The following is a 57,671-nucleotide window of genomic DNA, read 5'->3' on the forward strand; positions in this document are numbered from 1 at the left end:
GACGGTGCCGTCCACCGAGGGCCTCCCGGTCGCCGTGCACGACGCCGTCATCGGCGCACTCCTACCCGGGCCCGACGCTGTCCCGTCGCACGCCGGCCTCCTCGAGCACGACCTCGTGCTGTACGCGGACCGCGGCGGAGCACCGGTCGCCGTGCTCCCCGGCCGCAACTTCCTGCGCGCGCCGACCGTCGTCGCTGCGGCGACCACGACGGGCGAGTGGACACTCGTGCTGACGCCTGCCCGGAAGACGCTGCCCTCGGTGGCGGGTCCGTCGCGTGCGCCCGCGCAGACGGCGGCGTGGGCACGGACCAGCGACCTGCCCACGATGCAACCGACCGCGGCCTCGGTCACCGTCCGTGTCGCGGAGCAGTCGATGACGATCACGACCACGCAGGGACAGCGCCGACACGAGGTCGGCGTCGGACAGGACTCCACACCGACACCGACGGGCGTGAGCGGCTACCTCCAGGCCCGCTACGTGGACCCCGCACAGGCGCTGGCACCCGGAGCGATCCAGCTCACGTCGTTGCACGCGACCGCAGCCGACGAGCCGTACACCGGTACCGACGGCGGACTCATCGCGATCCATGCGAACCCGAACCCGCGGGGCCGAGCATCGCACGGGTGCATCCGGGTCCGAACGGATGCCGTCGCAGAACTCGACGCACTGCCGCTGGGGACGCCGATCGTCGTCCTGCCCTGACGATCAGTCCCCGACCACTCCGCACCGGAACGCCTCGATGACGATGTGCACACGATCACGGACCCCGAGCTTCCGCAGGATGCTCGCGACGTGGCTCTTCACGGTCGCCTCGGAGATGAAGAGCGACCGGGCGACCTCGGCGTTCGACGCCCCGTCCGCCAGGGCCCGGACGACGTCGAGCTCCCGAGCGCTGAGGGCGTCGAAGGGCGAGGACGGCGCGTACTGCGGGCGGGCCGACAGCAGCGTCGGCTTCACGGTCTCGACCAGCCGTCGGCACGCCCGTGGGGCCACGATCGCATCGCCCGCAGCCACCGTGCGGATCGCCGCGCAGAGTTCCTCCGCGGAACTCTCCTTGAGCAGGTAGCCGCTCGCGCCTGCCGCGAGGGCGCCGAACACGTGCTCGTCGAGGTCGAACTGCGTGAGCACGAGCACCTTGACGGCCGGGAAGCGCTCCGTGATGCGCCTGGTGGTCTCGATGCCGTCCATCCCCGGCATCCGGATGTCGGTCACGACGACGTCCGGTCGGAGGACACCGATCCGTTCCAGGGCCTGGAGACCGTCCTGCGCCTCACCCACGACGACGAGGTCGTCCGCCGTCCCGATCACCATCGCGGTCCCGGTCCGGAGCAGGTGCTGGTCGTCCACGACGAGGACGCGGATCACCGTGCCACCACCGTCGATCGGCGGTCCGTTCCCGTGGCCGAGTGGCCGGGAGGTGGGACGGTCGCCTCCACGCACCAGGTGTCGTCCGACGGTCCGGGCCCGGCCCGGAGGCTCCCGCCGAGTGCCGCCACCCGCTCGGCCATGCCGCGCGTCCCCCGCCCGGAGCCCCGCGTGGCCGCGACCACCCCGTCGTTCAGGACCCGCAGGGAGAGCCCGCCGTCCTGGTCGTGGTGGACCTCGAGTTCGACGCGTGCAGGACGTGCGTGGCGCAGCACGTTCGTCAGGGCCTCCTGCACCACCCGGTACACCGTCGCCGCGACCCGGTGGTCCCGCGGCTCGCCCGAGATCGTCGCCGTCAGTGGGACACCGACCGCCCGGACGCGCGCCACCATGGCGTGGACGTCCCCGTCGACCGGGTCGCTCTCGGCCAGCCGCACGAACCGTCGGACCTCGGTCATGCCGTCCCGGGCGACGCGCGTGACGTCGTCCAGGAGACGCACGGCCTCGGTGGGGTCGGTCGTGACACGGCTGCGAGCGACCTCGCTGAGTCGACTGACGACCGCGAGGGAGTTGGAGCAGACGTCGTGGACCTCGAGCGCCAGCGCCGCCCGCTCCTCGGCGCGCTGGGTCGTCCTGCGCTCGACGCGCGACTGTGCGAGGAGCCGGAGCACCCGCCACCGGGAGGCCTGCGCACGGCGCACCGCCAGCCCCGCGACGATGCCGAACGCGTAGACGATCAGGCACGTCCAGAACCCGCGCATCGTCCTTCCGATGAGCTGCGTCGACGCCACGAGCACGGTGAACGCCACAGCGCCCGCGACGAGGGTCTGGCGCCACGGCCGCTCGCTGGCGATGGTGAAGAGCCCCACCGCGACACCGAAGGGCTCGCTCCCGATGGACTGCCAGCGGTCGTACCAGTCCACGGCGAGCAGCGCGGGGAGCACGACCCACGGCACGAGCCGACGGATCCCGACCAGGGCGACGGTGACGGCGGGGATGAACAGGTTCCACCCGGTCCATGCCCGGACGACCCGGTCCCCGTTGTCGACCGACCCGTCGTACGAGAGCGAGTACGTCCAGATGACGCACGCGAAGGCGACGGTGACGGTCAGGTCGACGAGGAGTCGACAGCCGCGCGTGGAGCGGAAGTACGAAGACGGCGTCGCGTGCAGCACGGTAGAACACTACATGTCAGTCGGTTTCCCCACCAGCACGCGAGCTCGACCGCACCTCCACCGCGGAACGCAACGTCGGCGGCCCCACGCAGCGACGTACCGCTGCGAGGAACCGCCGACGTGGCGTCTTGCGGAGGGGACTCCTAGGCGGTCGCAGCAGCCGCCGCACGAGCAGCTGCGGGCAGGGCGTCGAGCACGCGTCCGACGGCCTCGTCGTCGTGCGCAGCCGTGACGAACCACGCCTCGAACACGCTCGGCGGCAGGGTCACGCCCTGGTCGAGCATGCTGTGGAAGAACGGCGCGTAGCGGAAGGCCTCCTGCGCGCGGACGTCGTCGTAGTTCCGCGGTGCCTGCTCCAGGAACGCGAACGAGAACAGGTTGCCGGCGTGCTGCACGGTGTGCGCCACGCCCTCGGCCGACAACGCGGCGCTCGTGGCGTCCGCGATCGTCGCCGCCGTGCGGTCCAGGTGCGCGTACACGTCGGGCGTCGCCGCCCGCAGGGTCGCGGTGCCCGCGGCGACGGCGAGCGGGTTCCCGGACAGCGTGCCCGCCTGGTAGACCGGGCCGAGCGGGGCGAGGAAGTCCATGACCTCGCGACGACCGCCGAGCGCGGCGAGGGGCATCCCGCCGCCGATGACCTTGCCGAACGTCACGAGGTCGGGCTTCCACCCGGTGCCCTCGGGGACGGTGCCGTCCGCCTCGAGGCCCCACCAGCCGGCCGGGCCGACGCGGAACCCGGTGAGGACCTCGTCGACGATGAGCAGTGCGCCCTGCGCCCGAGTGATCTCCGCGAGCGCTCGGTTGAAGCCGGGGTCCGGCGCGAGCACGCCCATGTTCGCGGCGGCGGACTCGACGATCACGGCGGCGATGCGCTCGGAGTGCTCGTCGAACGCGGCGCGGACGGCGTCGAGGTCGTTGTACGGCAGCACCAGGGTCTGCGCGGCGGTCTCGGCGGTGATGCCCGCGCTGCCCGGAAGTGCGAGGGTCGCGACGCCCGAGCCGGCCTCGGCCAGCAGCGAGTCGGAGTGACCGTGGTAGTGCCCGGCGAACTTCACGAGCAGGTCACGCCCGGTGTAGCCGCGGGCCAGGCGGATGGCGGTCATCGTGGCCTCGGTGCCGGTGGACACCATGCGGAGCTTCTCGATCGGACCGTCGCCGTCGACCTGCACGCGCTGCTTCACGAGCTCGGCGAGCTCGGTCTCGCCCGGGGTGGAGGCCCCGAACGACAGCCCGCGTGCGGCTGCCTGCTGCACGGCCTCGACGGTGCCCGGATGCGCGTGCCCGAGGATCGCGGGACCCCACGACGCGACGAGGTCGACGTACTGACGCCCCTCGGCGTCGGTGACGTAGGGCCCGGAGGCGGACGTCAGGAAGCGGGGGGTGCCGCCGACGGAGCCGTACGCGCGGACGGGCGAGTTCACGCCGCCGGGGATGCTGTCCTTCGCACGGCCGAACAGCTCGTCGTTCGACACCGGAGCGGTGCCGCTGGGGGCGGTGGTGGTGGTCATTCGGGGGCCTTCCCGGTCGAGGCGACGCCGGACACCGCCGCGGTGCTGCCGGACGTGCGCAGGCCGGCCTCCTGGTTGAGCTTCCGTGCGATGTCCACGGCGAAGTACGTCAGGATCGCGTCCGCGCCGGCTCGCTTGATGCCGACGAGGGCCTCCATCGCTGCGGCGTCACGGTCGATCCAGCCGTTCTGGGCGGCGGCCGTGATCATCGCGTACTCGCCGGAGATCTGGTACGCCCAGACGGGGACCTCGGAGACGTCGGCGGTGCGGGCGAGCACGTCGAGGTAGCTCATCGCGGGCTTCACCATGACGATGTCGGCGCCCTCCTCGATGTCGAGCAGGACCTCACGCAGGCCCTGACGGCCGTCGGCGGCGTCGATCTGGTAGGTGCGGCGGTCGCCGACGAGCGTCGAGGCGACGGCCTCGCGGAAGGGCCCGTAGAACGCCGAGGCGTACTTCGCCGAGTACGCGAGCAGCGCGGTGCCGCTGTGCCCGGCGGTGTCGAGCGCGTCACGTGCGGCGGCGATCTGGCCGTCCATCATGCCGCTCATGCAGACGAGCTCCGCGCCGGCCTCGGCCTGGGCCACCGCCATGTCGCGGTACCGCAGGAGCGTGGCGTCGTTGTCGACCGAGCCGTCGGCTGCGAGCACGCCGCAGTGGCCGTGGTCGGTGAACTCGTCGAGGCACAGGTCGGACTGCACGACGAGCGCGTCGCCGACCTCTTCCCGCGCCACGCGGATCGCGACGTTGAGGATGCCGTCCGGGTCGGTCGCCCCGGAGCCCTCGGCGTCCTTCGACGTCGGCACGCCGAAGAGGTTCACGCCGCCGACGCCCTGCTCCGCGGCCTCGTTCAGGGCCCGTCGGAACGAGTCGAGCGAGTGCTGCTGCACGCCCGGCATGCTCGAGATGTCGATCGCGTCGGTCGCGCCCTCGCGGATGAACATCGGCAGCACGAGCTCGGCGGGGTGGATCCGCGTCTCGGCGACGAGGCGTCGCATGGCGGGGGTCGCCCGCAGTCGACGGGGGCGGACCTGGGGGAAGCGTCCGGTCACGATGACCTTCCTGTTCTGGGGTTCGGGTGGAGGGTCTCGACGACGGCGTCGAGCAGGGCTTCGGCGGACCGACCGGCGGCCACGACGTGCACGGGGAGTCCCGCGGCACGGGCGGCGTCGGCGGTGGACGGTCCGATGCACGCGACGTGCGTGCGCGGGTCGAGCGGGGTCATCCGCGCAGCGACCTGTCGGGCGACGCTCCCGCTCGTCACGAGCACGGCGTCCGGTGGGGGGTCGAGGACGATCGGATCGTCGCCCGTCCCCACGGTACGGTACGCCACGACCTCTGACACGGGGATGCCGCGGGCGCGCAACCCGTCGACGAGCGTGGTCGCGGCGATCTCCGACCGCGGGAACAGGACGGGTCCCGCGTCGGTCGGCAGCGCGGCGGCGAGTCCGGCGGCGGACTGGTGGTCGGGCACGAGGTCGACGGGCCAGCCCGCCTCGCGCGCGGCCCGTGCGGTCGCCGCACCGACGCAGGCCACGCGGACCCCGGCCGGGAGGCGCGGCACGCGCCCGGCGACCACGCGCACGGCCGTCGCACTGGTCACCACGAGCCAGGGGGCTCCGGGGCCGGCCCCGTCGGGACGCGCACTGTCCGCGGGGGGTGCGTCGTGCCTCCCGGCCGGAGCGAACCGCGCGAGCGCCGCGTCGAGCTCCGCCGGATCGGCGGGTGGCGCGTCCGTGATGAGCGGGACGACGACGGGCTGCAAGCCGCGCTCCCGGGCCGCCGCGGCGACCGCGTCACCCCATGCACCGCCGCGCGGGACGAGGACGACCGGGGGCCGTGCCTCGTCCGCGACGCGAGCGGTGTCGTCCGTGGTGACCGCCTAGGCCGTCGTCGAGCTGTCGTCCGCCGGCTGCTCGGCAGCGGGCGTGGAGAGCCCCGGCCCGGCCGAGTGGCCGCCCTCGGCCGGAGCATCGGACACCGACGACGCCAGGTCCGCCAGCTCGGCAGCACCGTTCTCGAGGAGTTCGGCAGCCACGCGACCGGCGACCTCGAGGGCCTCGTCGAGCCGGTCCTGCGCGGAGCCGTCGAGGTGTGCCGCGTGCGACGCCGTGCGGTACTCGGAGCCGTCCGGGCGGTAGACCGTGGCGGACACGAGCAGCAGCTCGGCGTCGACGACCGCGGTCGCACCGATCGGTGCGGAGCAGCCGGCCTCGAGCTTCGCGAGGATCTCGCGCTCAGCGGTCACGGTCAGGCGCGTCGGCGCGTGGTCGAGCTTGCGGAGCGCGGCGAGCAGGCTCTTGTCCGTCTCGTCCGCACGGATCTCGACCGCGAGCGCACCCTGGCCGGGAGCACTCGGCCAGAAGCCGAGGTCGAGCAGCTCGGTCGCCGCACCGAGTCGGTCGATGCGACCGAGTCCGGCGGCGGCCAGCACCACGGCGTCGAGGTCATCGTCCACGCGCCCGAGGCGGGTGTCGATGTTGCCGCGGATGTCGATCACGTCGAGGTCGGGACGCTTCGCCTTGAGCTGCGCGACGCGGCGGGGCGAGCCCGTGCCGACCTTCGCGCCCTCGGGCAGGGTGTCCACCGTCGCACCGTTCCGCGCGACCAGGACGTCACGGGCGTCGGCGCGCTTCGGCACCGACGCGATCGTGAGCCCCTCGTACGGAGCGGTCGGGAGGTCCTTGAGCGAGTGCACGAGCACGTCGACCTCGCCCGCGACCAGGGCTTCGCGCAGGGCGCTGGCGAAGACACCCGTGCCGCCGAGGCTCGCGAGGGACGCACGGTTCGTGTCGCCCTCGCTCGTCACCGTGACGAGCTCGACGGGGCGACCCGCGGCCTTCGCCAGGCGGTCGGCGACGTCCTGCGACTGCGCGACCGCGAGCCGGCTGGCACGGGTGCCGAGCCGGATCGGGGCCGGGCCGTCGGAGGGCGTCGCGCTGTGGCCGTCCGTCACGGAGCGACCCCGGCCGCGGCCGGCTTGAACCCGGCGCGCACGTTCTCACAGCAGCCCGGACGGCACACGTCGTACCAGGGGCCGATGTCGGTCAGGTGCGGACGCTCGGTCTTCGGGGTTCCGTTGACACGCTCGAGCACCAGGTCGACCAGACCGGCGACGTACGCCGGGTCGACGCCGGGGGTCTGCGTGCGGAGCGACCAGAAGCCGAGCTCACCCGCGGTCTCGGTGGCCTCTTCGTCGAGGTCCCACATGACCTCCATGTGGTCGCTCACGAAGCCGAGCGGGACGATGAGCACGGCGCGGGTCGGGCCGCCCTTCAGCTCCTCGTTCATGTAGTCGTTGATGTCGGGCTCGAGCCACGGCTGCGTCGGGGGGCCCGACCGCGACTGGTAGACGAGCTTCCACGCGGGCTTGGCGGTGCCCTGCAGGTGCGCGAACTCCGGCTGCTCGAGCAGCTCGGCCCAGGCCTGCTCGAGGACGACCTCGCCGACGGCCAGGTGCTGGGCCTCGTACGCGCCGTGCTCGTCGAAGCCCCGGTAGTCCGGGCCCGACTTCGCCGCATCGGTGGACGGGATCGAGTGCGTCGAGAACAGGATGTGGAGCTCGGTCGCGACGTCGAGACCCTCGTTCTCGCGGATCGCGCGGGCCATGCCGTCGCGGACACCGTCGACGAACGGGCGGACGAAGCCCGGGTGGTCGAAGAACTGGCGGACCTTGTCGACCTGGATCGTGTCGATCAGGCCGGTCTCGGTGAGCACGCGGGCGTAGTCCTCGCGGTACTGGCGGCAGCTCGAGAACGACGAGTAGGCGCTCGTCGCGATGGCGATGAGCTTGGTGTAGCCCTTGTCGGCGGCCTCGGTGAAGGCTTCTTCGAGGTAGGGCGCCCAGTTCCGGTTGCCCCAGAGCACGGGCATGTCGATGCCGCGCTTGGCGAGTTCGCCCTCGAGTGCCGCCTTGAGCGCGCGGTTCTGCGCGTTGATCGGGCTCACGCCGCCGAAGTGGCGGTAGTGGTGCGCGACCTCCTCGAGGCGCTCGTCCGGGATGCCGCGGCCGCGGGTGACGTTGCGGAGGAAGGGGATGACGTCGTCCTGGCCCTCGGGGCCGCCGAAGCCGGCGAGCAGGATCGCGTCGTACGCGGTCGGGACCTCGACGTGCTCGGGGCCGTCGACGGCCGCCGGGGTCGCGGCGAGGACCTTCCCGTTGGTGATCTGGCTGGTGTCGGTCACGACAGCACCTCCGGCAGTTCGGCGGTCGTCACCCGACGACCGGTGAAGAAGGGGACCTCCTCGCGCACGTGCAGGCGCGCCTCGGTGTAGCGCAGGTCGCGCATGAGGTCGACGAGGTCGACGAGCTCGGGGCTCTCGAGCGGCAGGATCCACTCGTAGTCGCTCAGGGCGAAGGTCGCGATGGTGTTCGTCAGCACCCGGCGGTACTTCGCGCCGGCGATGCCGTGGTCGCGGAGCATCTTCGAGCGCTCCTCTTCCGGCAGGAGGTACCACTCGAACGACCGGACGAACGGGTACACCGTGATCCAGGCCTCGGGGTCCTTGCCGCGGAGGAACGCCGGCGTGTGGCGCTTGTTGAACTCGGCCTCGCGGTGCATCGCCATCGCGTGCCACACCGGCTCGGCGTCCTGGAACAGCGCAGTGCGGCGGAGGTCGCGGAGCGCGGCCTGGATCGCCTGTGCGTCGTCGCCGTGCAGCCAGATCATGACGTCGGCGTCGGCGCGGAAGCCGGAGACGTCGTAGAAGCCGCGGATCGTGACCCCGGCATCGGCCGCGCGGGCGACGGCGGCGTCGAGCTCGGCGACGGCGTCGTCACCGACGCGGTGGATCGGTCCGAGCGGTCGACGGAACACGGCCCACAGCGCGTACGCGGTGAGCAGGTTCGGGTCGATCCCGCTCGCCGGGTCGGTCTCGTGCGCCGGGCTGCCACCGTGCGCGGGGGCGCCGGCGGCGTGGTCGGGGACGTTCTCGTGCGGGGCTGCGTGCACGTCGGAGCTCATGGTTCCTCGTCTTGTCGGTTGCCTGGGTCGTGGCTGCGCGCCGCGTCCGGAGGACCACCGATCAGAGGCGGTCTACCGCCGTCGGAGCACCGCTACGACGATACTCCCGACCACCGCCACACCGGCTGCGAGGCCGGCCAGGTAGGGCACCGGCTTCTCGTCGATCCCCTGCTTGACCTTCGACGCCGCGATGCCGAGCTGCTTCGGCACGTTGAGCTTGTCCTCGATGGCGTCGAGCGTCTCGAACAGCTGCGTGCGGGTCGCCGCGACGCGGTTCGCCAGGTCGTCGTGCTGATCGGTCACAGGGGTCCTCCGGTCGGGGTGTCGGTCCCGCCGCTCAGGCGCGGGGGTTCCGGTCGTGCTGGCCGGGCTTGTTGCCCAGGCCCTTCACGGCGTTGATGTCGTCCTTGACGCTGTCGATCGTGCGCTTCGGCGTGAGGGGCAGGCCCTTCTTGAAGCGCTTCCAGCCGACGAACCCGAGGATGCCGGCGACGATCAGCATGACGACGGCGAGCAGCAGCGCCGCGAGCCACGCCGGCATGACGGTCGCGAGACCCATGACGGCGGCGGTCAGGAGCACGCCGATCGCGTAGAGCACGATGACGAGGGCGCCGATGAGCAGCCCGGCAGCGACTCCGAAGACCTTCGCCTTGGCGATCATCTCGGCCTTCAGCAGGTCGATCTCGCCCTTGACGAGGTTCTTGACCAGCTTCGGGATGTCCCCGACGAGACCGAACAACGATCGCGACTTGCGGTCGCGGGTGTCGGTCATGAGGTGGTCGAGTCCTTCTTCTGGCTGACCTTGCGGACGACCTTCTTGGTCTGCTCACCGACGAACTCGGCCACGTCCGGGCCCTTGTCCTGGATGAACTCCTCGGCCTGGTGCACGCCCTTCTGGACGTTGCCGTTGTTCCAGATCTTGCCGCTGACGGTCTTGATCTGCTCGTACCGCGCCCGTCCGGCTCGCGATCCCAGGACGTACCCGAGTGCGGCGCCGGCGACGAACAGGAGCTTGCCTCGCATGTGCGATCCTCCGTTGTTGAGGGTGTGCGGTGGTCATGCGCCGAACGGAATACGTCCGGCGTTCGTCCACAGTAGCCCTCGGGCGCTCCCCGGTCCGCTCAGGAACCCAGGATGCGTGCAGCGGACGTGCGGGCAGCGGCGACGATGCCCGCCAGACCGCGGCCGGACGAGGTCTCCCCGATGCCGACGACACCCTCGGCAAGGCCCGCGGCGGTCAGGTCGGGCCCGTACCAGCGCACCCGGGCGGCGCCCACCACGCGGTCTGCGGTCACCGGGACGCCGAGCAGTGCGGTGGCGTCGCGGGTGGCGCGGGTCCCGACGGCATCGTCCGGGTCGACCGGGAGGCTCGTCCCCGTCCCCGCAGGTCCCGTCCCGTCGCCCTCGGGTCGCGTTGCGTAGCTCAGCCGCAACACGTGTCGGCCGCCAGCGGCCTCGGCGAGCCACGGCCACTTCACCGTGGCGTGCGTGAGCGCCTTCGCCCGGACCTCCTCGGCATCGGGGTGCACGAGCATCCCGGTGCCACGGGGTCCGGCGTCGAGCTCCGACTGGTCGACCACGAGCGTCACGAGCTCGATGCCCGTGCGGTCCGGTGCCGCGGTTCGTGCGGGGTCGGCGGTCGAGGCGAGGACGTGCTGGGCCGGCAGGCGCTCCCGGGTGCCGTCGGCCGCCACGGTCTCGACGGCGAAGCGCTCGATCGCCGTCGCGCGGGTGCCCAGCCGGACGTCGACCCCGTAGGTCGCCATGTCGGCCACGAGCTCGTCGACGAGTCGGGCGATGCCGCCGCGGATGCCCTGCACCGCCGACCCCGCGGTGGCCCGGGAGCGCAGCGCGAGCACGGCGCGGGCGAGCGACCCCTCACGCTGCAGGGCCGCGCGGAGACCGGGGGCCACGCGGTCGGGGTCGAGCTGGTCGGGGTGCGTCGAGTACACGCCGCCGGCGACCGGGACGACCAGGTCGTCGAGCACGCGCTCCCCCATCCGCTTGCGGACGAGGGCGCCGAGCGACTGCGCCCGGGCACCGATCGGCGAGGGCAGCAGCGAGTCCATCTGCGCGCGGAGCCCACCGCCCTGGCCGATCACCGCAAGGACGTCGGCGGCCATCGGGCTGCCCGGGATCCCGAGGAACCCGGTCTGCGGGATCGGGGCGGTCCGGCCGTCGCGGGTCATCAGCCACGCACCACGCGGGTCCGGCGACACGATGTCGTTCCCCAGGCCGAGCTCGATCGCGAGCCGCTCGACGGCGTCGGTCCGGGTCGCGAAGGACTCCGCCCCCAGGTCGAGGTCGAGCCCGGCGACGGTGTGCCGGCGGATCATGCCGCCCAGGCGGTCCCCGGCCTCGACGAGGACGACGTGCGCGCCGCCCTTCGCCAGGTCACGGGCGGCGACCAGGCCGGCGACGCCACCCCCGACCACGACGACGTCGGTCACGCTGCGGCTCCCGCCCCGTCGCTCCGGCCGTCGCCCAGCCCGTGGATCAGCTCGACCACGCGGGTGAGCACGGTCGGGTCGGTCTCCGGGGGGACGCCGTGCCCGAGGTTGACGACGTGCGCCCGGGCCGCGCCACCGCGACGGACGACGTCGCGCACGTGGTCCTCGAGGACCTGCCACGGGGCGGCGAGCATCGCGGGGTCGATGTTCCCCTGCACGGTGACCCCGGTGCCGACGCGGCGGACGGCGTCGTCGAGGGGGACGCGCCAGTCGACCCCGACCGCGTCGACGGCGATCGTGTCGGCCGGGTCGCCCAGGGTCGTCATCTCGTGCAGGACCTCGCCGCTGCCGACGCCGAAGTGGATGCGCGGGACACCGAGGTCGGCCACGTGCGACAGCGCCGTCGCGGAGTGCGGTGCGACCGAGGCCACGTAGTCCGTGCGGGACAGCGAGCCGACCCACGAGTCGAAGAGCTGTGCGGCCGAGGCACCGGCGGTCACCTGCGCCCGGAGGAACGCCCCCGAGACGCCGGCGGCCCAGTCGAGCAGGCGCGCCCAGGTCTCCGGATCGCTGTGCATGAGGGTGCGGGCGCGGATGTGGTCCTTCGACGGCCCGCCCTCGACCAGGTAGGCGGCGAGGGTGAACGGCGCTCCGGCGAACCCGATCAACGGGGTGTCGCCGAGCTCCGCGACGGTGCGCTGCACGGCCTCGGTGATCGGCGCGAGGGCCGCGGGGTCGAGCGGGGCGAGCGCGTCCACGTCCGCCGCCGTGCGGATCGGGGACCCGAGCACCGGACCGCGACCGGGGACGATCTCGACGTCCACACCCGCGAGCTTGATCGGCACGACGATGTCGCTGAAGAAGATGCCGGCGTCGACCCCGTGGCGTCGGACCGGCTGCAGGGTGATCTCCGACGCCATCGCCGGGTCGAGGCACGCGTCGAGCATCGCGGTGCCCACGCGCAGCTCCCGGTACTCCGGCAGCGACCGACCGGCCTGGCGCATGAACCACACCGGCAGCGTCTCCGGCCGGTCCCCGCGGAGCGCCCGGACGAGCGGCGACCCCGAGGTCCTGCCGGTCACGAGCGGGTGGCTGTCGGGCAGGGCGGAGGGCACGGCGGAGGTCACCCGCCGATTCTCCCATCCGCCGCCGGGCACCGACCGCCCAGGACGCCGTCGCCACCCCACAGTCTGCTGTGCACGCGGAGGGCGAACAGCCGTCGCTCCGAGCGCGAGTTACGATGGAAGACGTGCTCATCTGTCTCACGGCGTCGCACCGCAACGCCAGCTTCGACCTCCTGGAGCGACTGAGCATCGGCGCACCGACCGCCGCGAGCCGTCTGGTGACGGACTCCGACGTGCTCGACGGAGCCGTCGTCCTCGCCACCTGCAACCGCTTCGAGGCCTACCTCGACATCGCGGGCGACGACCGCGACTCCGCCGTGTCGGCCACCGTCGACGCCGTCGCCACCGCCAGCGACCTCGTGCCGTCCGAGGTCCTCGACTCCGTCAGCGTGCTCGGCGGCGGGGACGTCGTGCAGCACCTGTTCGCCGTGTCCAGCGGCCTCGAGTCCGTGGTCGTCGGCGAGACCGAGATCTCCGGCCAGGTCCGCCGAGCGCTCGAGGACGCCCGCGCGAACGGGACGACCACCTCGGACCTCGAGCGGCTCTTCCAGGAGGCGGCGCACACCTCCCGCGGCGTCAAGACCCGCACCCGCATCGGCGCAGCCGGTCGGTCGCTCGTCCGACTCGGCCTCGAGCTCGCCTCGTCGCGCATCACCGACTGGGCACGGACCCGCGTGCTGCTCGTCGGCACCGGCAGCTACGCCGCCACCACCATCGCGGCCCTGCGCGACCGCGGCGCCACGACCATCCAGGTCTTCTCGCCCTCCGGCCGCGCACCGTGGTTCGCCGCGAAGCACGACCTGGTCGCCGCGACCGACCTGCGCCAGGCCATCGGCGCGAGCGACGTCGTCATCACCTGCACCTCGAGCGAGGTCCCGGTCGTCGAACCCGCCGACCTCGACGACGGCCAGCGCCGCATCGTCATCGACCTCGGACTCCCCCGCAACGTGGACCCCGACGCCGCCGACGTCGACGGTGTCGAGCTCCTCGACCTCGAAACGATCAGCATCCACGCGCCGATCGCCGAGCTGAACGCCGAGTCCGAGGCCCGGCAGATGGTCGACGACGCGGTGTCCCGCTTCCGTGCGCAGGCGCTCGAGCAGTCGACCACGCCGGCACTCGTCGCCTTCCGCAAGCACGTCTTCGACATCCTCGACGACGAGATCGACCGCGCGAAGCGTCGCGACGCCGACCCCGAGTCCGTCGAGCAGACCGAACGGGCGCTCCGGCACCTGGTCGGCGTCCTGCTCCACCGCCCCTCGGTGCGCGCGCGTGAGCTCGGTCGCGCGGGCCGCGGCGAGGAGTTCGTCGGCGCCCTCGACGCCCTGTTCGGCGTGCACCCGGAGCCCGAGGCGGAGCTGCCGTCGCCGGTCGTGCCGCTCGCGGAGCGCACTGCGCCCGAGTGCCCCGTGTCGTCGGACCGGACCGGCGAGGCGGACGCGAGCTGAGCCTCCAGGCCGACGCCCCGACCCTGCGTGTCAGCGCGCTGCTGCTGGTGCGCGACCGGCGGGTCCTGATGGTGCGCGCCCGCGGGCGCGACGTGCTCTACCTGCCCGGTGGGAAGGCGGAGCCGCACGAGAGCGACGTGCAGGCTGCGCTGCGTGAGGCCGACGAGGAGATCGCGGTGCGGCTCACCGCTGCCGACGTCGAGTCCTTCGGGACCGTCACGGAGCCGGCGCACGGGCAGGCGCCGGGGACGATGGTCGCGATGGCGCTCTTCCTGGTCCGGCCGGGAGGCACGGCGGACGCCGCCACGCCGGTCCCCTCCGCAGAGGTGGACGAGGTGGAGTGGGTCACCTCCGCGGACGCGGGCCGGTGCCCGCCGGCGGGCGTCGAGACGTTGCGGCGGCTGGTCGCCGCAGGGCTCGTCGACTGACGGGCATCAGCTCGCCGCCCGCCGCGGGCCGAACATGATCTCGTCCGACAGGGACCGGTCGATCGTCGCGTCCACGGGCAGCTCGTACACCGCGAAGCCCTCTGGATCCGACCGGTAGCTCTCGAATCTCCGACACAGGCTCCCGATCGCTTCCTCAGCGACCGACCGTGCGTCGAAGAACCCGATCGTCTTCGCGGTGATCGTCGTGTCGTCGTCGACCGTCGACCGGTGGACGAGGAGCCAGATGGTCGTCATTGGACGGTGAACTCCGTCTCCCAGTTCAACCCGTTGATCTCGTAGCCATCGACGTACGTCTGGAGCCCAGGATCTCCACGCGCTGTTCGTTCGGCCTCAAGCGCTTCGCGCTCGGAGCTGTACACACCGAGCAGAGCCGCGCGTCCGGGATCCGTCTGACCGCACTCGTCCTCGGGGCCCTCGCACGAGAGCAACCAGATGATCGAGTCCGGCGCTGCGGAGCGTCCGTCCTGATCGTGTTCCAACCGGGTGTCCGTCCCGTCGTGAGGAGAACAACGCAAGCGACGATGAGCACCGCGCCGAGAAAGATTGCCGGCACGAACACTGGTTGATGCATGAGACGCTCCTCGCCTCCCAGCCACACGGGGACCTCGGTAGGCGACCCGGCACTCCCCGTTCGGTTCGACCGGACCGGGGTCACGCATCGTCTCGAACACCCCGGGTTCGAGTCGTGTCGTCACTCGCGCCACCGACCTTCGTCGTACGGACGTCGAACAGCTCGGAAGCTCGGGCTCGCGCGGTCTTCACATCCTTCCGGCTTCTGAGCGGTGGCTCATCCGGCCGCCGGAGGATCAGTCCGGTCCTCGCGTCGACGACGAACAGGGATCCCTCTGCGTACGGGCCGGTTGCGTATCCCAGCTTCTCCTCGCGTCGCCTGAGCTGCAGAGCACGCAGGTAGAAGTAGACCATCGACAGCCCGCATGGGCCGAGACACATCCACACCGCAATGTTCCCGACGACTACGACGATCGACCGCGTGGGGCTGTCGAGACGATCGGTCGCCATCAGCCACGCCCCACTCAGGCACACCAGCGCGGAGAACACCGCACCGCTGGTGGCGATGATCAGAGCATCGCCCGCGCGGAACGCAGAAGGCTTGACGACATCGCGCATGAGCACCCCGATCTACGGCATCGGCGACCGCCCGACGATGATAGCCGGCCGGAAAAGCCAGAAACTTCACGAGTCACCACGACCTTCACCGCCGACGGTTGGAGTCGAGTTGCCACTCGCGCAGCCGCACTTCGCCGTTTGCGCATCGAACCGCTCCGAAGCGGACGCTCGCGCTTCCATGACTTCCTGTCGGGTCTTGAGTACCGGGTCGTTCGCCTCGCGGAGAACCAAGCCGCTCTTGGGATCGATGATGCGCACCGCTCGCGGGTTGAAAGCCCCCGTAGAGTACCCGCGCGACTCCTCCTGCTCAGCAAGCCTGAGCGCCTAACGGAGAACCAGGCAGTTGACAAGCCGCCAGCGATGATCGCGACGAAAACACACGCATTCGCTCCGATCCACGATGCATCCCGAAGGTCCCGAGGTACCGCATCGCGACGGGAGACCCACCAAAGAATCATTGCTAGGGCAAAGAACAACACCATGCCACCAGCCGACACCGCGCAGCGCTCAGACGCGCGAGACGCTGACGGCCTGACGAGGTCGCGCACAACTACCTACTTTTGAACATCGTTCACAGCAACGTGATGATGAGCCGCATCGTTCGACACGTCGTCGACAGCGTGCGGAAGGAACCGAGCTATCTCCGACTCGAGCAAGCATTTCCGCGGCCCGGCCAGCTCCCTCGAGCATCACCCCAACCGACGGTCTGACTATCTCTCCCCTGTGGGCGACCGCTGGGTTTCAGCTATTCGATGTTCAATCTCGGACACTTGCCGTTCCGAAGCGCGCTTGAAAGCGATCAAGCCAGCGAAGTAGTACTGGCGGGGGCCGCGAGTACTGTGCACATCGAAAACCAGTGCCTTGAGAAATCGTGCCGAGCCGTCGAGATTACCTTCGTTGAGCAGTCCGCTGTAGCCAACGCTCGACACTCGCCGAAATTGGTTGTTGTCGAAGCGGACTGAGAAGAGCCATCCCCTGACTCGAGTTCGCGCTGGTCCCACCCAAACTCCGATCATCGCCGCTCGAACGACGATGAGAGCAAGTATGGATGTTGCGACACCCCACAGCACCAGTTCACCTCGCGAGGGCGCGCCGTAGTGGCCGAAGACACCATTCGTGACGGCTCCGGCCATCACCAAGCAGATGAATCCGCTGAGTATGCGCGCGAACCTCCCTGCGGCACGAACTCGCATTCAACTCTTCCCATTGACATTCGCCCGAACGATCGCTATTTATCGGGCAGCGGCAATCTCGGCGCGATTCTCGAATGAAGGATCATCAGCCTCACGAAGAGTCAGTCCGGTCTTGACATCAACTATACGGACCTTACGCGGATTGTACAATCCCGTGCCATACCCATGTGCCTCCTCGCGTCTTGCTAGGCTGAAGCATCGCAAGTAAAACCAAGTCGTAGCCAGGCCGCAAGGTAGCATGCTGACGTGGACACCTATAGTTGCGGCGGGTTATCGGCAAGCAAGGCCTCCTAAAGGTCGTCGCGATGCAGCCAGCCGTCAAGGCGGGCGGGTGAACACATCCGAGTGGTCACCTTGATCGAGCGATCGAGATGTAATCCTATGTTGATGAAGCTGCATCCTCCGTGTCGTGACCGCTGCAACTCGTGCTTGATCCAGAATTACCGACGAGTCGCCTGTCGCCTAGTCGAGCGGATCGAAAGGTCGAATACTTGCGGCAGGTCGCCGATCGGGTGCATGTAAGGCAAGCGGATGTACTCAATGAACTGCTTGCTCACCTTCAGGCCGCGATCACGCAAGTACGAAGTTACGTGATCGGTCACCTCCTGCTCGGGTTCTTGGTTGTGCGCCAGAACCCAAATGAACACCTCGTCCGCTGGCTCCGCGAGCATTGCACGGACCATGACCGCACCGACGCCATCGGGCCGGACCATTGCTGCAGCGTGCAGGAACTCCACCGCGGGCACAGGCTCGTTCGTGATCTGCGCGTTCGACACCAGCGGTGCACGTGCGACATCCTCAGAGACAGCCTGGACCGTATCAAACAGCCCCTCGCCAACCGGCCCGCGCGGAACAGCACCTCGCCCACCGAATAATGTCCTATCGACGCTCCCGAACAAAGTCTGCGGGTCTTCCGTCAATTGCAACCGTCGCCGATAGCAGAGAAGAGGACCGGTTGCAGGGCCAGTGAACGCCTCTTCGTGGAAGAGTTTCGCTGTCCGCCTCGGTGGTTCCTCCGGCCATTCTCCGTCGCAGTGGCTCCGCACGGTGAGGTCGAACACCCTCCGCCTGCGGAACCGCCACTCCCGAATGGCTCCTCCGATCCCCAGCGGGTACTTGCTCACGTGCATACCCTTCCTCGATGCCCGGGCGGGCATTTCCGTCCGTGCCGGTCATAGTAGGCCCGAATCAATCTTTCTTCTTTCAATCGGGCCTGATAATTAGTCTTCAGACCCTGCTGAACAACTTGCCACCCACAACCCCCAACGACGTACTCCCCGCGTCCGTAGTACGAGTTGCACGTGCGTATTTGTGATTTTGGACGCGACTCGCCGTTTCTGGGGATGTCATACTCGTAATCGACAGCATCGCTGAACGGATTACACTGATTCTTGCAAATCTTGTAAACAATGTGATTACCAGGAGTATCTTTTGCGGGTTTGTGTGCGACGCCAACTACTTGACTGTCGCCTGCGCGCGGCTGAAAACGCCGCCAACGCCGAGGAGAGCCTATGCCGCCGTCCCGAAGCCTGCAAGGGTGTCGCCCAGACCAGCGAAACCTCCCCAAGTACCTATGCCTCCCGCCGGAATCGCGGTACGGCCATCGAGATCGTTTTTCGATCGGGCCGGCGGCGCTGACTCCGGTCATGATGGCTGACGTGACACAAATGGCATTCACTCCTGGGACGATGCCTCCTACTTTAGAAGCGTCCCGCTCATGCGCAGCATTGCCCTGGGCCGGTCGAGCAACTCGATTCCTAGCCTCGGTGCACGATAGCTTCACCCACCGAAAGTGTCGAAATAGTCCGACCAGATACGGTATCTGACCCGCGCATCGGTTGGCAATCGCGCCTTTTGCGTGATAGCGCGCAATTCAATCAGGTTGAGCCCCGAACGCGGATCGACGAACCCGGCCCTCGAGTCAAGTCTGTAGGTCTCGACCGCGTAAGCTCCGTCATCATCGACGAAGAGCCACTGCAAGTATCGTTCGGATTCCTCAATGCGCACGACGATCAGGGGGCGTCCGGGCGCGAGCATAGCCGCTTTTATATTTTCGTCGGAATATACCCCCCAAAGGGGAGACTTGCTTCGGAACGCACGCCGCAAAGCATTTCTTCGATCCTCGACGACCCCCAGAAGCGACACTATCGCCGTGATTGCTAGAAATAGCACCAACCCAACTATCCCCAAATCTTCACCCCCGCTTCCGCCGTAGTGGATACAACCACGAATCTCTGCTGTTGACCGAGCGATGGATCCACGACGTTCCCTGCACAGCCCCGAACATGTAGTCAGCATTCTTGTGAGACCCGACGACGTATTCTCCGACTCGGGCCGCGCGCGCGGGCGGACGCGGTCGCTTTTTGCGCTACCCTACCAATTTTAGAAGCGGCTCGAGCGCCCCGGTATGCCTTGACGCCCAACTCGATACCTCGACCAACGCCGAAGCTGGCCGCACCGGCAAGGTCAAGCCAGCCTGATTTGTCCCTTCGACAGCTTGTATGCGGCAACGCCGACGGAGAGGACTGCCGAAAGGATTCCGCAAAAACCACAGCCGAACAGCGCTGCCACGCCGAGGCCGGAACTGACGTTATCCGCTACGTTCACCACGTCTCCAAGCGTCCAGGCCTTCTTGCCGTCGAGATCGAAGGCGTTGACGGGGTCGTTGACGTAGGCATACGCGTTGTCGGTGCCGCTCCACCCGCAAGCGGGTCGACTTGCAGAAACCGTCCGAGGGCTGCGACGTCCTGTCGGGCGCCATCTCGATCGTGGCGATCGAGCCGAGGTGTTTGCTGAGCTTCTGGTGCTGCCCGAGCCACCCGTAGTCCGCGTTGCCCTACGACGTCGCGCAGAAGGACCCCATCCTCGAACATTACTCACGGCGCCGTAATGGTAACCCACAACGTTGTCGACGTTACGCGCGGCTCGAGCCGAAATCCTCCCGACTCGGGCAAGCGTTCCCGCGGCCCGACCAACTCCACCGAACACTAAGCCACCCGCACTCGTAGCGCAGCCAGCATTCAGTCCATTGATCCAATTACTCGGGGCGTTTGAGCCGGTCTTTCGCGAGAGCACGCTGTCTGGCCGCAGCAAGATCCTTCCTGTCTGTCAAGGGAGGGTCATCCGGTTCCCTCAGGATCAGCCCTGTCCGCGCATCGATGACACGCACCCGACCACTGTTGTAGGCGCCGATTGAATATCCATTCGCTTCCTCACGCTTCACGAGGATCATCGCCCTGATGTAGAACCAGATCGCCGCCGAACTGAAGGGGACGAAGCAGATCACGACACACACGTTTGCCGCAATCGAAAGACCTCCTTGCAGTCGACTCGGGGTACCAGAGGCGTGCGAAAGCCACCCGAGGAGTAGAGCTATTCCGAGGAACAGGAATATACCGAGTGTGGCAATCGCGCCCAGATCCACAGCGCGAGAGGCCGACGGCCTAACGGCGTCCCGCATAACCCGCCCATCCTCTGATGTTGTTTACGACGCCGTAATGATAGCCCAACACATTGGAGACGTTATCGATGTTTCGCGCAGCGTGGCTGGTGATGGGCCCTAGGCGAGCTTCGACTCGGGCAAATTTCCCGGCAACTTCGAAAGCTAAGCCACCGATGCTCGTCGCGCACCCTGCATTGAGTCCGTGCCGGCAATCAATTGCCGCACCAATGGCTGCAGTGATAAGCGATACTGCACCCATGAACTGCAAGCCTGGAATAAATGCCAGGAAGCCACTTACTGCGGATATTGTACCGAGTACGTTGGAGATTCCATTCAGCCGCCTCTCCCAGTTCACGGCACGCGCAGCACCCCGACCTAGCTTCCGTTTCAACACCGAGTGATTTCGCAGGGCGGCGCAACTTCTCTTACACCCCGACTGTGGGGTTAGGTCGACGCGTTGACGGGGTCGTTGACGTACGCGTACGCGTTGTCGGTGCCGCCTTCGACGGGGTCGACTTGCAGGAACCGTCCGAGTGCTGCGACGTACTGGCGGGCGCCCATCTCGATCGTGGCGATCGTGCCGAGGTGTTCGCCGAGTTTCTGGTGCTGCCCGAGCCACCCGTAGTCGGCGTTGCCCTGTTGTGTGTCCGGGCCGGCCTGGTTCGCCGTCGCCGTGCCGAACAGGCCGGTGGTCTGGTCCATGACTTGACCGAACGGGTCGTACACCGGCAACACCTGGGACGCGAGCTGCCCGATGGCATCAGCCGTGGCGACGATGTCGCCGTAGATGTTCGGGTACGACCACACCGCGCTCGCCCCGCGCAGCTCCGCGGTCACCCCGCCAGGCAGCGGCAGGACCCACTCGGTCAGCTTGCTGGCACCGTCGTAGACGAAGTCCGGAGTGTCCCCGTCACCGGTGAACCCGTACCGGGTCACCGTCTTCGACCCGTCCGGGGTCTGCTCGGTGCGCTGCACGATCCGGTTCGACGCGTCCCGCACGTACGACACCGTCGACCCGTCCGTCAGCGCGGTCTGCACGTGCCGGTCCTGCCCGTCGTACACGAGCGTCTCGTCCGCCAACGTGGTCGTGTTCCCGTGCGCGTCGTACACCAACTGGGACCCGGTCAGGGACTGGTTCACCGGGGTAGCACCGGTCACCGGGTTCGTCACCGTCGTGCCGAGGAGCCGGTCCGCGGCGTCGTAGCAGGACGCGACCTGCGTCGCCGCACCGACCGGGTTCCCGGCGGCGTCGAGGAGCTGATCCGACGAGGACGTCCGGTTGCCGTATTCTGATTGCCCCGCCGCCAAAGGCGTCCAATACGAACTAGGGCTCGTGAAACTTATGAGACCAGCGAATCCGGCAAAGACTGTTGAGCGGTTGCTAGCCCTTCCCAACATGGCGTGCGCCCTGCGAATGGTCCGGTTCGAAGAGGCCCGCCCACGAACGTAGGTGCCGAGCAAGTGACTCAGCCGTTTTGCGAGAGCTGATCGTACCCGGGTACTCCTTCTCTCCCCGGGCATCAGTGTTCAAGCGCAACATTCGGCAGAATAGCCAGAGGGGATCGATGCCACTCTCCGCGTTGCGGTTGATTAACCCACTGTAGGGCATTAATTGAACCGAAGTCAGCTCAGCCCTCGCAATTCTGTACGTTCGATACCAGGAGACAACGCTGGCGTACTCCCCGTGCAAATAGATGCCCATCATCGACGCACGCGCAATGAGAAGGGTGGCCGGAATAAATAAGAGAAAGTTATACAAAGTAAGACCGGTCCCTACTGAAGCAAGCACGACTACCATTGGGACTGGTAGCCCCAAGGAGGCAGCCGCAACGAGAGCCCCTCGCGCGCTTCCCTTCAACCGCCTACTCATCGCTTCTCCCAATACTTCCACACTGTCTTCTTGCTCCACCGACTATTCTGCGCGTGCGCGCCGATAGCGGTTCCTGCAACGTTACTGACTGCATTTGCTTTCCAAGCGGCGCCTCTCCTAATCTTCGTCGAGATGCTACGCGTAGCGACTCGTCCTGCCGCGAACACCTTAGATACATGACTCGCTCGCATTGCGCGACTGGCGAGGACGAGCCCCTTCGTGGCCCATGATCCGCCGACAATACCAACTGCCGAAACAGCCGCCATGCCATAGTTTCCCTGGACAGCATAGGCGGCGGTTTGCACAACACCGCAAGCCAATGACACGAGTCCTGGAATTAGGCCACATGCGAAGAAGATGGTACTGGCGACCGGGTTGTCAGTGAGAGTCTTCGCCCAAGACCTCGCCGTTTTGCCGAATTTTGTCCACGACCACTCGCCCGTCAAGTCCCGATCATTGATGGGGTCGTTGACGTAGGCATACGCGTTGTCGGTACCGCCTTCGACGGGGTCGACTTGCAGGAACCGTCCGAGGGCTGCGACGTACTGTCGGGCGCCCATCTCGATCGTGGCGATCGTGCCGAGGTGCTCGCTGAGCTTCTGGTGCTGCCCCAACCAGCCGTAGTCCGCGTTGCCCTGTTGTGTGTCCGGGCCGGCCTGGTTCGCCGCCGCCGTGCCGAACAGGCCCGTGGTCTGGTCCATGACCTGACCGAACGGGTCGTACACCGGCAACACTTGGGACGCGAGCTGCCCGGCGGCATCGGCCGTCGCGATGATGTCGCCGTGGATGTTCGGGTACGACCACACCGCGCTCGCCCCGCGGAGCTCCGCGGTCACCCCGCCCGGCAACGGAAGGTCCCACTCGGTGAGCTTACTGGCACCGTCGTAGACGAAGTCCGGAGTGTCACCATCACCGGTGAACCCGTACCGAGTCACCGTCTTCGACCCGTCCGGGGTCTGCTCGGTGCGCTGCACGATCCGGTTCGACGCATCCCGCACGTACGACACCTTCGACCCGTCCGTCAGCGACGTCTGCACATGCCGGTCCTGCCCGTCGTACACAAGGGACTCGTCCGCCAACGTGGTCGTGTTCCCGTGCGCGTCGAACACCAACTGGGATCCGGTCAGGGACTGGTTCACCGGGGTAGCCCCCGTCACCGGGTTCGTGACCATCGTGCCGAGGAGCCGGTCGGCGGCGTCGTAGCAGGACGCGACCTGCGTTGCCGACCCGACCGGGTTCCCTGCGGTGTCGAGGAGCTGGTCCGATGATGACGTCCGGTTCCCGTTCTTCCCAGCCGCAGCGACCGCACCCGACTGGGTGCAGGAGCTGGCTCCGAACCCGTACGTCAACCGGTGCCGCGGGATCGACGCAGCCACGAGCCTCCCGGCCGCGTCGTACGAGAACGACGACACGTTCGACGCCGCCCCGAGCGCGGTGGTGTCCTTGAGGACGTCACCCGACTGCGACCGGACCACCCAGATAGAGCCAAAGCAAGCAAGCCACCGATGAAGAGAATGCGACTCAGCAAGTTCCCTTGCACCCGGCGTGTGGTGTAGCGCGAGGGAACCTTCCGTTGCTGCCGATTCGAAAACCAGTTACCTGTTCGGACACGAACGTCGCAGCGCTGGTCAGCGTCTCTCGGCAGCTGGGGATCGATCCCGGGTCCCTTCACCGTTGTCGCCGCTTCGCGCGCTTGCCCCTGACGCTCCCGTGCTCCCCAGACGTCAGCCGGATCCACGGAGCAACCGCCAGCAGCGATTCCTGCACCCGGTCGGCCGTTCGCCTTGAAAATAAAGCCGTCGGAAACTCCTTCTCCTTGCCATTCACTCGTAGCACCAGCATCCTGCCGAACCGATAGAACGGGTCGATGTTGCTTTGCAAGTAGCCATTCAAACCACCGCTGTACCCATCGATCTCAAGACGCTCTATGGACTCAAGTGGGAAATCGCGGTAATGATACCAGCCATGAACTCGCAATTTCCGGTCGTTGATCAAAATGCCCATGAAGAAAGCTCGCATGAGCCACAGCAACAACGCGCTTGCAATGCCCAGCTCTACCCAAGGAAAGGAGCCCGGGTCTGAGGTCACCGGCACGACGAGTGCCGCATCAAAGCACACGTTGAAGATCAGCGCAAAGCAGATGGATGCACGGCGCGTGCCTTTTATGCGTTCTAGTTTCATAGGTTTTCCCTAACCGTGCTTCAGATTTTTAATCCACTTCCGGTTGGACAACCATTCTGAAGAAGGCGTCAAGATTGCATTGCTGACCGCCGTCGCCCTCCACCGGAGACCCCGCACTTGCGCACGGACACGCGACGGATGAACCCGAACACCCGTGCGATACGCTCGTCGGATCCCGGCTTTTATCACAGATCGGCCTGCCCTCTCAAGGCCGGATGCGAGCTTGGCCCCCGGAATCATGCCGATGGCTGCCACGGCCGCCTCGCCGTATCTTCCTTGTGCCACATAGGCGAGCGCCTGCACGGCGCCGCAAGCAACCGAGACAGCCGTGACCGGAATGAAGCCACATACGAAGAATGCCGCTTTCCCAAACCTACTGTCGGTGATCGACTTACCGATCTTACTGGCGTTGGTCATGAGCTTCTTCCACGACCATTCACCAGTGAGATCAAACGCGTTGACCGGGTCGTTGACGTAGGCGTACGCGTTGTCGGTGCCGCCTTCGACGGGGTCGACCTGCAGGAATCGTCCGAGGGCTGCGACGTACTGTCGGGCACCCATCTCGATCGTGGCGATCGTGCCGAGGTGTTCGCTGAGCTTCTGGTGCTGCCCGAGCCACCCGTAGTCGGCGTTGCCCTGTTGTGTGTCCGGGCCGGCCTGGTTCGCCGTCGCCGTGCCGAACAGGCCGGTGGTCTGGTCCATGACTTGACCGAACGGGTCGTACACCGGCAACACCTGGGACGCGAGCTGCCCGACGGCGTCAGCCGTGGCGACGATGTCCCCGTGGATGTTCGGATACGACCACACCGCACCCGCCCCTCGGAACTCCGCGGTCACACCGCCCGGCAGCGGAAGGTCCCACTCGGTCAGCTTGCTGGCCCCGTCGTAGACGAAGTCCGGGGTGTCACCGTCACCGGTGAACCCGTACCGCGTCACCGTCCTCGACCCGTCCGGGGTCTGCTCGGTGCGCTGCACGATCCGGTTCGACGCGTCCCGCACGTACGACACCTTCGACCCGTCCGCCAGGGCCGTCTGCACGTGCCGGTCCTGCCCGTCGTACACGAGGCTCTCGTCCGCGAGGGTGGTCGTGTTCCCGTGCGCGTCGTACACCAACTGCGCACCGGTCAGGGACTGGTTCACCGGGGTCGCCCCCGTGACCGGGTTCGTCACCGTGGTCCCGATGAGCCGGTCCGCTGCGTCGTAGCAGGATGCGACCTGCGTCGCCGAACCCGCCGGGTTGCCGGCGGTGTCGAGGACCTGGTCGGACGAAGCGGTTCGGTTCCCGTTCTTCCCAGCCGCAGCGACCGCACCCGACTGGGCGCAGGAGCTGGTCCCGAACCCGTACGTCAACCGGTGCCGCGGGATCGACGCGGCCACGAGCCTCCCGGCCGTGTCGTACGAGTACGACGACACGTTCGAGGTCGTCCCGAGCGCGGTGGTGTCCTGCAGGACGTCACCGGACTGCGACCGCACCACCTGATCGGTGAGCTGCGGCTGACTGTTCGGGAACGACCACGCCAACCCCGTCAGCGCACCGGCACCGTCCTTCGACACCGCCACCGAGGTGCCGTTGCCGGCGTTCCCGGCGCCCGCCGGGTACGCCACCAACCAGTTTCTTCGGTGCTTGAAAGCTGTCGAGCATCGTCCGAAGGGCTTGGGCACGGTCGAAGTCGTCCTCATTAACACACCAGGGCTCCTGCATCAGCGTCAGCCTTTCATGCGCATCTCACGGATCGCCGCGCCTCAGTGGCGGCGCCGTTTGCCCAGCGGGCTCCCGTGCCCGCCGGACAGCAGCGTGATCTTGTCCCGCGCCGCGAACACCGCGTCCTGGATCCGCCGTGCCACCTTCCGCGAGCAGATCGTCTCGCGGTACTCCCACATCGTCAGGACGAGCATCCGGCAATGCCAGTAGACCGGGTACAGCGGGCTCTGTGACCCACGGTTGAGGGAACGCTGTACCCGTCGATCTTCAGGCACCGGGTCCGCTCGAGCTGGATGCGCTTGTTCCACCACCACGAGCGAATCCGGATTTCCTCGGGCCCAAGGAGCACGTCTATCTCGGACTGGGACCGGACCACGTGTTTCGTGCCTTGCGGCTTACCGCTCGACAACGACTACGCCGATACTGTAACGCCCTGGCGCCGCCCTTCGTTACAAGGGTTACTACCGAAGACTTAGCTGGTGTGCACTTATTTCACTTCTATCGATTTGACCATGGATTCAACGTATTCCGTTCCAGCGGGCATATTGAAAATGTTTCTGGGACTAATGACAGGGAATTGGACTGATTCCCCACTCTCCCAAGCGATGGCTAGGGCGGCGACCGTGTTTAGGGAGAGCTTTGTGACCGTTGAATGCGTCCCGAATTCCAAGGGTAGACTTGCTACACAAACGGGCGGGGACACGAACCCTCGTTTCCAGATCTGATATTCATTACCTGAGAAAACGAGACAAGCGGTGTAACTTCGCTTGAGCTGCATTTCGAGATTTAAACGCGCTCGAGTCGCTGGCGTCACGATCACATCGATCACCACATGGCCTCCATGGCTTGCAACGAGAAGCCCATGTCGTTTGCGGCGCGGAAGTGCGCTAATGAAACCGAAACCTACGAGTGCAAGCGGGCCAATTATCAGAAGCAGAAACGAAGTTCGAGATCCGCTTGGATCATCCTGCATGGTACTCACAGCGTTCAGTAAGAGTGCAGATCCGCCTGCCAAAGTTGCAACGATCCCCGTTATATAAGGTGACCACGATGTTGGCCGTTCAGTTCCCATGCAAAGTTACCTCCTGTTGCTCTTCCGACCGGACGGGATCCAGTCAGTAGCTCCGGTAAGACCACCGAAGATACCACCTCCAGGACCTTTGAGAGGAAAGAGGAGACCGAACCCGTAGGTGAGAGCTGATGCGGCGCATCGTGAACCATTCTTTGGCACCATGCATCCCGTGATGACTGATATCCCTCCGCCCACAATCGCGACAGGAGCGGCAACTGGCGCAAGGGGGGTGAATGATGCCAAGCCTGCGAAGAAGGCAATTCGTCCGCTCCATGTTGAAACGCGCGATTCAAAGCGGTGCTGCTGCTTCAACGTCATCATATGGCCGCAGCGGCGATACCTGCAGTTGCCCTGACCGTGTGCAGAGGCGTATCGCGGAGTACGTATCCTCCGCCCATCGGATCGGTAACAACCGGAAGGCATGCATTTGTAGCTGTGTTCCCCATTCAGGTCAAAATTCCCGATGGGGTCGTTGACGTAGGCGTAGGCGTTGTCGGTGCCGCCTTCGACGGGGTCGACCTGCAGGAACCGTCCGATGGCTGCGACGTACTGCCGGGCACCCATCTCGATCGTGGCGATCGAGCCGAGGTGTTCGCTGAGCTTCTGGTGCTGCCCCAACCACCCGTAGTCCGCATTGCCCTGCTGTGTGTCCGGGCCGGACTGGTTCGCCGTCACCGTACCGAACAGGCCCGTGGTCTGGTCCATGACCTGACCGAACGGGTCGCACACCGGCAACGTCGTACTGGCGAGCTGCCCGGCGGCGTCGGCGGTGGCGATGATGTCGCCGTGGATGTTCGGGTACGACCACACCGCACTCCCGCCGCGGAGCTCCGCGGTCACACCGCCCGGCAGGGGAAGGTCCCACTCGGTCAGCTTGCTGGCCCCGTCGTAGACGAAGTCCGGAGTGTCACCGTCACCGGTGAACCCGTACCGGGTCACCGTCTTCGACCCGTCCGGGGTCTGCTCGGTGCGCTGCACGATCCGGTTCGACGCATCCCGCACGTACGACACCTTCGACCCGTCCGTCAGCGACGTCTGCACGTGCCGGTCCTGCCCGTCGTAGACGAGGGTCTCGTCCGCCAACGTGGTCGTGTTCCCGTGCGCGTCGTACGCCAGCTGGGATCCGGTCAGGGACTGGTTCACCGGGGTAGCCCCCGTCACCGGGTTCGTGACCATCGTGCCGAGGAGCCGGTCTGCGGCGTCGTAGCAGGACGCGACCTGCGTCGCCGCACCGGCCACGTTCCCGGCAGCATCCAGGAGCTGATCCGACGACGACGTCCGGTTGCCGTTCTTCCCCGCCGCAGCGACCGCACCCGCCTGGGTGCACGTCGCCGGACCGAACCCGTAGGTCAACCGGTGCCGCGGGATCGACGCGGCCACGAGCCTGCCGGCCGTGTCGTACGAGTACGACGACACGTTCGACGCCGCCCCGAGCGTAGTGGTGTCCTGCAGGACGTCACCGGACTGGGATCGGACCACCTGGTCGGTGACCTGCGGCTGGCTGTTCGGGAAGGACCATGCCAATCCGGTCAGCGCACCAGCTCCGTTCTTCGTCAGCGTCACCGACGTGCCGTTGCCGGCGTTCCCGGCACCTGCTGGGTACGCCACCGAGGTGACCTCACCCCGCTGGTACGTCGGCACCGCGACGACCTTGCCGTCCACGGTGAACTGCGTCACCTTCGAGTCCACGTCGTACGACTGGCCCGTCGTGTGCTGCACCCCGTCCGCGGTCACCGCCAGCGATGAGGTGACCCGGCCGGCCTGGTCGTAGGACGTCGTCGTGGTGGTCCCCCACACGTCGACGTACTTGACGGTCCGGCCGAGCAGGTCGGTCGTGGTGGTCGTCGTCGAGCCGTTCGGGGATCCCGGCACCGCACCGTCGGCCACCGCGGCGGTGAGCCCGTCGTCGGAGTACGCGGTCGTCGCGGTGCTGCTGGGCTGCCCGTTGAACGCCGCCGTGACCGCCTTCACCGCGCGGCCTCGAGCGTCGAAGGTCACGCACGACCAGTCCGCGTCGCCGGAGGTCTTCGTCCCAGCGGTGCGACCCCACACGTCGTACAGGTACGAGGTCACGACGGCGCTGCCCGTCGCGGGTGTCGGTCCGGTGGTCGACTTGAGCATCCCGTTCTGCGCGGTGGACACGTCCACGCCGCAGATCTGCCCGTCGGTGGTTCCGTAGGCGTCCTTGATCGTCTGCGACGCACCGAAGTACGCGTTCGTCGACGCGGCCGCCGCCTGCGCGGGCAGGGTGCGGGTCAGGGAGCGGAGGTAGCCGGCGCCGGGAGCCTCGGTGGTGGTCGAGGTCTTCAGGGCCAGCCCGGCCGGGTCGACGGTGGTGCCGTCGACCGTGCCGTACCAGGGCCGTGAGTACGTCGTGGCCGTGGTGATCGGGCTGATCTGGTTCGCCTGCGCCCCCGAGGGCACCGAGTCCGCCGTCGTCGACGACGTGCCGAGGTTGTACGCCGGCGACAGCATCGACGCGGGCACCACGTCGGCGGCCGTGTAGGTGCTCGGTGTGTTGCCGGCCGTCATCGCCAGCGCGAGTCGGGACGTTCCCGTCTGCTGCAGGTAGTTCAACCGGATGCGCAGGCTCTGCCCCGCAGCGACGGTGAACGGCTTGGTCGCAGCAGCGATGTGCGGACCGTGGGGGCCCCAGTCGTTGATGACGAGCTGGTCGTTGATCCAGAGCTTGGTGCCGTCGTCTGCCCACGTGTAGAAGCGGTAGGTACCGGCGGTCGGGAACGTGATCAGACCGGTGAAGGAGACGGTCCAGTTCGCGCCGCTGGTGCCGCCGAGCACCGTTCCGGTGGGGGTCGTCATCGGGCTGACGGCGTTGTTCCCCGTCGACCAGTCGTAGTCGACGGCGCCGTCGGTCTTCCCGCCGTTCGCACCCGCCGCCGCAGGCACTCCGAGCGTCATCGCCGCCGGAACGCCGGAGAGCGTCTGGTTGTTGTACCAAGACGCCGCGAGCCCGCGGAGGTTCCCGTCGATGCTCGTCGTGGTCTGTGCCACCGGGGTGCCGGTCCCCGCGCAGACCCCGTTCGTGGGCAGCGGCCCGTTGGTGTTCTGGATCGCGGTCGCGGGTTGCACCTGTCCGAAGCAGGACGTCGGTGCCGGACCGTAGGAGGCGACGGCGCGGTCCTGCTGGTCGTACACGGTGCTCGACTCACGGCCCTGCGGGTCGATCGACGCGAGCTGGTTGTCGCGGCTGTTCCACACCGTGCTGCTCGTCAGTCCCGACGCGGACGTCGCCGACGTCTGCCGCAGCGCCGCATCCATCGTCACGGTCGACGCGTGCCCGTTGGGGACCGTGATCCCCGCGACGTCGACCGCACTGGTGCGGTTCCTTGCTGCATCCTCCTCACCGTAGGTGTACGTCTTCTGCGGCCGGGAGGCGCTGCTCACCCCGTCCGGGGCGGGCAGGGTCACCGAGGTGGCGCGGTTCTTCCCGTCGTAGCGGATGTCGGTCGTCACCGGTCCGGCGGGGTCGCGGCTGGTGTCCGCGGCGAGCCAGTCGTTGGTGAGCGAGTTCCGGATCGTGGACAGCAGGTACGTGCCGTTGGTCGAGCCGCGCGTGTACCCGAAGTCGGTGACCTCGTTGCCGGGGTCGACGACGCGGGCGAGCTGTCCGGTGGTGTCGTAGTACAGCTGCGTGGTGGTGCCGTCCGGGTACAGGATCTGGCAGAGCATCCCCGCGTCCGACTGCGTTCCCGGCCCGGTCGTGGTGACGGCCATCGGGAACGACGAGCCGGACGGCGGAGCGCACGCTCCCGCGGCACGGTTCGCGCCGCTCGTGGCGCTCGAGCCGATGGTGGTGTTCGACAGGTACGAGAACTGCACCTTCCGCGAGTACGCCAGCGTCGTGCCCGACCCCGACGCGGACAGCGGGTCCGCGATCGAGGTCAGCTGTCGGCTGCTGTTGTACGCGGGGACCGGGTTCGCCGGCTTCGACCCGAGATCGGCAGCAGGGGTCACGGACGTGACCAAGCCAGCGGTGTCGAACTGGTAGACGGTGCCGCCCTCGTCGGTGAGGACCAGGTTGCCGGCTTCGTCCGAGGCCAGCACGCCCTGCTCGCCCGGCGGCGGGGTGTACCCACCGGTCGAGGCGCGAGCGTAGGTGTGGGTGCCGCCGTCGGTGTCGGTGACGATCACCGATCCGCCCTGCTTCGACGCGGAGACGTAGGCTCCCGCGTCGCCCATGATCGCGGCGGACGACGCCCACCCGGAGGGCAGCAGCGTCGGCGACTTCGTCAACCAGTCGGACGGGACGACCTGCGTGTTCACCCACGAGGACCCCGACGACGTCTGCTGCTGCTGCACCTCGAGGTACACGTTCGACGAGCCGCCGCGCTGGTAGTAGTCCACCGTGATCGGGATCGGCAGCTGCCCGGACTGGGAGCCGATCGACCACTGCGAGCCCGTCACCGTCAGGATCTGGTTCGCCGCGGTCTCCATCTGCGGAGCGGTCTGGTGCTGGTCCTTCCACTGGTCCGTGATGATGCCGGTGGTACCCAGCTGCAGGGCGACGCCGTCATCGGCCTGGAAGCCGAACGTGTACGTTCCGTCCGGTGGCGTCATGTACCCGGTCCACTTCGCCTGGAAGTACGACTGGGAGACGGCATCGTCAGGTGCGGCGCTGCCCCAGTCGAAGGCCACCCCGGTGTCCGTGCGGACGAGGGTCTGCACGGCGTTCGCCGTCATCGAGTCGCCCCGACCGAACGTCGCCGTGTTCGCCGGCACGTTCCAGTACGTGCCCACGAGGCCACGGTTCGAGGCGATTCGGGAGTTGTAGGAGAAGTTCATCCCCATGTCCCCGCCGAGGGTGTGCACGGTCGGTGAGGAGAACGACGCCGCGACGTTGCCGTTGCCGAGGTTCACCGTCACCGGACCGGCGGCGTCCGTCGGGGCGGGGCCGGGATCGGTGACACGGGAGTTCACCGTCAACCGGTTCACGCCGGTGGTCGAGTTCGCGGTGTACAGGTAGTCGCCGTACGTGTCGTTGACGACCAGCACCCACGTGTACGAGCCGCCGTCCTGCAGCACCGCGTCGGGCACCGTCCACGACGCGGTGCCGTCGGTGTTGATCGTGCACGCCGAACCCGGCGCGGTGGAGCACAGCGGGGACTGCGCGATCTGCCCGCTCGTCCCGTCCGCACCACTGGTGACACGGATCTCGTACTGCAGCTGCTTCCCGTTCGTCGACGTCGCCGCCGGCGCCACCAGGAGCGGCGTGGTCGTCGCGACGACGGAGCTGTCCGTCGGCGAGTACACACTGCTCGCTCCCGCCGTGGGCAGCGAGGTGGTCACGAACGGGTACGCCGGCGTCCACGCCCGCACCCCGTACGGGTCCTGCACGACGACGTTCCACCAGTACTGCGTCCCGGGTTGCAGCACCCCCTGCGGGACCGTCGCCTGGAACGTCGGGGCCTGGCCGTTCGGCGCGTTGGTCCAGTCGGTGTTCCATCGACGCGACCCGTAGGCGTCCGAGGTCGTCCCCACGAAGAACTGGTAGGTCAGCGGGTAGGTCTGCTCGCCGTCCTGCGTCGCCTTCACCGCCAGCGTCGGCGTCGTCGACGCCGTCACCGGCGACGACGCAGCCGCTCCGGACGACGTCGCACCAGGGGAGGTCTGCTGGTCCGGGAACCCCGGGTTCGGATCCCGGAGCGTCGTCACGTTCCCGGCGACGGTGGGCTTGTCCTCCCACTGCAGGTAGAGGGACACGTCGAGCTTCTTGTACGTGTAGGCACCCGCGTTCTCGTCCCCGATGAGGCAGAACGATCCGCCGGGCGAGCTCGCGTCGGTCCACTGCTGGACCTGTCCGGTGACGTCGAACGACGCCGTGCCGGTGTACCCGGCCGTGAAGTTCGTCCGCGATGCGTTCCGGATGCCGCAGTTCCAGCTGTACGCCGACGCCCATCCAGCGACCGACGTGGTCGCGGTCGCGGTCCCGGAGTTGGCCTGGGTCTCCACCAGCTGCGCCGACAGGACCTGCTTGCCGTAGAGCTGCTCGTACGGGAACTTCAGCACCGTCCGCCAGATGCTCGCCGCGTTGTTGATCCGCGAGTTCCCGATGTTCGCGTACGACGCGGTCGCCGCGACGCTCCCACCGCTGTTGGTCGACATGTACGACTGCAGCGCCGACGGGCCGTTCCAGATCGACGGGTCCAACGACACCGGGTAGACACGCGCAGCATCCCGGAGCCAGTCCGCGTCGGGCGTCAACGTGATCCGCCAGTCGTCCCCGGACAGGTGGTCGATGCCAACAGGGATCGTCGCCACTGCGTTGTCGGACTCACCAGCGACGCCAGACGAATCCGTCATCAGCGGGGTCGGTGTGGAGAACACCGTCTTGCCATCGTCATCAACGAACTTCACGGACCCGACCGGACCGTCCTTCACCGTCAGGTGCGGAGCGTGCACCTTCCAGCTGTAGGACGGCTTCGCGGCCTTCGGAGCCTGCGCGAGGATCAGCGCCTCCTTCACCCCGCCCGCGTCCACCTGGTACGACATGTCGGTCCCGGGGAGCACATCGTCGTACGCCACCCCACGCGACGCCTTCGCACCGGGCTGGTCCGACGCCGCGAGCTGGTCCTTCGTCGGTACGTGCGCATCCGCGTCACGCTCACCCTCGAGCTCGAACGACACACGGTCACCGGTCGACGAAGACGTGACCGTGTAGTCCGGGCCGTCCACACCCGTCGAGGAAGCGAACTCGGGCTGTAGGGGGTGGTTGTCAACGCTGAAGCCACCGTCGTCGGTCTTCTCGACCTTCGTGGAGATCGGCACCCATTGCCCGGAGTCGTCCTTCACGTTCAACGGCACCCGCGACATCTGCGTCACGTTCGTGCCGTTCGGGTTCGTCCACGTGTTCTGGTACGTCGACTGCGACGTCAGCTCCGCGCCCTTCGCGATCCCCGTCGCCGACGCATCCGCCGCGGGGTCCTGAGCCGCCGGCGCCGGGTCGTCCGGGTCGCCCGTGGGGGTGGCCCGCAGCCGCAACGGCCCAGGTGCCTGCAGCCCGTCAGCCGACAGCGGCGAACCGGCGTGCACGTCGTCGGACTGCGACGTCGCCAGCGCCGGCACATCGGTCGGCGACTCGTGCGCCACCGTCTCCGCCTGCGCGGGCACCGCCACCAGCAGCTCCGCCACCAGCGCGATCGTCATGGTCACCGACGCGAGCGTCCCAGCTCGCGCTACCCGTCCCAGCATGGGACTCCCCTACTGCTCCGACCGGTTCGAGACCGGCCCTGCTCCGCTCCCCTGGGAGCACGAAGACTGAGCGTAGGAACAGCGACCCCCAGCTGATCCATCGGTTCTGCCCCCCGTTCGGGGACGACGGACCGGCCGGGGTACGAGCCACATCGGTCGCGCTGCGCGGACAGGCCGCGGAGCGGAGAACACTTCCGGCGTGGTACTGCTTCCGGGGTACGAGCTCGGGGTGAGGCTTCACACAGGAAGCCGCGGAGCGGCGCGGGGAGGGGCGACTCCGGTCAGCTCCGACAGGAGTCGCCCAGTACCTCACTCGTCCTTGTCGACGTAGTGCCCGGTCTCGCCGGTGGGGGTCGGCTCGGCCTCGCCGGGGATCTCCGACTCGACGTACTCACCCTCGTCCGCACCGCCCGCACCCTGGGGCCGCGTCTCACCGGGGATGTCGCTGGAGACGAACTCACCGGCGGGCTCGTGCGAGTCGACGTGGTGCTCGCCCGGGATCTCGCTGTCCGTGAAGGCTCCGGCGCGGGTGTCCACGCCGTCCGCTCGGCCCTCGTCGCCGCGTGCCTGCTCGTGCTTGCCTGCCATGTTCCGACCTCCGTCGCTCGTGTTCCTGGCTGTGACGCGAGTGTGCCCGTGACGACTGGACGCCGCCCGAGTCCCGTGGGCAGGGCCGGGTGTTGCGTCGAGGCATGCACCGCAGCACCCGCACCCCCATCGTCCTCGCGAGCACCGGGGTCGTGCTCGCCCTCGCGCTCACCGGCTGTTCGTCGGGCGGTACGGACACGGCGCCGACGGCCACCGAGACCGTGACGGCCTCCGCCACGGCGTCGTCGTCCCCGTCGACTGCACCGGCGGCTCCGTCGTCGGCCCCGTCCTCGTCGTCGGCGTCGGGTGGATCGGCGGCTGGCGGGTCCGGCAGCGACGGCGGCCGCTGTGCCACCGGCTCGCTCACGGGCAGCATCGAGTCCGGCAGCGGTGGGGCTGCCGGCAGCACGTACGTACACCTCGCGCTCCGCAACACCGGCTCCACGACCTGCACGCTGCAGGGGTGGCCCGGGGTCTCCTTCGTCGGCGGCGGCTCGGGCGCGCAGATCGGCGCCCCGGCCACCCGCGACGAGGCATCGGCGCACCCGACCGTGACGCTGGCGCCCGGCGCGGTGGCGGTCGCACCGCTGAAGATCACCCAGGCGGAGAACTACCCGACGGCGACGTGCGACCCGGTGGCCGCGGACGGGTTCCGCGTGTACCCGCCCGGATCGACCGAGTCGCTGTTCGTGCGAGACTCCGGGGTCACCGCGTGCCGGTCGACCGACGCGGGGCTGCTCAGCGTGCAGGGGTTGGTGCCCGAGGGGCAGGCGGCGGACTGAGCCGCGTCCCGGGCACGACGGCGTGCCCCCGGACACCGGCGACGGGCGGTCGACCCCGCAAGGTGACCGCCCGTCGCCGGTGCCCGTGCGCGCTTCCGGTCAGACGGCGCGGCGGTCGTCGCGGTCGTCCGACTTGTGGACGCCGGCCTTCGCGATGCCGCGGCTGAGGATGTAGGCCACCGTCACGAGTGCGACGTACGACCACGCCTTGTCGGCGCCGAAGCCCTGGCCGTCGTCGCCGTTGTCCACCACGGCCGACGCGATCAGGATCGCGATCGACACCACGAGCCAGGCGTAGAACTCCGTCGTCTTCGTGGCGGCCTTGGTCTCGGTCCACGTACGGCGGACGACGGAGTCGTGCCGGGCGTTGGTTCCTGCTGCGTTCGTCATGCTGATCCTCCTCGTCGAGCCCACCGAGTGATTCCGGTGGGTCGCTCTGCACGGTTGTCGTACCTGGTTGACTACTTCCACGGTTAGGACATTCGGCGCGGGTGGGAGGATGCCCTCCGCGGACACCGGACAATCGAGGGGACCAGCATGGACGAACACGGACGGAACGCGGCACGACCTCACCTGCAGACGCGCCCGAGGACGGCTGCAGGTGCCGACGCGATCGCGGGGCTCGAGGCGCTCGGCGAGAGCGTGCACGAGGCCGACGATGCCGCGCTCCGGAAGCTCGACCTCCGCTCGACCGACGCGCTCGCCCTGCTGCACGTGGTGCAGGCGGCCGCGGCGGACCGACCGCTCAGCCCGACGGCACTCGCGTCGCGCCTCGGCATCACGACCGCGGCGGTGACGAAGCTCGTCGATCGCCTGGGTCGTGCCGGACGTGCCGAGCGGCGTCCGAACCCGCGGGATCGCCGAGGCATCGTCGTCGTCCCCTCGGCGGGCGCCGCCGCGGACCTCGAGCAGGCCTACGGGCACATCACGGCACCCCTCGTGCAGGTCGTCGACGAGCTGTCCGACGCCGAGGCCGAGGTCATCGCACGGTTCGCCAACCGCCTCGGGTCGGCGATCCGGCTCGGTCTCTGAGCGTCGCGCTCCGTCAGCGGTACGAGGGGGCGTGCACGACCTCGAGCACCTCGGTGCCCAGGGTCCGCAGGGCGTCGACCACCGCGAGCCGCCGCTGCAGCGTCGCGTCGTCGAACGTCACCGTGACCGCGTAGCTCACCGACGAGCCGGGTCCGCGCAGGATGCCGGCCTCGGCCCGCACCCCTGTCGACGACCCGGTGACGACGACCGCCTGCAAGCCGTGGTCGAGCGCCCGGTGTGCGAGCGGGTCGAGGCCGAAGGCGCCGGCGACCAGGCTGAGGTCGCTCGCCAGCGAGAGCCACCCGAGCACGCGGTTCGACACCGGTTCGTCGACGACCTCGCCGAGCGCCAGACCGCGCATCAGCCAGGCGAGCTCGCCCGCCGGCGCGACCGAGGCGTCCGGAGCGTCGTCGGGTCCCCGGCGGTCACGGACCCGGTCGATCAGCGCGGTCCGCTCGATGCCGAGCGCCTCGGCACGCTCGCGCACGGCGTCGATGCCGACGGCGGAGAGCAACGCGTTCGTGGCCCACGCGTCGGCGGCGGCCCCGACGAGCGTCGCGAGGTCGGAGACCTGCATGGTCGACTCCTGCAGGAACTGCCACAGCCCCGCACCGGTGGCGGTGTCCCGGGCCATCCGCTGGAGCCGGTCGCCGTGCAGGCGGCCGTCCTCGAGCTGGGCGGCCGTCTCGATCAGGAGCAGCACCCGGCCGAGACTCGCCACCGGCTGCACGAGCGTGTCGTCCACGGCGAGCAGCGCTCGGCCGGTCGAGGTGTCGATGACCGAGGCACTGACGGACGCGCCGTCCCGTGCCAGCGCACCCAGTGCCTCCAGGCCGGCGCTGAACCGCTCGTCCGCTCCCCCGCGGTGGCGGCCACGCGCACGTGCGCCGTCCGCGGCGTCGACCTGGTGTCGACGCCGCGGACGGCGGGTGGGGCCTGCGGAGGCACCCGGCTCCGGGCGACCGGCGCTCGGCTCGGCGTCCGGCTCGGACGACGGAGCCGCGTCCGACTCGGTCATCACCAGATCGCGACGCGCTCGGCCGGGTCGAGGTACATCGTGTCCGACTCGGTGACGCCGAAGGCCTCGTAGTAGCCGTCGATGTTCCGCACGATCTGGTTGCAGCGGAACTCGTTCGGCGAGTGCGGGTCGATGCTCAACAGACGCGCTGCCTCCTCCGGGCGGATCGCCATCCGCCAGGCCTGCGCCCAGCTGAGGAAGAAGCGCTCGGCACCGGACAGCCCGTCGACGACCGGCGGCTCCTGGCCGTCGAGCGACAGCAGGTACGCCTTCCACGCGATCGACAGCCCGCCGAGGTCACCGATGTTCTCGCCGATGGTCAGTGCGCCGTTGACGTGTCCGTCCGGCACCTCCGTCGGCACGAGCGCGTCGTACTGGGCGATGAGGGCCTTCGTGCGCTCCTCGAACGCCTGGCGGTCGGCCTCGGTCCACCAGTTCTGCAGGCGGCCGTCGCCGTCGTACTGCGACCCCTGGTCGTCGAAGCCGTGGCCGATCTCGTGGCCGATCACCGCGCCGATCGCGCCGTAGTTCGCGGCCGCGTCGCGCGAGGCCTCGAAGAACGGGAACTGCAGGATCGCCGCGGGGAACACGATCTCGTTGAAGCCCGGGTTGTAGTACGCGTTGATCGTCTGCGGGGTCATGAACCACTCGTCGCGGTCGATCGGCGTGCCGATCTTGCCGAGCTCGCGGTCGACCTGGAAGCTCGCGACGGCCCGCACGTTCCCGACCAGGTCGTCGGGGCTGACCGACAGGGCGGAGTAGTCGCGCCACTTGACCGGGTAGCCGATCTTCGGCGTGAACTTGTCGAGCTTGTCGAGGGCACGTGCGCGGGTCTCGTCGGTCATCCAGTCGAGTCCGGTGATGCTCTGCCGGTACGCCTCGACCAGGTTGGCGACGAGGTCGTCCATCTCGGCCTTGGACGTCTCGTCGAAGTGCTCCTGCACGTAGATGCGGCCGACGGCCTCGCCCATCGCGCCCTCGACCAGCGAGACGCCGCGCTTCCAGCGCTCGCGCTGCTTCGGGGCACCGGTGAGGGCCGTGCCGTAGAACGAGAAGTTCGTCGCGGACATCGCGCTCGTCAGGTACGCCGCGGACCCGCGGATGACCTGCCAGCGCAGCCAGTCCTTCCACGCGTCGAGCGGCTGGGAGCGGAGGAGCTCCGCGAGCCCGGTGATGAAGGACGGCTCCCGGACCACGACGGTCTCGAACGCACCGGCCGGCGCACCGATCGCCTGCCACCACAGGTGCAGGTCGGCGCCGTTCGCCAGCGCCGTCACCTGGTCCCAGGTCATCTTGTTGTAGGTCTTCTGGCTGTCGCGGGTGGTGACGTTGTCCCAGTGCACCGCGGCGAGCGCCGTCTCCAGCGCGATGACGGCCTCGGTGCTCTGCCCCGCGTCGGCGAAGCCCGCCAGCGGGAACATCGACGCGACGAACTCGCGGTACTTCGCGCGGATGTCGGCGAAGCGCTCCTCGCGGTAGTACGACTCGTCGGGCAGGCCCAGGCCGGACTGCTCGAGGAACACGACGTACGACTCCGGGTCGCCCGGGTCGTTGTCGACGAAGAGCTGGATGAAGCCGGGCAGGCCCAGGCGCTCGAAGCGTCCGACCATCGCGATGACGTCGTCGGTCGTCTCGACGGCGTCGATCTCGCCGAGCAGCGGGTCGATCGGACCGGTGCCGAGGGCCTCGAGGCGCTCCTCGTCGGTGAAGGACGTGTAGAGGTCCCCGACCTTGCGCTCCTCGGTGCCGGGCGCGGCCTGCTGCGAGCGCTCGACGATCGCGCGCACCGCGACCTCGGCGTCCTCGGCGAGCACCGTGAACGAGCCGTACCGGGCCTTGTCGTCGGGGATCGGCGTCTCCGCGATCCACGTCCCGTTGACGTGCCGGTAGAGGTCGTCCTGGGGGCGGACGTCCGGGTCGAGCTCGTCGGTGTGGATCCCTGAGGTGCGTGCGACGTCGGTCATGCGCTCCACGATAGCCACCGGTGCCCGGCCGGCACGGAGTCAGGCGGACGGACGTTCTCCGAAGGGTGCCGTCCCCACGCGCCGACGAGCCGTGAAGGCACCGACGACGATCGCCGCGGCGGCCACCGCCGACGCTCCGACGGACACCTGGACGACCCCTGCCGCGTCCGGCACGATCGTCGACACCTGCAGGTCGACGAGGGAGAGGTAGGCCACCCAGGCCAGCAGGACCCACGCGGTGAGCAGCACCGGGAACAGTCGTGGCAGGGCGGTGAGTCCGGCGCCCATCACGATGGTGATGATCGGCAGGACGGTCAGCGAGTACCGGGTGTTGGGTGCGCCACCGCCGTGGACGTAGTCGATCTCGACGACGGTCAGGATCGCGGTGACCGCGAGGAACATCAGCACGATCAGCGTCGTCGACGTCCGGTCACGTCGCCGTCCGGTCGTCGCGGACACGGTGCGGGACCGTCCGACGGCCCGACGTCCGATCGCCCAGGTCCCGACGACGCCCGCGAGGACCATCGGGAGGATCATGAGCACCCACTGCACGAGCTGGACCGGCTCGGCCGGGTCCAGGACGCCCCGGTAGATCCCGAAGAGTCCGGTCCAGAAGTCCGGGTCCGTCGCGACCTCCGCCCTGGGGCGCACGACGCGCCCCATGTTCTCGATCCCCCAGTCCGCCTGCCGGCCGCTGAACGAACCGGTCAGCTGCTGGTTGCGGAACCAGAACCACCCCGACGCGAGCGCGGAGGTGACGACGGGGGCGGCGGCCGCGAGCAGACGCGCCGGCACACCGGTGAGCCTGCCGAACCGCACGGTGGGGGCGACCGCCAGCGCGACGACGAGGGCGACGAGCCAGAGCGCGAAGGACAGACGGGTCGCCGTGCCCCCGGCGCCGACGATCGCGGCGCCGACCAGGAGCCTGCTCGTGACACCGGTCCGCAGCGCTGCGCCCGCGATCCCGCAGGCAAGCACCGAGAACAGCACGAAGAGGACGTCGTTGTAGATCGACCCACCCTGTTGGACGAGCATGCCGGCGAAGGCCGTGACGACGGCGACCGCGCCCGGGAGCAGGCGGGCGGTGGGGAAGCACCGCCAGGCGGCCCACGCCGACGCGAGGACCACACCGCCGGCCATCGCGGCACTCACCACCCGTCCGGCCAGCACCGCGGCCAGCGCGTCGCCGCCGTCGAACAGGGGTCCGACGACCGGAGCGAGGACGAGGTAGTACAGCGGCGGGTGCTGCGCGACCCACTGCACCGGGGTCGTGCTGCCGAACGGGGCGTTGTACGTGATGCCGTCCTCGAAGACCGGCAGATGCGCGTGCCACACCGACAGGACGTAGTCGAGGTGCGCGGGCTCGTCGCCGCCCTCCAACGGTGGGTAGGTGAAGGCCCGTGCGACGGACGCAGCCACCACGAAGACGACGGCGGCGACGACCACCAGGTCGATCCAGGGTCGGGTCGCCGACCGGGCCGCGAGCCGGGTGCTGGCGCGTCGGAAGCGTCTCATGTGCAGTGGTGCGTCCCTCTCCGAAGTGGCGTGCTCCCCACAGACAGGCTCCCACGGACGGCTGGGCCGGACGGCAGCCGCTACGGTGCTGCCATGGGACTCGGCTGGAAGCTGCACGGTGACGGCGCGACCGTCTCCTCCTCGACCATCGTGGCGCCGGACGAGCGCCTCTCCTGGGGTCGCACCATCGGGCTCGGCGTGCAGCACGTCGTGGCGATGTTCGGCGCCACCTTCCTCGTGCCGCTCATCACGGGCTTCCCGCCCTCGACGACCCTGCTGTTCAGCGGTGTCGGCACGATCCTCTTCCTGCTCATCACCGGCAACCGTCTGCCGAGCTACCTCGGCTCGTCGTTCGCATTCCTCGCTCCGATCGGCGCCGCGACGAAGATCGGCGGCATCCCGCTCGCGCTGTCCGGGATCATCGTGGTCGGCGTCCTGCTCGCCCTCGTCGGCGCGATCGTGCACCTGGCCGGGGCCGGGTGGATCGACCGCCTGATGCCCCCGGTGGTGTCGGGCGCGATCGTCGCGCTGATCGGCTTCAACCTCGCGCCGGCCGCACGTGACAACTTCACGAAGGCCCCCGTCGTCGCGCTGATCACCCTTGCCGCGATCATCCTGGTCACGGTCCTGTTCAAGGGGCTGCTCGGCCGCCTGTCGATCGTCATCGGCGTGCTGGTCGGCTACGTCGCGGCGCTCCTCGCCGGCGAGGTCGACCTGACGAAGGCCGCATCCGCCCCCTGGATCGGCCTGCCGACCTTCACCGCCCCGGCCTTCGACCCGGGCCAGCTCGCGATCTACCTCGGCTTCGTGCCGGTCGTGCTCGCCCTGGTCGCCGAGAACGTCGGGCACGTCAAGGGCGTCGGCCAGCTGACCGGCCGCGACCTCACGCCGCTCACGGGTCGCGCGCTCTTCGCCGACGGCGTCTCGACCGTGCTCGCCGGTGCCGGTGGTGGTTCCGCGACGACCACCTACGGCGAGAACATCGGCGTGATGGCCGCCACCCGCGTGTTCTCGACGGCCGCGTACTGGGTCGCGGCGATCGTCGCGATCCTGCTCGGTCTGTCGCCGAAGGTCGGCATGGTCATCTCGTCGGTGCCGGCCGGGGTGCTCGGCGGTGCGACCACCGCGCTGTACGGCCTGATCGGCGTCATCGGCATCCGCATCTGGGTCGAGAACCGCGTCGACTTCGCGAAGCCGAAGAACCAGCTGACCGCCGGCATCGCGCTGATCATGGGCATCGCCGACTTCACGTTCTCGTTCGGCGGCGCGACCTTCGGCGGCATCATCGTCGGCACGGTCGCCGCGATCGTCGTCTACCACCTGATGGACCTGGTCGGCCGTGCCCGCGGCACGGACCCGGCTACGCCCCGGGCGTCGGACGAGGCGCGCGCCGCCACCGGGGCGATCCCGGCGGAGCCGCGCGCGGACTGAGCGGAGCCGCGCGCGGACCGAGCCGCGGGACCACCGGACGGGAGGCTCGTGGCGGCGCCGCCACGGGCCTCCCGTCCGTCGCGTGGTCCAGCCCGCCCGCTCCGTGGAGCAGCAATCGTCGGGTGGACGTGCTCGACCCGACGCTTCCTGCTCCACCGATGCACCGGACGAGCGGCGTCCGGTCAGGCCAGACCCGTCAGCGCAAGCCGGTCAGGCCGACCGTGAGCTGGACCACCGCCAGGACCGCGAGCACCGCGACCAGACCGACGGAACCCCACCGGGCGATCCCCGCGCGCATCGCGGCGAGGGGGCGACGGGCACGTGGACCGGCCGCGAGCACCAGGACCACGGGCAGCACCGTCGTCGACGCGGCGACCACGACGAAGGCCGCGCCGGCCGCCAGCGCCACGCCGGGACCGGGTTCGGCGTCCCCGAAGGCCAGGCCAGCGGCCAGGGCGAGCACGATCGCCTTCGGGTTGCAGAACAGGAGCATCCCGAGCCCGAAGGCGTGCACCGGACCGACCCGCTCGACCACGTCCGCCCAGCGGGTGCTGGACGGGGACCCGTCCGGCAGCCGACGGACCGCCCACTGCCAGACCGCGAGCCCGGCGAGCACCACCCCGGCGACCAGGGCGACGATCGCCTGGACCGATGATCCGCCTGCCGTCTGCACGGGGAGCCGCTCCCCCACCGCGACCGCCAGCACGAGTGCCACGGCGACGGCCACGACCCAGCCCGCGGTGCAGGCGACCGCGGGCGCGTAGCCCCGCCGGTGCCCGAGCAGCACGACCACGGACGCGACGGGCAGCGGGCTCAGCGCGATGCCGACGGCGCCGGGCGCGAGCGCGAGGAGGTCCACGGCCGCAGCGTACCGACGGCGAGCCGGGCCGGTGCTGCTCCGACTCCGGCAGGATGGTCCGGTGCCCCGACCGACCTCGCCCGCCGCGACCACCGAGCGTCGGTCGGTCGACCGGGACATCGTCCGGCTCGCGCTGCCGGCGCTCGGCGCACTCGTGGTCGAGCCGCTGTTCCTGCTCACCGACACCGCGCTCGTCGGGCACCTGGGGGCGACCGCGCTGGCCGCCGTGGGCCTGGCGAGCGTCGTGCTGCAGACGGTGACCGGCCTGCTCGTCTTCCTGGCGTACTCGACGACACCGGCGGTGGCCCGAGCGCTGGGCGGCGGTGACCGCCGCGGTGCGGTGCACGCCGGCATCGACGGGATGTGGCTCGCCCTCGGACTCGGGGTCCTGCTCGCGCTCGTCGGCTGGCCGCTCGCGGGGCCGCTCGTCGACCTGTTCGGCGCCTCGGCAGAGGTCTCGGCCGCGGCGACCGCGTACCTGACCGTCTCGCTGATCGGGCTCCCCGGGATCCTGGTGGTGACGGCCTCGACCGGACTGCTGCGCGGGCTGCAGGACACCAGGACCCCGCTGGTCGTGGCGTCGATCGGCTTCGTGGCGAACGGGCTGCTCAACGCCGTGCTCATCTACGGCGCGGGCTGGGGCGTCGAGGGGTCCGCCGCCGGCACCGTGATCGTGCAGTGGGCGATGGCCGCCGTGTACGTCGTGATCGCCGTCCGGGCCGCCCGGGCATCGGGTGCACCGCTACGACCGGGGGCCTCGGGCGTGGTGCGGGCGCTCCGGTCCGGGGCCTGGCTGTTCCTGCGCACGGCGTCGTTGCGCGTGGCGATGCTCGCGACCGTCGCCACCGCGTCGGGCCTCGGCACGACCGGCCTGGCGACGACCCAGGTCGGTCTGACGGTGTTCTCGACGCTGGCCTTCGCCCTCGACGCCCTGGCCATCGCGGGGCAGGCGCTCGTCGGCCACGGGCTCGGCGCACGCGACCCCGACCGGGTGCGGCTCGTGACCCGGCGGCTCGTGCTGCTCGGCATCGTCGGCGGCGTGCTGCTCGGGGTGCTGACCCTCGCGGTGAGCGGACTGCTCGGGCCGGTGTTCTCCGACTCGGCCGCGGTGCGCTCGGCCCTGCCGCTCGTGCTCGTGCTCATCGCCGTCGGGATGCCCGTCGCCGGGTACGTGTTCGTGCTCGACGGGGTGCTCATCGGTGCCGGTGACGCGCGGTACCTGGCCCTGGCCGGGCTCGTGAACCTGGTCGTGTACCTGCCGCTGCTCTGGTGGGTCGGCGGGACGCTCGCCGGGCTCTGGGCGGCCTTCGCGCTCGGGTACATCGGCGTCCGGGCCGTGACCCTCGGGGTGCGGGCGCACCGGCGGGGCTGGGTCGAACAGGCGCTGGCGCGGTGACCGGGCGCACGCACGGGCGCGGGCGCGTCGCGTCGTCGGCGCTGCTCGCCACGATCGGCATCGGGGTGCAGGGGCTCGCGAAACTACTCGTCACCGTCGTCGTCGGCCGGGTGTTCGGCACCGAGACCCTCGGCCAGACCACCGCACTGCTGTCGATGTCGGTCTTCACCGCGCTGCTCTGGCCGAACGCCGCCGGCAACACCGCGTCGCGGGTGCTCGCGATCGCCCTGCGCGGGCGGCGGTCGGACACCGCGGTGAACCGGTTGCTCGGAGCATCCATGGCGGTGTCGAGCGTCGTGCTCGCCGCCGTCACGGTCCCCGTCGCCCTCGCGTGGGGTGCGAGCCCGGGGATGGTCGTCGGCGGGGTCGGGGTCGTCGTCGGCTACGGGCTGTACTGCTACGCCCGCGGCGCCCAGCTCGGGTACGACCGCGCTCCCAAGGTCGCACTGTGGGACACGGTCACGAGCCTGCTCGCCCTCGGGTTGCTCGTGGCGGCGTGCGTCGCCCGGCTCGAGCCGCTCGTGCTGCTGCCCCTGGCGGTCGGGTACACCGTGTTCGCCGTCGCCTGCTGGCCGCGGGGCAACCGCGCTCCCGGCGCACCGGAACCGACCGCGGGGGTGCTCGGCTTCGCGGCGTGGAACGTCCTGGCGGTCGTGACCTCGAACGGGCTGCTGCAGCTCACGATGATCTCGGCGCAGGTCTCCGTCTCGGCGCACGACGCCGGTGTCTACGCGGCGGCGTTCACCCTGGCGACCCCGGCGTCGATGGTCGGGCAGGCGCTCGGCCAGGTGCTCGTGCCGGCGTTCGCACACCGGTCGGACGGCGGGTCGCTGCGCTCGCGCGGGGTGCTCCTGCTCGTCGGGGGCTTCACCGCGGGGACCGCCGTGGTGTTCGGGCTCGTCGCGTGGCTCGCCGGGTGGTTCCTGCCGCTCGTCTACCCCGCCGAGGGGGCCGAGGCCGTCGCGGACCTGCGCTACCTGATGGTCGGCGTCTGGGTGTTCACCGTCGGACTCGTGCCGGCGGCGCTGCTGCTCGCCTCCGGACGGTCACGGCAGGTGGCGCTGGCGTCGGTCGCCGGGTTCGTCGTCGGGGTGGTGCTCATGGCGGTGCTCACGCCGACGTGGGGTGTGGCCGGGGGGAGCACGGGGTTCCTGGTGGGGAGCGCGGTGAACCTCGTGGTGGTGGTCGTGCTCGGGCTGCGCGCCGCGCGGTAGTCCGTCATGAAAGGCACCTTTCACAACAGATCATCGACGTCTCGGCGCTCGGACGGTCCGCTACCGTTGGGGCACGCGACAGCCGACTCGATGTGGGGGACGACCGATGAGCGACGACCAGTACCCGGGCCAGGGGAGCCAGGGCCAGCACCAGCCGCAGTACGCGCAGCAGCCGCCGCAGTACGCGCAGGCGCAGCAGTACGGGCAGCCGACGCACGTGACCGTGGGCTTCCAGCCGGCTCCGCCGCGCGGCCTCAGCATCACGAGCATGGTGCTCGGCCTCGTCTCGATCGTCCTCGGCTTCACCTTCCTCGTGCCGCTGGTCGGGTTCGTCCTCGGCATCGTGGGTCTCCGGAAGGAACCCGCAGGGTGTGGGATGGCCGTCACCGGTCTGATCCTGAACGGACTGTTCGTCGTTGGGTGGGCGCTGTTCCTGATCGTCGTGATCGGCATCGGCGCGGCGGGCATCGCCACGAGCGGCACGTCGGGCTCCTAGCCGCCCGTCTCGTGCATCACGCTGCCGTCGACCTCGTGCACGATGGCTGCGCAAGTCCTTCGCGGTCTATCTGATCGCAAGTGCTTGATGTACCACGCTTCACGTTCCTGATTCCTCTTGCTTGGATGAGAAGGGGCGGCTACCGCCCGCCCCTGATCACCGGCCGACCGGGCCGAGAGAGGAACCTCGTGAACAAGGTCCAGAAGCACCGACTTCGAATGACAGTTGCATCCGGCGCGATCGGCGCCGTGATCGCCGCACTGATGAGTGTTGCGCCAGCCAGCGCTGCGTCAGCAACGACAGGCGTCGACGCCGCAGAGGAGACGAAGGTCCTGACGGAGCTCCGCCAGAATCTCGTCCGGTACGGCTCGTCATCCGACATCGCCGCCTTCGACGCACTCGACACTGCGCAGCGCGACGAACTGGCGTCGTACTTCCTCGACCCGGAGGTGGAACAGCGGATCGTCGACGCTGCCAGGACGCCTCGGGGTGGCTCGACGGTCAGCGGCACGGAGACGGGTTTCCAGTGGGGCTGGTCAGGATCGCCAGACCAGACGGAGCAGGACGGTCGAGCTTCGTCGCGGACGACCTGGGGCACGCAGTGGTTCGCCTTCGCCGGCATCAAGCTCACCGAGACGAAGGTCTCCGAGACGTACGAGTACAGCGGCACCACAGCACGGAGGATGTTGGGCTACTCGTGCACCGTCGTGAGGAACGTCCAGCCGTTCACCCAGGTGTCGACCTCGAAGAACAGCGGGTACATCAGCGGCGGGCAGGCGACCGCCACGTGCAAGGTCGTCGTCAACCGAGGAGTTCCGACTCCGTGGGGCACGATCGCGTGGAGCACGTACTCCGCCGTCCAGCGACTCAGCGCCAGGGGGAACGGCGCCGTGACCTTCAACGGGTGGCAGTGAGCCGGGCGGCATCACCGGACGACCAACACGAGGAACGCCGATGAACCCCCTGGTACCGACACCGCTCGACAGCGCAGCGATGATTGCCGCCCTGCTCGGATCGATGTTCACCGCCGCCGCACTCGTCTCGGTGATCCGCGCCGACCGGCTGACCGGCTGGGGCACGGCGGCATGGGTCCTGATCGTGCTCGCCTTCCCCGTCCTCGGGGCAGTGGCGTGGTTCGTGTCCGTCCGACAGCGGCGGTTCGTCCCGTCCGGTCAGGACATCGACCGGTCGAGGTGACCGACGTCGTGCGCCGGGCGCTCAGTCACCGATCGCCCGACGCACCGGCCCCGTCGTGTCGCCGATCCGCAGCTCCGACCGGAAGGCCGCCGGCTGCGGTTCGGCCCCCTCGAGCATCGCGAGTGCCGCGCGTGCGGCGGCCCGACCCTTCTGCTCGAACGGCTGCACCAGGGTCGTGAGCTGCCGGATCGGCGACCGGTGGAGCAGGCTGTCGTCCACGGTGATGCCGTCGAACCCGACGACGCTGACGTCCTCGGGCACCCGGAGGCCGGCGTCGAGCGCTGCCGAGACGACCCCGACGGCGAGCAGGTCGCTCTGCGCCACGACCGCCGTGGGCGTGGGCGCCCCTGGCGCGAACAGGGTCCGCCCGGCGACCCGGCCGTCCTCGACCGAACTCCCCGCGGCCTCGATCGCGGGCGCGTCCGGGTAGACCTCGCGGACGCCGCGGAGCCGCTCGAGCGTCGTGTGGGCGACGCCCGACGCCTCGCGGACAGCGTCGACCGGACCGCAGCGCCGCTCGGCGTCGAGCGGCAGGGTCACGATCGTCACGGCGGTGTGGCCGAGGTCGGCGAGGTACGACGCAGCCCGGTGCGAGGCGTCGCGGTTGTCGAGCTGGACGGGCACGGCGCCCTCGATGTCGTCCGCCTCGATGGCGACGACGGGGATCTGCCGACGACGGAGCACGGCGACCGCGGGGTCGATCCGGACGTTGCACCCGACCAGGACCACGGCGTCCATCGGGGCGTCGACGATCGGTCCGGCCCCGTGCTCGTCGTCGAGGGGGCTGCGCACGAGGAGCAGGGAGGCGCCGGCCTCACCCGCGACCTCGGCGATGCCGTCGAGCGTCAGGACGTTCACCGGGTCGCGGAAGGCGTCGCTCAGGCGCTCGTCCATCACCACGCCGATGACCCCGGAGCGGCCACGGCGGAGCGAGCGTGCCCGAGGGTCGGGACCCCCGTAGCCGAGTTCGGCGGCAGCGGCGAGCACGCGGGCCTTCGCGTCCTCGGAGACGGGGCCCGCACCGCTGAAGGCGAGGGACGCGGTCGAGGGCGCGACGCCCGCTGCCCGTGCGACCGCGGCGAGGGTCGGCCTCGGCCCACGGCGCGCCGGACCGTCGGCGTGGTCGCGGGGGTTCGTCGCCCCGGACGCGCCGGGTGCTGTTGCCGGGTGGTCCATCGCCCGTTAGCGTAGTCACACGATCCGGTCGAATCGATTCGACCGGACAGCCGGAGGCGGGCATCCGACCAGGAACCCTCCGACCGGCGACCGCCACGACCAGCACGAGACCGGAAAGCTCCGCATGACGACGACGTCCACCCGATCCGCCCCGACGACCCGCACCTGGATCATCGCGGTCTTCGTGGCCTTCACGCTGTCCGGCCTGGCCATCGCGACCTGGCTCGGACGCATCCCGAGCGTGCGCGACTCCCTCGGTGCCTCCACCTTCGAGATGGGCCTGCTCGTGCTCGGCATGGCGGTCGGCTCGATCGGTGGCCTGACCTTCGCCGGCCACATCGTCGCGAAGGTCGGTGCACGCCGGGGTGTGCAGGTGGCCTCGGTCTGCCTCGCGGTCGGCCTCGTCTTCGCGGGCTTGGCCGTCACCTACGGCTGGGGCTTCGCGGCGATCTGGGTCGGCCTCATCGCGTTCGGGTTCGGCAACGGTCTGGTCGACGTGTCGATGAACGTCTCCGGCGCCGCCGCCGAGAAGGCCGGCGGACGCACGATCATGCCGCTCTTCCACGCGGCGTTCAGCGTCGGCACGCTCGCCGGGGCCGGCCTCGGCGCGCTCACCGAGAAGCTCGAGGTGCCGGTCGTCCTGCACTTCGCCGTGCTCGGCGTCGTGGTCTGCCTGGTCATGCTCGCCGCGGCCTCGCGCTTCGGCGACGAGCACCGGTACGAGGAGCACGAGTCCACCGCGACCAGCCCGACTCCGGTGCAGCTCACGCGCCGGCAGGTCTGGGCACAGCCGTCGACGCTCCTCATCGGGGTCATCGTGCTCGGCATGGCGCTGGCCGAGGGCTCCGCGAACGACTGGCTGCCCCTCGCCATGATCGACGGCCACGGGCTCGACAACGCCGCTGGGTCCGCGGTGCTCACGGTCTTCCTGGCCGCGATGACCGCCGGGCGCATCGCCGGCAGCCCGCTCATCGACCGGTTCGGCCGGGTGCCCGTGCTCCGCGTGAGCGCCGCCGTCGCCGTGGTCGGCCTCGGCCTGCTCATCTTCGTCGACGTGATCCCGATCGCGATCGTCGGCGTGGTGCTGTGGGGCCTCGGCGCGAGCCTCGGCTTCCCGATGGGCATGTCCGCCGCGGCCGACGACCCCCGCTCGGCAGCGCTCAAGGTCAGCGCGGTGGCGACGATCGGCTACGTGGCGTTCCTCGCCGGTCCCCCGCTGATCGGGTTCCTCGGCGAGCACATCGGCCTGCTCGGCGCGCTGCTCGTGGTGTTCGTGTTCATCATCGCGGCCGGCCTGGCGTCGGGTGCGGCCCGTGAGACCGGCGCAGCGGCGGAGACCCTGCGGAAGCGCCGCGCAGGCCGGGGCGACCACGGTGGCCGGGGAGACGGCGGCGACCACGGGATGGCAGGTGACCAGCAGCCGGACGCGCGGCAGCACGGCGGGGGCGGGTCGCGCCTCCCGGCCGGGACGGACGACACGATGGCGGACCCGGCCGCGTCGGGCGGAACGCGCACCGACCGTTAGGATCGCCGGGTGCGTCTCGTCATCGCCCGCTGCTCCGTCGACTACGCCGGACGCCTGTCGGCCCACCTGCCGCTCGCGACCCGCCTGCTCATGCTCAAGGCGGACGGCTCGCTGCTCGTCCACTCGGACGGCGGCAGCTACAAGCCGCTGAACTGGATGAGCCCGCCGTGCTCGATCGAGATGACCGAACCCGACGAGGAGCAGGCGAGCGCCGGCATCACCCAGGTCTGGACCGTCACGCAGAAGAAGACGCAGGACAAGCTCATCGTCAGCCTGTACGAGGTGATCGCGGACGAGAGTCACGACCTCGGCGTCGACCCCGGCCTGGTGAAGGACGGCGTGGAGGCGCACCTGCAGCAGCTCCTGGCGGAGCAGATCGAGCTCCTCGGTGACGGGCACACGCTCGTCCGCCGCGAGTACATGACGGCGATCGGACCGGTCGACATCCTGGCGCGGGACGACGCGGGCGCGAGCGTCGCGGTCGAGATGAAGCGCAACGCCAACATCGACGCGGTCGAGCAGCTCACGCGGTACCTCGAGCTGATGAACCGCGACCCGCATCTGCGGCCGGTGCAGGGCGTCCTGGCCGCGCAGACGGTCGCTCCGCAGGCCCGCACCCTGGCCGAGGACCGCGGCATCCGCGTCCTCGTGCTCGACTACGACGCGATGCGCGGCATCGAGGGCGGGCACACCCGCCTGTTCTGAGCGGTCGCGTCGAGGGCGCGCACCGGCCGGGAGGCTCGCCCCACCGCCCTGCGCGCTCACCGGCCCGCCCCGCGGTCGGCCCCACCGCCCCGACTAGGCTGGGCAGGACATGACGCGCCCCTTCACCGCCATCCTGTTCGACCTCGACGGGACCATCAGCGACTCCGCTCCGGGGATCCTCGAGAGCATGACGCACACCTTCCGCACGGTCGGCGTGCCCGTGCCGGACCACGCGACGCTGATGTCGTTCGTCGGCCCGCCGATCATGGACACGTTCCGCACGGCGATGGGGATGGACGACGCGGGCGCCGAGCGCACCCTGGCCGTGTACCGCGAGCACTACCTGTCGCACGGTGCCCTCGACTCGGCGATGTTCCCCGGCATCGACGTCGTGCTGCGCACCCTGCACGAGGCCGGGCTGCCGCTGTCGACCGCGACGAGCAAGCCCGAGACCCCCGCCACGGTGATCCTCGACCACTACGGCCTGACCGGGTACTTCGACTTCGTCACCGGCGCGAGCGACGACGAGGTCCGGAGCGCCAAGGCCGACGTCGTCGCCGAGGCCCTGCGCCGCCTCGAGGCCGCCGGCCACGACGTGAGCCGCCCGGTGCTCGTCGGCGACCGACTGCACGACGTCGAGGGCGCCCGCGTGCACGGCGTGCCGGTCGTCTTCGCCGAGTGGGGGTACGGCTCCCCCGCCGAGGCCGAGGGCACCGTCGCCAGCGCCGCCACCCCGCTCGACCTGCTGCCGATCCTGCTGCCGGACGCCGCGTGAGCGGGCACCGGTGACCGCCGTCGCCCGTCGCGGGCTCCGCGGCGCGGCCTGGCTGCTGCCGGCGGCGATCGTCCTCATCGCCCTCAACCTGCGCGGGCCGATCGTGGCGCCGGCCCCGGTGATCGGCGACCTGCGGGTGGACCTCGGACTGACCGCGACGATCGCCGGGCTCCTGACGACGATCCCGGTGCTGTGTTTCTCGCTCGCGACGCCGTTCGCCAGCTGGGTGATCGCGAAGGCCGACCCGGAGCGTGCGGTGTCCCTGGCGCTCGTGATCGTGCTCGCGGGGACGATCGTCCGCTCGACCCCGTCGGCGGCGTCGCTGCTCGTCGGTACCGCGGTGATCGGCATCGGCATCACCATCGGCAACGTGGTGATCCCGGTGGTCATCCGACGCGACACCTCCCCCGAACGCGTCGGGCTGGTCACCGGCGTGTACACGTCGGCGCTCAACGTCGGGTCGATGATCACCTCGCTCGGCACCGCGCCGATCGCCGCCGCCTGGGGGTGGCCGGTCGCGATCGCCGTCTGGGCGGTCTTCGCGGTCGTCGCCGGGCTGGCGTGGACCTACGCGGTCGGGGCGCGCGCGGCCTGGCTCCGGCCGGTGCGGAGCGAACCCGTGGTCGCGACGGGACCGGTCGAGCTCCTGACCGAGACCGGATCGATCCGCACGGTGTCGGCAGCGGCGACGCCCGTCCGCCCCTCGCGTCGGCTCATCACCTGGGGGTTGACGCTGGCGTTCGGCGGCCAGGCGTTCTCGTACTACGCCCTGACCGCCTGGATCCCGACGCTGCTGCACGACGAGATCGGCTTCTCGGCGGAGTCGTCGGGCGCGAGCTCGTCGGTGTTCCAGATCCTGGCGGTCGTCGGCGCGCTCGGCGTCCCGGTGCTCGCCACCCGCTGGCGGCCCCGCGCGATCATCGCCCTGGTCGCGTTCCTCTGGCTCGCGATGCCCCTCGGGCTGCTCTTCGCGCCGCAGCTCTGGCTGCTCTGGTCGGTGCTCGGCGGCGCAGCACAGGGTGGGGGCATCACCGTCGTGTTCATCATCGTCGTGCGGATCGTCACGAGCGACGACGACGCCCGCCGGATGTCCGCGTTCGTGCAGGGCGGCGGGTACCTGATCGGCTCGGCGGGCCCGCTCGTCGCCGGGTCCCTGCACGGGGCGACCGGGAACTGGACGGCACCGCTGCTCGTCGTGCTCGTCGCGGTGCTGACGCTCGGCGTCGCGGGGACGCTCGCGGCCCGGCGCGTGCGCTGACGCGCGCGGCGCGGCACACGGCAGCGCAGCGCGGCCCGCGGCCCGCGGCCCGCGGCCCGCAGCCCGCAGCGCGACCCGCGACCCGCGGCGCGGTCCGCGCCGTCGCACGGTCCGAACTCGAGGACGTGGTTCGACGCGCTCCCGAACAACCGTCTGCACGTCGCGCCACGGAAGGACGTGGTTCGACATGCCTCCCGTTGTGCCGCAGCACCCGCACCGGGCGAGGCGGGCGCGCAGCAGCACCCGCAACCAGCTCGACAGCAGGCCTCCCGAGGACGTCCCCGAGGGTGCGAGGGCGGCCGCCGACGGTTCGGGTCCGGGGCGGGCGCCCTCGCGCTACGGCGCCGTCGGGTTCGACGCTGCGTGTCAGACGAGACCAGCCCGGGAACAGGGATCCGGGCTCCCGCGGGCAGGGTCCCGCAGGGTAGCCCGACCGAATGTACGCGGGGGTGCGGCCGTGCATCTCAGACGAGCGCTGATCGGACCGCCGTGGAGCGCCCGGCGGCGCACCGGGGTGCGGTGCCTGGCTGTGACCCGAACACAGCCAGACACGACGACCCGTCGCCTCCCGACGGAGGCTCCGGCGGCCCCGGCACGAGTGCCGGGAACCACGCCAGTGAACCAGGTGGGACGTCCCGGCACGACACCCACAACGCGGGGGGAACGACCGTTCTCCGGGCATCCGCCAGGGTCGGCGTCGGCGTCTGCAGGTCAGCCCGCCTGCAGCACCTCGCGCAGCGACAGCGGACGACGACCGGTGACCCGCTCGACGTCCGTCGAGACGTGCGCCAACGCGCCCTCCGCGATGGCCGTGTAGGTGCTCACCCACGCATCCGCCTGCCACGGCGCCGGGTTCCAGCGCGCCCGCGAGGCGTACGCCTCCGCCACCGTCTCCGGCTGGTACGTCACCGCGCGGCCGCGCACCTCGGAGACGGTCGCGGCCGCCTGGGCGAGGGTGATCGCCTCCGGCCCGGTCAGCTCGTACGTCCGGTCGACGTGGTCCGCCGGGTGCAGCAGCACCTCGGTCGCGACCCGCGCGACGTCCGCCCGCGCGACCGCGGCCATCGCACCGACGCCTGCCGGTCCGCGGATCACGCCGTCCTCGCCGACCAGGTCCTCGACGAAGTCCAGGTAGAACGAGTCCCGCAGGAACGTGTGCGCCATCGGGGTCTCCTCGATCGCGCGCTCCGTGGCCCAGTGGTCGCGGCCGAGCGTGAAGGTCGCGTCCGGCGCCGCCCCGACGAACGACGTGTAGACGACGTGCCCGACGCCCGCGTCGGCCGCCGCGCCCACGAACGCGCGGTGCTGGTCGAGGCGGTCCTGCGCCTCGGCACCGGAGACCATGAGCAGGAGGTCCACGCCCTCGAGCGCGGCGCGGGAGGCGTCGACGTCGGCGTACGAGGCGACCGCGACCTCGGCCCCGGGCAGCTCCGGTGCGCGCGCCGGGTCGCGCACGAGCATGCGGAACGGCGTGCCCGCCGCGGCGAGGGCGCGGGCGACGGCGCCGCCGATGTTGCCGGTGGCTCCGGTGATGGCGATGGTCATGGTCGCTCCTGTCGTTCGGTGCTGCTGGTCGGGTCGGTCCGGCTCAGGTCCGGATCGTCCTGGAGGCTCGCCCCACCGTGGCAGCGACCCTCGCCGCGTTCACGCCGTCGACCTCCGTCGCCCAGGTGCGGGCCGCCTCGTGGTCGCGTCCGTGCCGCATGTGCCGGCCCACCAGACGGTCGACGCGGACCCGGTCGTCCACGACGCACGCCCAGGTCTCGGTGAACAGGTCGGTCAGGGCGGACCAGGGCGCGTCGGTGTCGAGCAGGTAGTTGCCCTCGGAGACGACGAGCCTGGTGCTCCGGGGGACGGCGATGCTGCCCGCGACGGGTTCGTCGACGCGGCGGTCGAAGTCCGGGGCCCAGACCACCTCGTCGGCAGCGGTCCCGTCGTCGGCGGCGACCAGGCGCCGGACCAGCGCGACGTAGCCGGCGGCGTCGAAGGTGTCGATCGCGCCCTTGCGGTCGTGCCGCCCGAGGGCGTCGAGCGCGGCGTTCGCCAGGTGGAAGCCGTCCATCGGGACCTGCACGGCGGTGCCGGGTCCGTGTGCCGCGTCGACCGCCGCGACGATGCGTCGGGCCAGGGTCGACTTGCCTGCTCCGGGTGCACCGGCGATGCCGAGGACCGCGCGGCCAGGGCCCGCGGCGAGCGCCACAGCCCGCTCGACGGCGGCGTCGACGGACAGCTCGGTCGGGGTCACGGTCCCATCCTGACAGGAGCGGTGGTCCACTGGCCGCATGGTCGATGCGACGACGGCGTTCAGCGTGCTGGAGGGCTGATCCGGTCCCAGGTGTCGCGGAGGGCCCCGGGTGGCAACAGCGCGTCGACCTCGGCGGTCAGGTCCGCCAGGGCCGACAGGTGCTCGGGCAGGAGCAGGTCCCACGGCCCGGGCGCGACACGCTCGATCGACCGGAGGGTGGCGGTCTCCGGGTCGGTGCCCCACTGCTCGGCGAGGGCGTGCACGAGCACGTCCTGCTCCAGGCGCAGCGCGCGCAGCCGGTCGAGCAGCTGACCGGTGCGGTCCGGCTCGGCCGCAGCGGTGACCAGGTCGCCGAGCAGGGCTCGCTCTTCCCAGAGCCGGGCGGACAGGTCGGTGGCCTCGCCGCTCACGGTCGTCGTGCCCACTCGAGGGCGATCGGCACGAGCAACCCGTGCCGGCGGTGGGGCAGCTCGGCGATCGGCACCCACGCGGCCTCGTCGGTCGAACCGTCGGCCTCGTTGCGGAGCTCACCGCCGGTGACGGTCACACGGAACGCCACCTGCACGGCCTTCATCGGTCGCCCGGTGTCGTGCATCCGGCGTTCCTTCGGCACGATGTGGTGCCGGATGCCGAGGAGCGGACCGCACGTCGCCTCGTACCCGGTCTCCTCGAGGACCTCGCGGACGACGGCCTGCTCGACGGTCTCGTCGAACTCGACGCCACCGCCCGGCAGCGTCCACGTGCCGGCCTCCGGGATCCGCAGTCGGGCCAGGAGCACACGGTCGCCCTCGGTGACCACGCCGTAGGCGGCGAGCCGGGTGTCGTAGTCCGTGTACTTCATCCGCCGACCTTGCCAGGATCGTCCGGAGCGCACACCCAGACGCGCCGCCGACGACCGTCCGGTGCGGGGTCGGTGCGGCCCTCCGCACGGCCGACGGACCACCCGGAGCTGGCCGGTCGGACAGACCCGCCCCGTCGACCGACCACTCCGCGTGCAGGATCGCTCAGGATCAGCCGGGAGAGCACCGGGGAAGGCCCCTCCGGCCCCGGTTCGGACACCTCGGCTCGCTACGGTCACTGGACCACGCCGCTCCTGTCCCGTCTCCCGTCGGATGCCCGAGAGCGTCCCGACCGCCGGACCCGCCCGTGACCACCCTGCCGCTCCTGTCCGCCCACGTGCTGCTGCCCCTCTACGCCCTGACCTTGCTCGCCGCCGTCCTCGTGCTCACCGCCGTCCGCCGGTCCTGGCGCTGGGCGGCGATCGCGATCGTGGTGGGTGCACTGGTCGGTGCTGTGCTGTCCTGGTTCCTCGGCGACGTCCTCGACGTGCTCGGGGTCCCGCCGACCTGGGTCGACCGGGTCTGGACGGGCGTGGTCTGCGCCCTGCTCGGCGTCGCCGTCGTCGGACTGGTGCGCGGCGGCGGACGAGCGCGCCGGGGCAGATGGACGACCAGAGTGGTCGCCGCGCTGCTGGTGCCCCTCGCCCTGCTGTCCGGCGGGCTCGCGGTGAACCGGGACGCCGGGCTCTTCCCCACGATCGCCGACGCGCTGGGGCAGTCCCACGTGCCACCCCTGCGCCTGCCGGACGACCCGGACCCGGGGTCGTCCCCGGTCGACGCCGCGAGCTGGCGACCGCCGCACGACATGCCGTCCCACGGCCGCTACGGGTCGGTGCGGATCCCCGGTGCGGTCTCGCACTTCCACGCCCGACCGGCCATCGTCTGGCTGCCGCCGGCCGCACTCGTCAAGCACGCCCCCGAGCTGCCCGTGGTCGTGATGCTGTCCGGGCAGGGCCCCGGAGCGGCCCCGGCGAACATCATCGAGGCCGGTCGGATGGCGACCCGGCTCGACGCGATCGCGCAGCGGAACCACGGGCTCGCGCCGATCGTCGTGATGCCCGACCAGCTCGCCCGCGCCTCGAACAACCCGATGTGCGTCGACGGTCCGCTCGGGAACAGCGCCACCTACCTGACGAGCGACGTCCCGACCTGGGTGCACGAGCACCTGCACGCCGCCGCCCGCGCCGAGGACTGGGCGATCGCCGGCTTCTCGCAGGGCGGTACCTGCGCCCTGCAGCTCGGCGCCGGTCACCCCGAGCGCTTCGGGTCGTGGATCGACGTCTCCGGGCAGATCGGACCGGTGCTGCAGGACCGCGATGACACCATCTCGAGGGGTTTCCACGGCGACCGCGCAGCGTACGAGGCCGCCCAGCCG

General features: G+C 69.9%; 51 protein-coding genes and 1 pseudogene (2 of these 52 running past the window's edge). 17 read left to right on the forward strand and 35 right to left on the reverse strand.

The window, feature by feature from the left end; all coding sequences use genetic code 11:
- Positions 1 to 703, forward strand: the 3' portion of a protein-coding gene (locus ABIC52_RS11265) for a L,D-transpeptidase (RefSeq protein WP_148113367.1). It extends 194 nt beyond the left edge of the window; only the last 703 of its 897 coding nucleotides appear in the window; its start codon lies off the left edge, out of view; the stop codon is at positions 701 to 703.
- 3 nt (positions 704 to 706) lie between these two features.
- Here the strand turns inward: ABIC52_RS11265 and ABIC52_RS11270 are convergent, their stop codons facing one another.
- The 13 genes and pseudogenes from ABIC52_RS11270 to hemE form a co-directional block, all read right to left on the reverse strand.
- A complete protein-coding gene (locus ABIC52_RS11270; RefSeq protein WP_126892128.1) occupies positions 707 to 1,366 on the reverse strand; it encodes a response regulator in 660 nt (219 codons plus the stop codon).
- Positions 1,363 to 2,541: a sensor histidine kinase gene (locus tag ABIC52_RS11275; protein WP_126892129.1), complete on the reverse strand. Its 1,179-nt coding sequence runs from the start codon at positions 2,539 to 2,541 to the stop codon at positions 1,363 to 1,365. Before ABIC52_RS11275 ends, ABIC52_RS11270 begins: the two co-directional genes overlap by 4 nt.
- 143 nt (positions 2,542 to 2,684) lie before the next feature.
- On the reverse strand, positions 2,685 to 4,049 hold the full coding sequence (gene hemL / locus ABIC52_RS11280) for a glutamate-1-semialdehyde 2,1-aminomutase (protein ID WP_126892130.1): 1,365 nt from the start codon (positions 4,047 to 4,049) through the stop codon (positions 2,685 to 2,687).
- The gene (gene hemB / locus ABIC52_RS11285) at positions 4,046 to 5,101 is read right to left on the reverse strand and encodes a porphobilinogen synthase (RefSeq protein WP_354027351.1); all 1,056 of its coding nucleotides are present in this window, start codon (positions 5,099 to 5,101) and stop codon (positions 4,046 to 4,048) included. Before hemB ends, hemL begins: the two co-directional genes overlap by 4 nt.
- Positions 5,098 to 5,832 (reverse strand): annotated as a pseudogene (locus ABIC52_RS11290) (uroporphyrinogen-III synthase); the annotation flags it as partial. The gene hemB and the pseudogene ABIC52_RS11290, both read right to left, overlap by 4 nt.
- Before the next feature lie 99 nt (positions 5,833 to 5,931).
- Positions 5,932 to 7,005: a hydroxymethylbilane synthase gene (gene hemC / locus ABIC52_RS11295; protein ID WP_126890056.1), complete on the reverse strand. Its 1,074-nt coding sequence runs from the start codon at positions 7,003 to 7,005 to the stop codon at positions 5,932 to 5,934.
- Positions 7,002 to 8,234, reverse strand: coding sequence for a ferrochelatase (locus ABIC52_RS11300; protein ID WP_354027352.1), 1,233 nt, complete (start codon positions 8,232 to 8,234; stop codon positions 7,002 to 7,004). Before ABIC52_RS11300 ends, hemC begins: the two co-directional genes overlap by 4 nt.
- Positions 8,231 to 9,013 (reverse strand): hydrogen peroxide-dependent heme synthase, encoded by a 783-nt coding sequence (gene hemQ, locus ABIC52_RS11305; RefSeq protein ID WP_174234665.1) that lies wholly within the window; start codon positions 9,011 to 9,013, stop codon positions 8,231 to 8,233. Before hemQ ends, ABIC52_RS11300 begins: the two co-directional genes overlap by 4 nt.
- A gap of 72 nt (positions 9,014 to 9,085) precedes the next feature.
- A complete protein-coding gene (locus ABIC52_RS11310) occupies positions 9,086 to 9,316 on the reverse strand; it encodes a DUF3618 domain-containing protein (RefSeq protein ID WP_058729362.1) in 231 nt (76 codons plus the stop codon).
- Between the two features lie 34 nt (positions 9,317 to 9,350).
- Positions 9,351 to 9,785 (reverse strand): phage holin family protein, encoded by a 435-nt coding sequence (locus ABIC52_RS11315; protein WP_354027353.1) that lies wholly within the window; start codon positions 9,783 to 9,785, stop codon positions 9,351 to 9,353.
- Positions 9,782 to 10,036, reverse strand: coding sequence for a hypothetical protein (locus ABIC52_RS11320; protein WP_066651317.1), 255 nt, complete (start codon positions 10,034 to 10,036; stop codon positions 9,782 to 9,784). Before ABIC52_RS11320 ends, ABIC52_RS11315 begins: the two co-directional genes overlap by 4 nt.
- Positions 10,037 to 10,134: 98 nt before the next feature.
- On the reverse strand, positions 10,135 to 11,463 hold the full coding sequence (locus tag ABIC52_RS11325; protein WP_354027354.1) for a protoporphyrinogen/coproporphyrinogen oxidase: 1,329 nt from the start codon (positions 11,461 to 11,463) through the stop codon (positions 10,135 to 10,137).
- Positions 11,460 to 12,590 (reverse strand): uroporphyrinogen decarboxylase, encoded by a 1,131-nt coding sequence (hemE, locus tag ABIC52_RS11330; RefSeq protein ID WP_354027355.1) that lies wholly within the window; start codon positions 12,588 to 12,590, stop codon positions 11,460 to 11,462. The genes ABIC52_RS11325 and hemE overlap by 4 nt, the downstream gene beginning before the upstream one ends.
- 122 nt (positions 12,591 to 12,712) lie before the next feature.
- Here hemE and ABIC52_RS11335 point away from each other — a divergent pair, with 122 nt between their 5' ends.
- Together ABIC52_RS11335 and ABIC52_RS11340 are read left to right on the forward strand one after the other, a co-directional pair.
- Positions 12,713 to 14,035, forward strand: a complete 1,323-nt coding sequence (locus ABIC52_RS11335; protein WP_289469705.1) for a glutamyl-tRNA reductase — start codon at positions 12,713 to 12,715, stop codon at positions 14,033 to 14,035.
- Positions 13,990 to 14,463: an NUDIX hydrolase gene (locus ABIC52_RS11340; RefSeq protein WP_354027356.1), complete on the forward strand. Its 474-nt coding sequence runs from the start codon at positions 13,990 to 13,992 to the stop codon at positions 14,461 to 14,463. Before ABIC52_RS11335 ends, ABIC52_RS11340 begins: the two co-directional genes overlap by 46 nt.
- 6 nt (positions 14,464 to 14,469) lie before the next feature.
- Here ABIC52_RS11340 and ABIC52_RS11345 read toward each other — a convergent pair whose 3' ends face one another.
- Together ABIC52_RS11345 and ABIC52_RS11350 are read right to left on the reverse strand one after the other, a co-directional pair.
- Complete coding sequence (locus tag ABIC52_RS11345) at positions 14,470 to 14,718, reverse strand: hypothetical protein (protein ID WP_354027357.1); 249 nt, start codon at positions 14,716 to 14,718, stop codon at positions 14,470 to 14,472.
- A 417-nt stretch (positions 14,719 to 15,135) separates the two neighbouring features.
- On the reverse strand, positions 15,136 to 15,612 hold the full coding sequence (locus ABIC52_RS11350) for a hypothetical protein (RefSeq protein ID WP_354027358.1): 477 nt from the start codon (positions 15,610 to 15,612) through the stop codon (positions 15,136 to 15,138).
- A 1,097-nt stretch (positions 15,613 to 16,709) separates the two neighbouring features.
- Here ABIC52_RS11350 and ABIC52_RS11355 point away from each other — a divergent pair.
- On the forward strand, positions 16,710 to 16,883 hold the full coding sequence (locus ABIC52_RS11355; protein ID WP_354027359.1) for a hypothetical protein: 174 nt from the start codon (positions 16,710 to 16,712) through the stop codon (positions 16,881 to 16,883).
- A 362-nt stretch (positions 16,884 to 17,245) separates the two neighbouring features.
- On the opposite strand, the gene ABIC52_RS11360 is transcribed toward ABIC52_RS11355, so the two are convergent.
- The 10 genes from ABIC52_RS11360 to ABIC52_RS11405 all read right to left on the reverse strand — a co-directional run bounded on the left by ABIC52_RS11360 (position 17,246) and on the right by ABIC52_RS11405 (position 34,869).
- Complete coding sequence (locus tag ABIC52_RS11360; protein WP_354027360.1) at positions 17,246 to 17,929, reverse strand: hypothetical protein; 684 nt, start codon at positions 17,927 to 17,929, stop codon at positions 17,246 to 17,248.
- 655 nt (positions 17,930 to 18,584) lie between these two features.
- Positions 18,585 to 18,842: a hypothetical protein gene (locus tag ABIC52_RS11365; RefSeq protein WP_354027361.1), complete on the reverse strand. Its 258-nt coding sequence runs from the start codon at positions 18,840 to 18,842 to the stop codon at positions 18,585 to 18,587.
- A gap of 1,000 nt (positions 18,843 to 19,842) precedes the next feature.
- On the reverse strand, positions 19,843 to 20,091 hold the full coding sequence (locus tag ABIC52_RS11370) for a hypothetical protein (protein ID WP_126890047.1): 249 nt from the start codon (positions 20,089 to 20,091) through the stop codon (positions 19,843 to 19,845).
- Positions 20,092 to 20,691: 600 nt separating this feature from the next.
- Positions 20,692 to 21,555: an RHS repeat-associated core domain-containing protein gene (locus ABIC52_RS11375; RefSeq protein ID WP_354027362.1), complete on the reverse strand. Its 864-nt coding sequence runs from the start codon at positions 21,553 to 21,555 to the stop codon at positions 20,692 to 20,694.
- 558 nt (positions 21,556 to 22,113) lie between these two features.
- Positions 22,114 to 23,592, reverse strand: coding sequence for an RHS repeat-associated core domain-containing protein (locus ABIC52_RS11380; protein ID WP_354027363.1), 1,479 nt, complete (start codon positions 23,590 to 23,592; stop codon positions 22,114 to 22,116).
- Between the two features lie 193 nt (positions 23,593 to 23,785).
- Positions 23,786 to 24,298 carry a hypothetical protein gene (locus ABIC52_RS11385; protein WP_354027364.1) on the reverse strand — a complete coding sequence of 171 codons (513 nt, stop codon included), beginning with the start codon at positions 24,296 to 24,298 and terminating at the stop codon, positions 23,786 to 23,788.
- Between the two features lie 9 nt (positions 24,299 to 24,307).
- Positions 24,308 to 25,903: an RHS repeat-associated core domain-containing protein gene (locus ABIC52_RS11390; protein ID WP_354027365.1), complete on the reverse strand. Its 1,596-nt coding sequence runs from the start codon at positions 25,901 to 25,903 to the stop codon at positions 24,308 to 24,310.
- A gap of 138 nt (positions 25,904 to 26,041) precedes the next feature.
- A complete protein-coding gene (locus tag ABIC52_RS11395; RefSeq protein WP_354027366.1) occupies positions 26,042 to 26,194 on the reverse strand; it encodes a hypothetical protein in 153 nt (50 codons plus the stop codon).
- An 884-nt stretch (positions 26,195 to 27,078) separates the two neighbouring features.
- Entirely contained in the window at positions 27,079 to 34,236 is a 7,158-nt protein-coding gene (locus ABIC52_RS11400; RefSeq protein ID WP_354027385.1) for a PA14 domain-containing protein, read from the reverse strand.
- A gap of 354 nt (positions 34,237 to 34,590) precedes the next feature.
- Complete coding sequence (locus tag ABIC52_RS11405) at positions 34,591 to 34,869, reverse strand: hypothetical protein (protein WP_126890045.1); 279 nt, start codon at positions 34,867 to 34,869, stop codon at positions 34,591 to 34,593.
- 104 nt (positions 34,870 to 34,973) lie between these two features.
- Between ABIC52_RS11405 and ABIC52_RS11410 the strand changes: the two genes are divergently transcribed.
- The gene (locus ABIC52_RS11410) at positions 34,974 to 35,651 is read left to right on the forward strand and encodes a DUF4232 domain-containing protein (protein ID WP_354027367.1); all 678 of its coding nucleotides are present in this window, start codon (positions 34,974 to 34,976) and stop codon (positions 35,649 to 35,651) included.
- 99 nt (positions 35,652 to 35,750) lie between these two features.
- Here ABIC52_RS11410 and ABIC52_RS11415 read toward each other — a convergent pair whose 3' ends face one another.
- Positions 35,751 to 36,041, reverse strand: coding sequence for a hypothetical protein (locus ABIC52_RS11415; RefSeq protein ID WP_354027368.1), 291 nt, complete (start codon positions 36,039 to 36,041; stop codon positions 35,751 to 35,753).
- A gap of 147 nt (positions 36,042 to 36,188) precedes the next feature.
- Between ABIC52_RS11415 and ABIC52_RS11420 the strand changes: the two genes are divergently transcribed.
- Positions 36,189 to 36,683 (forward strand): MarR family winged helix-turn-helix transcriptional regulator, encoded by a 495-nt coding sequence (locus ABIC52_RS11420; protein ID WP_354027369.1) that lies wholly within the window; start codon positions 36,189 to 36,191, stop codon positions 36,681 to 36,683.
- A 13-nt stretch (positions 36,684 to 36,696) separates the two neighbouring features.
- On the opposite strand, the gene ABIC52_RS11425 is transcribed toward ABIC52_RS11420, so the two are convergent.
- From ABIC52_RS11425 to ABIC52_RS11435, 3 genes are read right to left on the reverse strand one after another with little or no spacing between them, the layout of a single operon-like run.
- On the reverse strand, positions 36,697 to 37,701 hold the full coding sequence (locus ABIC52_RS11425) for a serine hydrolase (RefSeq protein WP_354027370.1): 1,005 nt from the start codon (positions 37,699 to 37,701) through the stop codon (positions 36,697 to 36,699).
- Entirely contained in the window at positions 37,701 to 39,665 is a 1,965-nt protein-coding gene (locus tag ABIC52_RS11430) for a M13 family metallopeptidase (RefSeq protein WP_354027371.1), read from the reverse strand. Before ABIC52_RS11430 ends, ABIC52_RS11425 begins: the two co-directional genes overlap by 1 nt.
- A 39-nt stretch (positions 39,666 to 39,704) precedes the next feature.
- Entirely contained in the window at positions 39,705 to 41,180 is a 1,476-nt protein-coding gene (locus ABIC52_RS11435) for a glycosyltransferase family protein (RefSeq protein WP_354027372.1), read from the reverse strand.
- Between the two features lie 93 nt (positions 41,181 to 41,273).
- Here ABIC52_RS11435 and ABIC52_RS11440 point away from each other — a divergent pair, with 93 nt between their 5' ends.
- On the forward strand, positions 41,274 to 42,611 hold the full coding sequence (locus tag ABIC52_RS11440; RefSeq protein WP_354027373.1) for a uracil-xanthine permease family protein: 1,338 nt from the start codon (positions 41,274 to 41,276) through the stop codon (positions 42,609 to 42,611).
- Between the two features lie 196 nt (positions 42,612 to 42,807).
- Here the strand turns inward: ABIC52_RS11440 and ABIC52_RS11445 are convergent, their stop codons facing one another.
- Positions 42,808 to 43,470 carry a GAP family protein gene (locus ABIC52_RS11445; protein WP_161972536.1) on the reverse strand — a complete coding sequence of 221 codons (663 nt, stop codon included), beginning with the start codon at positions 43,468 to 43,470 and terminating at the stop codon, positions 42,808 to 42,810.
- 61 nt (positions 43,471 to 43,531) lie between these two features.
- On the opposite strand from ABIC52_RS11445, the gene ABIC52_RS11450 reads away from it, so the two are divergent.
- From ABIC52_RS11450 to ABIC52_RS11470, 5 genes are all read left to right on the forward strand, one after another.
- Positions 43,532 to 44,866, forward strand: a complete 1,335-nt coding sequence (locus ABIC52_RS11450) for an MATE family efflux transporter (protein WP_126890028.1) — start codon at positions 43,532 to 43,534, stop codon at positions 44,864 to 44,866.
- On the forward strand, positions 44,863 to 46,080 hold the full coding sequence (locus tag ABIC52_RS11455; RefSeq protein WP_354027374.1) for a lipopolysaccharide biosynthesis protein: 1,218 nt from the start codon (positions 44,863 to 44,865) through the stop codon (positions 46,078 to 46,080). The genes ABIC52_RS11450 and ABIC52_RS11455 overlap by 4 nt, the downstream gene beginning before the upstream one ends.
- Positions 46,081 to 46,186: 106 nt before the next feature.
- Entirely contained in the window at positions 46,187 to 46,576 is a 390-nt protein-coding gene (locus ABIC52_RS11460) for a DUF4190 domain-containing protein (RefSeq protein WP_209824998.1), read from the forward strand.
- 218 nt (positions 46,577 to 46,794) lie between these two features.
- Positions 46,795 to 47,490 carry a hypothetical protein gene (locus ABIC52_RS11465; RefSeq protein ID WP_354027375.1) on the forward strand — a complete coding sequence of 232 codons (696 nt, stop codon included), beginning with the start codon at positions 46,795 to 46,797 and terminating at the stop codon, positions 47,488 to 47,490.
- A 40-nt stretch (positions 47,491 to 47,530) separates the two neighbouring features.
- Entirely contained in the window at positions 47,531 to 47,773 is a 243-nt protein-coding gene (locus ABIC52_RS11470) for a PLD nuclease N-terminal domain-containing protein (RefSeq protein ID WP_209825002.1), read from the forward strand.
- A gap of 21 nt (positions 47,774 to 47,794) precedes the next feature.
- Here ABIC52_RS11470 and ABIC52_RS11475 read toward each other — a convergent pair whose 3' ends face one another.
- Complete coding sequence (locus ABIC52_RS11475) at positions 47,795 to 48,949, reverse strand: LacI family DNA-binding transcriptional regulator (protein ID WP_209825004.1); 1,155 nt, start codon at positions 48,947 to 48,949, stop codon at positions 47,795 to 47,797.
- Positions 48,950 to 49,073: 124 nt separating this feature from the next.
- On the opposite strand from ABIC52_RS11475, the gene ABIC52_RS11480 reads away from it, so the two are divergent.
- The 4 genes from ABIC52_RS11480 to ABIC52_RS11495 all read left to right on the forward strand — a co-directional run bounded on the left by ABIC52_RS11480 (position 49,074) and on the right by ABIC52_RS11495 (position 53,212).
- Entirely contained in the window at positions 49,074 to 50,474 is a 1,401-nt protein-coding gene (locus ABIC52_RS11480) for an MFS transporter (protein ID WP_354027376.1), read from the forward strand.
- Positions 50,475 to 50,483: 9 nt separating this feature from the next.
- Complete coding sequence (gene nucS, locus ABIC52_RS11485; RefSeq protein WP_058730155.1) at positions 50,484 to 51,179, forward strand: endonuclease NucS; 696 nt, start codon at positions 50,484 to 50,486, stop codon at positions 51,177 to 51,179.
- Positions 51,180 to 51,288: 109 nt separating this feature from the next.
- Positions 51,289 to 51,954 (forward strand): HAD hydrolase-like protein, encoded by a 666-nt coding sequence (locus ABIC52_RS11490; RefSeq protein ID WP_354027377.1) that lies wholly within the window; start codon positions 51,289 to 51,291, stop codon positions 51,952 to 51,954.
- A 10-nt stretch (positions 51,955 to 51,964) separates the two neighbouring features.
- A complete protein-coding gene (locus ABIC52_RS11495; RefSeq protein WP_354027378.1) occupies positions 51,965 to 53,212 on the forward strand; it encodes an MFS transporter in 1,248 nt (415 codons plus the stop codon).
- Positions 53,213 to 53,923: 711 nt separating this feature from the next.
- On the opposite strand, the gene ABIC52_RS11500 is transcribed toward ABIC52_RS11495, so the two are convergent.
- The 4 genes from ABIC52_RS11500 to ABIC52_RS11515 are packed head-to-tail and all read right to left on the reverse strand — an operon-like array spanning position 53,924 to position 56,298.
- Complete coding sequence (locus ABIC52_RS11500) at positions 53,924 to 54,757, reverse strand: NmrA family NAD(P)-binding protein (protein WP_209825008.1); 834 nt, start codon at positions 54,755 to 54,757, stop codon at positions 53,924 to 53,926.
- Between the two features lie 43 nt (positions 54,758 to 54,800).
- Positions 54,801 to 55,457, reverse strand: coding sequence for a nucleoside/nucleotide kinase family protein (locus ABIC52_RS11505; RefSeq protein WP_354027379.1), 657 nt, complete (start codon positions 55,455 to 55,457; stop codon positions 54,801 to 54,803).
- A 59-nt stretch (positions 55,458 to 55,516) separates the two neighbouring features.
- Entirely contained in the window at positions 55,517 to 55,882 is a 366-nt protein-coding gene (locus ABIC52_RS11510; RefSeq protein ID WP_209675880.1) for a hypothetical protein, read from the reverse strand.
- Positions 55,864 to 56,298 carry an NUDIX hydrolase gene (locus ABIC52_RS11515; protein WP_209675878.1) on the reverse strand — a complete coding sequence of 145 codons (435 nt, stop codon included), beginning with the start codon at positions 56,296 to 56,298 and terminating at the stop codon, positions 55,864 to 55,866. Before ABIC52_RS11515 ends, ABIC52_RS11510 begins: the two co-directional genes overlap by 19 nt.
- 305 nt (positions 56,299 to 56,603) lie before the next feature.
- On the opposite strand from ABIC52_RS11515, the gene ABIC52_RS11520 reads away from it, so the two are divergent.
- On the forward strand, positions 56,604 to 57,671 hold the 5' portion of the coding sequence (locus ABIC52_RS11520; RefSeq protein WP_354027380.1) for an alpha/beta hydrolase. The gene runs 237 nt beyond the window's last position; only the first 1,068 of its 1,305 coding nucleotides appear in the window; the start codon lies at positions 56,604 to 56,606; the stop codon falls past the right edge of the window.

The organism is Curtobacterium oceanosedimentum, from assembly GCF_040545555.1.
GTDB lineage: Bacteria > Actinomycetota > Actinomycetes > Actinomycetales > Microbacteriaceae > Curtobacterium.

Coding starts and splice junctions, on each gene's coding strand:
- ABIC52_RS11420 (WP_354027369.1), top strand. CDS start 36,189: ATGGACGAACACGGACGGAACGCGGCACGACCTCACCTGCAGACGCGC.
- ABIC52_RS11430 (WP_354027371.1), bottom strand. CDS start 39,665: ATGACCGACGTCGCACGCACCTCAGGGATCCACACCGACGAGCTCGAC.
- ABIC52_RS11315 (WP_354027353.1), bottom strand. CDS start 9,785: ATGACCGACACCCGCGACCGCAAGTCGCGATCGTTGTTCGGTCTCGTC.
- ABIC52_RS11460 (WP_209824998.1), top strand. CDS start 46,187: ATGAGCGACGACCAGTACCCGGGCCAGGGGAGCCAGGGCCAGCACCAG.
- ABIC52_RS11480 (WP_354027376.1), top strand. CDS start 49,074: ATGACGACGACGTCCACCCGATCCGCCCCGACGACCCGCACCTGGATC.
- ABIC52_RS11350 (WP_354027358.1), bottom strand. CDS start 15,612: ATGCGCGATGTCGTCAAGCCTTCTGCGTTCCGCGCGGGCGATGCTCTG.
- ABIC52_RS11365 (WP_354027361.1), bottom strand. CDS start 18,842: ATGCTCGCGCCCGGACGCCCCCTGATCGTCGTGCGCATTGAGGAATCC.
- hemL (WP_126892130.1), bottom strand. CDS start 4,049: ATGACCACCACCACCGCCCCCAGCGGCACCGCTCCGGTGTCGAACGAC.
- ABIC52_RS11490 (WP_354027377.1), top strand. CDS start 51,289: ATGACGCGCCCCTTCACCGCCATCCTGTTCGACCTCGACGGGACCATC.
- ABIC52_RS11410 (WP_354027367.1), top strand. CDS start 34,974: ATGCACCGCAGCACCCGCACCCCCATCGTCCTCGCGAGCACCGGGGTC.
- ABIC52_RS11500 (WP_209825008.1), bottom strand. CDS start 54,757: ATGACCATCGCCATCACCGGAGCCACCGGCAACATCGGCGGCGCCGTC.
- ABIC52_RS11515 (WP_209675878.1), bottom strand. CDS start 56,298: ATGAAGTACACGGACTACGACACCCGGCTCGCCGCCTACGGCGTGGTC.
- ABIC52_RS11465 (WP_354027375.1), top strand. CDS start 46,795: ATGACAGTTGCATCCGGCGCGATCGGCGCCGTGATCGCCGCACTGATG.
- ABIC52_RS11345 (WP_354027357.1), bottom strand. CDS start 14,718: ATGACGACCATCTGGCTCCTCGTCCACCGGTCGACGGTCGACGACGAC.
- ABIC52_RS11470 (WP_209825002.1), top strand. CDS start 47,531: ATGAACCCCCTGGTACCGACACCGCTCGACAGCGCAGCGATGATTGCC.
- ABIC52_RS11395 (WP_354027366.1), bottom strand. CDS start 26,194: ATGCTCGTCCTGACGATGTGGGAGTACCGCGAGACGATCTGCTCGCGG.
- ABIC52_RS11440 (WP_354027373.1), top strand. CDS start 41,274: ATGGGACTCGGCTGGAAGCTGCACGGTGACGGCGCGACCGTCTCCTCC.
- hemQ (WP_174234665.1), bottom strand. CDS start 9,013: ATGAGCTCCGACGTGCACGCAGCCCCGCACGAGAACGTCCCCGACCAC.
- ABIC52_RS11320 (WP_066651317.1), bottom strand. CDS start 10,036: ATGCGAGGCAAGCTCCTGTTCGTCGCCGGCGCCGCACTCGGGTACGTC.
- ABIC52_RS11385 (WP_354027364.1), bottom strand. CDS start 24,298: ATGAAACTAGAACGCATAAAAGGCACGCGCCGTGCATCCATCTGCTTT.
- ABIC52_RS11435 (WP_354027372.1), bottom strand. CDS start 41,180: ATGAGACGCTTCCGACGCGCCAGCACCCGGCTCGCGGCCCGGTCGGCG.
- ABIC52_RS11475 (WP_209825004.1), bottom strand. CDS start 48,949: ATGGACCACCCGGCAACAGCACCCGGCGCGTCCGGGGCGACGAACCCC.
- ABIC52_RS11425 (WP_354027370.1), bottom strand. CDS start 37,701: ATGACCGAGTCGGACGCGGCTCCGTCGTCCGAGCCGGACGCCGAGCCG.
- ABIC52_RS11405 (WP_126890045.1), bottom strand. CDS start 34,869: ATGGCAGGCAAGCACGAGCAGGCACGCGGCGACGAGGGCCGAGCGGAC.
- ABIC52_RS11415 (WP_354027368.1), bottom strand. CDS start 36,041: ATGACGAACGCAGCAGGAACCAACGCCCGGCACGACTCCGTCGTCCGC.
- ABIC52_RS11400 (WP_354027385.1), bottom strand. CDS start 34,236: ATGACGATCGCGCTGGTGGCGGAGCTGCTGGTGGCGGTGCCCGCGCAG.